Origin of the sequence: Marinobacterium maritimum, from assembly GCF_039523155.1 — a bacterium.
Classification (GTDB): domain Bacteria; phylum Pseudomonadota; class Gammaproteobacteria; order Pseudomonadales; family Balneatricaceae; genus Marinobacterium; species Marinobacterium maritimum.
This window is the reverse complement of record NZ_BAAAET010000002.1, coordinates 1-57,671: the sequence shown is the minus strand read 5'-3', so window position 1 is coordinate 57,671 and position 57,671 is coordinate 1. Positions and strand designations below refer to the sequence as shown.

41 protein-coding genes, 2 rRNA genes, 2 pseudogenes and 1 riboswitch (1 of these 46 running past the window's edge) are annotated in these 57,671 nt (G+C 58.7%); of the genes and pseudogenes, 11 read left to right on the top strand and 34 right to left on the bottom strand.

Annotated features, from left to right (window positions below; translation table 11 throughout):
• From ABD013_RS06665 to ABD013_RS06625, 9 genes and pseudogenes are all read right to left on the bottom strand, one after another.
• On the bottom strand, positions 1-440 hold the 5' portion of the coding sequence (locus ABD013_RS06665; protein WP_343804130.1) for an SDR family NAD(P)-dependent oxidoreductase. 388 nt of this gene lie to the left of the window's left edge; 440 of the gene's 828 nt are visible here — the first part of the coding sequence; the start codon lies at positions 438-440; its stop codon lies off the left edge, out of view.
• A gap of 19 nt (positions 441-459) precedes the next feature.
• Positions 460-867 (bottom strand): MaoC family dehydratase, encoded by a 408-nt coding sequence (locus ABD013_RS06660; RefSeq protein WP_425543393.1) that lies wholly within the window; start codon positions 865-867, stop codon positions 460-462.
• Between the two features lie 10 nt (positions 868-877).
• Positions 878-1,318: a MaoC family dehydratase N-terminal domain-containing protein gene (locus ABD013_RS06655; protein ID WP_343804126.1), complete on the bottom strand. Its 441-nt coding sequence runs from the start codon at positions 1,316-1,318 to the stop codon at positions 878-880.
• A gap of 19 nt (positions 1,319-1,337) precedes the next feature.
• Entirely contained in the window at positions 1,338-2,522 is a 1,185-nt protein-coding gene (locus tag ABD013_RS06650; RefSeq protein WP_343804124.1) for a lipid-transfer protein, read from the bottom strand.
• An 855-nt stretch (positions 2,523-3,377) separates the two neighbouring features.
• Positions 3,378-6,134 (bottom strand): winged helix-turn-helix domain-containing protein, encoded by a 2,757-nt coding sequence (locus ABD013_RS06645; RefSeq protein WP_343804122.1) that lies wholly within the window; start codon positions 6,132-6,134, stop codon positions 3,378-3,380.
• 265 nt (positions 6,135-6,399) lie between these two features.
• Positions 6,400-7,506 carry a DcaP family trimeric outer membrane transporter gene (locus tag ABD013_RS06640; RefSeq protein WP_343804120.1) on the bottom strand — a complete coding sequence of 369 codons (1,107 nt, stop codon included), beginning with the start codon at positions 7,504-7,506 and terminating at the stop codon, positions 6,400-6,402.
• 206 nt (positions 7,507-7,712) lie between these two features.
• Positions 7,713-8,028, bottom strand: a pseudogene (locus ABD013_RS06635) (IS3 family transposase); the annotation flags it as partial.
• 338 nt (positions 8,029-8,366) lie between these two features.
• A pseudogene (locus tag ABD013_RS06630) lies at positions 8,367-8,498 on the bottom strand (IS5/IS1182 family transposase); the annotation flags it as partial.
• Between the two features lie 254 nt (positions 8,499-8,752).
• Entirely contained in the window at positions 8,753-9,961 is a 1,209-nt protein-coding gene (locus tag ABD013_RS06625) for an OprD family outer membrane porin (protein ID WP_343804118.1), read from the bottom strand.
• Between the two features lie 170 nt (positions 9,962-10,131).
• Between ABD013_RS06625 and ABD013_RS06620 the strand changes: the two genes are divergently transcribed.
• The 4 genes from ABD013_RS06620 (at position 10,132) to ABD013_RS06605 (ending at position 14,753) form a co-directional block, all read left to right on the top strand.
• Positions 10,132-10,422 carry a hypothetical protein gene (locus tag ABD013_RS06620; protein WP_343804115.1) on the top strand — a complete coding sequence of 97 codons (291 nt, stop codon included), beginning with the start codon at positions 10,132-10,134 and terminating at the stop codon, positions 10,420-10,422.
• A gap of 359 nt (positions 10,423-10,781) precedes the next feature.
• Positions 10,782-10,861: riboswitch (cyclic di-GMP riboswitch) on the top strand.
• Positions 10,862-11,431: 570 nt separating this feature from the next.
• Positions 11,432-12,232, top strand: a complete 801-nt coding sequence (locus tag ABD013_RS06615) for an ATP-dependent zinc protease family protein (protein WP_343804112.1) — start codon at positions 11,432-11,434, stop codon at positions 12,230-12,232.
• A complete protein-coding gene (locus ABD013_RS06610) occupies positions 12,229-13,749 on the top strand; it encodes an inactive transglutaminase family protein (protein WP_343804109.1) in 1,521 nt (506 codons plus the stop codon). Before ABD013_RS06615 ends, ABD013_RS06610 begins: the two co-directional genes overlap by 4 nt.
• Positions 13,749-14,753, top strand: coding sequence for an alpha-L-glutamate ligase-like protein (locus ABD013_RS06605; protein ID WP_343804106.1), 1,005 nt, complete (start codon positions 13,749-13,751; stop codon positions 14,751-14,753). The genes ABD013_RS06610 and ABD013_RS06605 overlap by 1 nt, the downstream gene beginning before the upstream one ends.
• 30 nt (positions 14,754-14,783) lie before the next feature.
• Here ABD013_RS06605 and ABD013_RS06600 read toward each other — a convergent pair whose 3' ends face one another.
• The 3 genes from ABD013_RS06600 to ABD013_RS06590 all read right to left on the bottom strand — a co-directional run bounded on the left by ABD013_RS06600 (position 14,784) and on the right by ABD013_RS06590 (position 18,531).
• Complete coding sequence (locus tag ABD013_RS06600; protein WP_343804103.1) at positions 14,784-15,995, bottom strand: MFS transporter; 1,212 nt, start codon at positions 15,993-15,995, stop codon at positions 14,784-14,786.
• A 91-nt stretch (positions 15,996-16,086) separates the two neighbouring features.
• Entirely contained in the window at positions 16,087-17,421 is a 1,335-nt protein-coding gene (guaD, locus tag ABD013_RS06595) for a guanine deaminase (RefSeq protein ID WP_343804100.1), read from the bottom strand.
• 138 nt (positions 17,422-17,559) lie between these two features.
• The gene (locus ABD013_RS06590; RefSeq protein ID WP_343804097.1) at positions 17,560-18,531 is read right to left on the bottom strand and encodes a ribonuclease Z; all 972 of its coding nucleotides are present in this window, start codon (positions 18,529-18,531) and stop codon (positions 17,560-17,562) included.
• A gap of 185 nt (positions 18,532-18,716) precedes the next feature.
• Here ABD013_RS06590 and ABD013_RS06585 point away from each other — a divergent pair, with 185 nt between their 5' ends.
• Positions 18,717-19,859 (top strand): DUF5610 domain-containing protein, encoded by a 1,143-nt coding sequence (locus tag ABD013_RS06585; RefSeq protein WP_343804095.1) that lies wholly within the window; start codon positions 18,717-18,719, stop codon positions 19,857-19,859.
• Between the two features lie 12 nt (positions 19,860-19,871).
• Here ABD013_RS06585 and ABD013_RS06580 read toward each other — a convergent pair whose 3' ends face one another.
• Genes ABD013_RS06580 through mtnK form a run of 4 tightly spaced genes read right to left on the bottom strand, consistent with a single transcriptional unit; the run spans position 19,872 to position 23,472 of the window.
• Positions 19,872-20,795 (bottom strand): 5-oxoprolinase subunit C family protein, encoded by a 924-nt coding sequence (locus ABD013_RS06580; protein WP_343804092.1) that lies wholly within the window; start codon positions 20,793-20,795, stop codon positions 19,872-19,874.
• Entirely contained in the window at positions 20,792-21,481 is a 690-nt protein-coding gene (pxpB, locus tag ABD013_RS06575; protein WP_343804089.1) for a 5-oxoprolinase subunit PxpB, read from the bottom strand. Before pxpB ends, ABD013_RS06580 begins: the two co-directional genes overlap by 4 nt.
• Positions 21,478-22,242, bottom strand: coding sequence for a 5-oxoprolinase subunit PxpA (locus ABD013_RS06570; RefSeq protein WP_343804086.1), 765 nt, complete (start codon positions 22,240-22,242; stop codon positions 21,478-21,480). Before ABD013_RS06570 ends, pxpB begins: the two co-directional genes overlap by 4 nt.
• A gap of 27 nt (positions 22,243-22,269) precedes the next feature.
• The gene (gene mtnK, locus ABD013_RS06565) at positions 22,270-23,472 is read right to left on the bottom strand and encodes an S-methyl-5-thioribose kinase (protein WP_343804083.1); all 1,203 of its coding nucleotides are present in this window, start codon (positions 23,470-23,472) and stop codon (positions 22,270-22,272) included.
• A 127-nt stretch (positions 23,473-23,599) separates the two neighbouring features.
• Between mtnK and mtnA the strand changes: the two genes are divergently transcribed.
• The gene (mtnA, locus tag ABD013_RS06560; protein WP_343804080.1) at positions 23,600-24,616 is read left to right on the top strand and encodes an S-methyl-5-thioribose-1-phosphate isomerase; all 1,017 of its coding nucleotides are present in this window, start codon (positions 23,600-23,602) and stop codon (positions 24,614-24,616) included.
• 209 nt (positions 24,617-24,825) lie between these two features.
• Here the strand turns inward: mtnA and ABD013_RS06555 are convergent, their stop codons facing one another.
• The 9 genes from ABD013_RS06555 to ABD013_RS06515 all read right to left on the bottom strand — a co-directional run bounded on the left by ABD013_RS06555 (position 24,826) and on the right by ABD013_RS06515 (position 35,897).
• Positions 24,826-25,779: a hypothetical protein gene (locus tag ABD013_RS06555; RefSeq protein ID WP_343804077.1), complete on the bottom strand. Its 954-nt coding sequence runs from the start codon at positions 25,777-25,779 to the stop codon at positions 24,826-24,828.
• A complete protein-coding gene (locus ABD013_RS06550; RefSeq protein WP_343804074.1) occupies positions 25,776-28,997 on the bottom strand; it encodes a LysM peptidoglycan-binding domain-containing protein in 3,222 nt (1,073 codons plus the stop codon). Before ABD013_RS06550 ends, ABD013_RS06555 begins: the two co-directional genes overlap by 4 nt.
• A gap of 15 nt (positions 28,998-29,012) precedes the next feature.
• On the bottom strand, positions 29,013-29,894 hold the full coding sequence (locus ABD013_RS06545) for a DUF4123 domain-containing protein (RefSeq protein WP_343804071.1): 882 nt from the start codon (positions 29,892-29,894) through the stop codon (positions 29,013-29,015).
• Positions 29,891-31,957, bottom strand: coding sequence for a type VI secretion system Vgr family protein (locus tag ABD013_RS06540; protein WP_343804068.1), 2,067 nt, complete (start codon positions 31,955-31,957; stop codon positions 29,891-29,893). Before ABD013_RS06540 ends, ABD013_RS06545 begins: the two co-directional genes overlap by 4 nt.
• A gap of 144 nt (positions 31,958-32,101) precedes the next feature.
• Positions 32,102-32,650 (bottom strand): 1,2-dihydroxy-3-keto-5-methylthiopentene dioxygenase, encoded by a 549-nt coding sequence (locus ABD013_RS06535; RefSeq protein WP_343804065.1) that lies wholly within the window; start codon positions 32,648-32,650, stop codon positions 32,102-32,104.
• A gap of 13 nt (positions 32,651-32,663) precedes the next feature.
• Positions 32,664-33,359 (bottom strand): acireductone synthase, encoded by a 696-nt coding sequence (mtnC, locus tag ABD013_RS06530; RefSeq protein ID WP_343804062.1) that lies wholly within the window; start codon positions 33,357-33,359, stop codon positions 32,664-32,666.
• Positions 33,356-33,970, bottom strand: a complete 615-nt coding sequence (locus ABD013_RS06525) for a methylthioribulose 1-phosphate dehydratase (RefSeq protein WP_343804059.1) — start codon at positions 33,968-33,970, stop codon at positions 33,356-33,358. Before ABD013_RS06525 ends, mtnC begins: the two co-directional genes overlap by 4 nt.
• Positions 33,967-34,761, bottom strand: a complete 795-nt coding sequence (locus ABD013_RS06520; RefSeq protein ID WP_343804056.1) for an amidohydrolase — start codon at positions 34,759-34,761, stop codon at positions 33,967-33,969. The genes ABD013_RS06525 and ABD013_RS06520 overlap by 4 nt, the downstream gene beginning before the upstream one ends.
• Complete coding sequence (locus ABD013_RS06515; RefSeq protein ID WP_343804053.1) at positions 34,749-35,897, bottom strand: pyridoxal phosphate-dependent aminotransferase; 1,149 nt, start codon at positions 35,895-35,897, stop codon at positions 34,749-34,751. Before ABD013_RS06515 ends, ABD013_RS06520 begins: the two co-directional genes overlap by 13 nt.
• A gap of 213 nt (positions 35,898-36,110) precedes the next feature.
• Between ABD013_RS06515 and ABD013_RS06510 the strand changes: the two genes are divergently transcribed.
• From ABD013_RS06510 to ABD013_RS06500, 3 genes are read left to right on the top strand one after another with little or no spacing between them, the layout of a single operon-like run.
• Positions 36,111-38,195 (top strand): TonB-dependent receptor plug domain-containing protein, encoded by a 2,085-nt coding sequence (locus ABD013_RS06510; RefSeq protein WP_343804050.1) that lies wholly within the window; start codon positions 36,111-36,113, stop codon positions 38,193-38,195.
• A 12-nt stretch (positions 38,196-38,207) separates the two neighbouring features.
• Complete coding sequence (locus ABD013_RS06505; RefSeq protein ID WP_343804046.1) at positions 38,208-39,155, top strand: ABC transporter substrate-binding protein; 948 nt, start codon at positions 38,208-38,210, stop codon at positions 39,153-39,155.
• Complete coding sequence (locus ABD013_RS06500; RefSeq protein WP_343804043.1) at positions 39,155-41,428, top strand: ATP-binding protein; 2,274 nt, start codon at positions 39,155-39,157, stop codon at positions 41,426-41,428. The genes ABD013_RS06505 and ABD013_RS06500 overlap by 1 nt, the downstream gene beginning before the upstream one ends.
• On the opposite strand, the gene ABD013_RS06495 is transcribed toward ABD013_RS06500, so the two are convergent.
• The 7 genes from ABD013_RS06495 to recC form a co-directional block, all read right to left on the bottom strand.
• Complete coding sequence (locus ABD013_RS06495) at positions 41,429-41,806, bottom strand: hypothetical protein (RefSeq protein WP_343804040.1); 378 nt, start codon at positions 41,804-41,806, stop codon at positions 41,429-41,431.
• Positions 41,807-41,820: 14 nt separating this feature from the next.
• The gene (locus tag ABD013_RS06490) at positions 41,821-42,297 is read right to left on the bottom strand and encodes a DUF2489 domain-containing protein (RefSeq protein WP_343804038.1); all 477 of its coding nucleotides are present in this window, start codon (positions 42,295-42,297) and stop codon (positions 41,821-41,823) included.
• Between the two features lie 156 nt (positions 42,298-42,453).
• Positions 42,454-43,434: a c-type cytochrome gene (locus ABD013_RS06485; RefSeq protein WP_343804035.1), complete on the bottom strand. Its 981-nt coding sequence runs from the start codon at positions 43,432-43,434 to the stop codon at positions 42,454-42,456.
• Between the two features lies 1 nt (position 43,435).
• Complete coding sequence (locus tag ABD013_RS06480) at positions 43,436-44,098, bottom strand: c-type cytochrome (RefSeq protein WP_343804032.1); 663 nt, start codon at positions 44,096-44,098, stop codon at positions 43,436-43,438.
• 110 nt (positions 44,099-44,208) lie between these two features.
• The gene (gene recD / locus ABD013_RS06475; RefSeq protein WP_343804029.1) at positions 44,209-46,278 is read right to left on the bottom strand and encodes an exodeoxyribonuclease V subunit alpha; all 2,070 of its coding nucleotides are present in this window, start codon (positions 46,276-46,278) and stop codon (positions 44,209-44,211) included.
• The gene (gene recB, locus ABD013_RS06470; RefSeq protein WP_343804026.1) at positions 46,271-50,071 is read right to left on the bottom strand and encodes an exodeoxyribonuclease V subunit beta; all 3,801 of its coding nucleotides are present in this window, start codon (positions 50,069-50,071) and stop codon (positions 46,271-46,273) included. Before recB ends, recD begins: the two co-directional genes overlap by 8 nt.
• Positions 50,068-53,508, bottom strand: coding sequence for an exodeoxyribonuclease V subunit gamma (gene recC, locus ABD013_RS06465; RefSeq protein WP_343804023.1), 3,441 nt, complete (start codon positions 53,506-53,508; stop codon positions 50,068-50,070). Before recC ends, recB begins: the two co-directional genes overlap by 4 nt.
• Before the next feature lie 206 nt (positions 53,509-53,714).
• On the opposite strand from recC, the gene ABD013_RS06460 reads away from it, so the two are divergent.
• Positions 53,715-56,276 carry a putative bifunctional diguanylate cyclase/phosphodiesterase gene (locus ABD013_RS06460; protein ID WP_343804020.1) on the top strand — a complete coding sequence of 854 codons (2,562 nt, stop codon included), beginning with the start codon at positions 53,715-53,717 and terminating at the stop codon, positions 56,274-56,276.
• Between the two features lie 160 nt (positions 56,277-56,436).
• Positions 56,437-57,201 (top strand): enoyl-ACP reductase FabI, encoded by a 765-nt coding sequence (gene fabI, locus ABD013_RS06455; protein ID WP_343804017.1) that lies wholly within the window; start codon positions 56,437-56,439, stop codon positions 57,199-57,201.
• 93 nt (positions 57,202-57,294) lie between these two features.
• On the opposite strand, the gene rrf is transcribed toward fabI, so the two are convergent.
• Positions 57,295-57,410, bottom strand: a 5S ribosomal RNA gene (rrf, locus tag ABD013_RS06450).
• A 154-nt stretch (positions 57,411-57,564) separates the two neighbouring features.
• Positions 57,565-57,671: ribosomal RNA gene (locus ABD013_RS06445) — 23S ribosomal RNA — on the bottom strand; the annotation flags it as partial.

The following is a 57,671-nucleotide window of genomic DNA, read 5'->3' as shown; positions in this document are numbered from 1 at the left end:
TTGCGGAACACTTCATGCCCCGATTCCGCCTCTTGTTTTGCCACTTCACGGAAGTAATTGGCGGCTGCACGGAGAATACGGAAAGGCGCCGTCACATGCACATCAAAGATGTCTTCCCACTGTTTGTCAGTCATCTTCTGGATTACGTTATCCCAGGTATAGCCTGCATTGTTCACAATAATATCCAACCGCCCGTACGTTTCCAGGGCTGCCTTAACAAAGCGGTCGCCGAAGTCCTCGTCCGTCACGCTGCCGACACATGCGACAGCACGGCCCCCTTCAGCAACAATCTCCGCAACCACCTCTTCTGCCGGCGCGGCATCAAGGTCGTTGATCACAACCGCAGCGCCGTCCCGGTGCAACTTCAAGGCGATCTCACGGCCTATACCGCGCCCCGAACCAGAGACGATCGCAACCTGACCTTCGAGTTTTTTGCTCATGCTCATTCCCTTCTATATTTCAGGCGCCCAGGGCTACGACAGCTTCACCGGACAATTTCGTTTCACCCGCCTGGTTTCGTGTGGCGACTTCCAAACGTATGGTGCCATTGATGTCGTCCTTTTCGACCACTTTGGCGGAGCAGGTAATTTCATCCCCGATATGCGTAATCGCGACGAAACGCACCGAAAACCTGCGCAAGCTCTCCTGTGGCACCCAGTTGGTCAGCAGACGGCCGAGATACGCCATGGAGAGCATGCCGTGTGCGAATACATCCGGCATCCCAGCGGCTTGGGCAAAATCGCTGTCCACATGAATGGGGTTGTGATCACCGGAGGCACCGCAGTACAAGGCCAGGTCCAAGCGTCTGATCGGTGCAGTGGTAAAAGCGGGCAGTTCGTAGCCGACTTCAATATTTGAAAGATTCACTGTCATCTCCTCAGTTACGTACGACAAGGCTGTTACGCAGCTCGGCAACAAGTTCGCCATCCGCATTGGTCACACATGTCTCACGCACTACAAACTCCAAGGCCCCACCCTTTTTGTCATAGATATCAACAATTTTTGTTTCAAAGTTCAGGCGTTCACCGGCATAGGCCATACGGTGATAGGTAAAACTTTGTTCGCCATGCAGGATACGGCCGATGTCGATGTTCAAACGTTTCAGCACTATCGCTGAGCTGCCCGCCTCCATGTCCAGACAGAACAGGAAGGTCGGTGGTATTGGCAAATCGGGATAACCTGCATCACGCGCCGCACTCACATCGCTGTAACATGCCTCCTTCTGACCCGTAGCTTTGGCGAAGAAACGCAGGCGCCCGGCTTCAACCAGCTCTGTGTGGCTGGAAACAACTGCGCCGATATGACTTTTGTCGATCATAAGTGAAGTTCCTCTGCTATTACTGGCGCTGGTACAGGGTGACTACACAGGCACCGCCCAGCCCCAGGTTATGCTGTAAGGCAAAGCGAGCGTCTTCCACTTGAGTGGCATCCGCTGTACCCCTTAACTGACGAGTCAGCTCGAAACACTGAGCAAGACCTGTTGCCCCCAGCGGATGGCCCTTGGACAAAAGGCCACCCGACGGGTTGGTCACGATGCGGCCGCCATAGGTGTTGTCTCCATCCAGGATGAACTTTTCCGCCGTTCCTTCAGGCGTCAGCTTCAACCCCTCGTAGGTAATCAACTCGTTGGCAGTGAAGCAGTCATGTAGCTCGACAACCTGAATATCCTCGGGACCTATAGCCGCCTGCTCATACACCAGATCGGCCGCGTTGCGGGTCATGTCGTATCCCACTACCTTGCGCATATCACATTCATCGAAGGTGCTATTACGGTCGGTCGTCATGGCCTGACCGGCAATCAGAACGTCCGTATTCAAGCCGTGCCTCTTGGCAAAAGATTCGGAACAAATGATCGCAGCGGCCGCACCACAGGTCGGTGGACAGCACTGCAGCCGAGTAAGAGGATCGAAAATCACCGGCGCAGCCATAACCTCTTCCAGCGTCACCGTCTGGCGAAAGACAGCCAAGGGGTTACGTGCAGCATGCTGACGAGCCTTGACCGATATACGTGCGAAGGTCTCCCGGCTGATACCATGCTCCTGCATGTAGGCGCGTCCGGCTCCACCGAAAAATTGTGCTGCGCGAGGGACCTGTTCATCGTAGCCTTGCAGCTCGCTCATGGTTTTGGCGAAGCGAGCCATAGGGCTAGCCCTGTCGGTGTAGGTCCCCTTCAATGCCCCCGGTGTCATTTGTTCAAAGCCCAGAGCAATGGCACAGTCGATGGCGCCACTTTCCACGGCCTGACGTGCAAGAAACAACGCAGTAGATCCGGTAGCACAGTTATTGTTAACGTTGATTACGGGGATACCGGTCAAGCCGACGCCATAAACCGCCGCCTGACCACTCGTGGAATCACCATAGACATAGCCGACATACGCCTGCTGCACAAAGGCATAGTCAATGCCCGCATCAGCCAGGGCCGCCTTGGCAGCATTCGCCCCCATGATGTGATATTCATCGCTAGTGCCAGGCTTGGTGAATGGGATCATGCCAACCCCGGCTACTACCACTTTATTGCTCATCGTTCTTCTCCTGAGAAATCGGACGGCCACCCACGCTGTCAGCTGCCCGCCCGGGACTGCTCTTTCAAGTAGGGATCACGCAACTTGCACTTGAGGATTTTCCCAGCCGCCGAAAACGGCCGCTCGGTAACAAATTCCATTGATTGCGGGTATTTGTATTTCGCGATGTGAGGGGGCTGTGGGCACGAATGCCATAGACAGAGGTGGTCGCGGAGCTTGTGGAAACGATCGCTATGCTCACGCAATATCCGAGGACGTCCTCGAAAACATTCGCGTTATGCTCCTGCTGCTTCGGCACTACCTTATGCAGCCCTTGAGTTAAATACATACCCCACCCGGTGAATTGTTATTTTTATAAGGGCAGCATATCCACGGGGATTCGGAAGCACATGAGTCGAAGGGATGAAGCTGCAAACAAGGGGCGACTAGTTCCTATGAACTGCGCCCCCTTGGTTCTTTCCTGTCCAATCCCGACATCATGCCTAGCTCCCCTCGCGGAAATTCTGGTTAGCTAGCGCACCGGATGACGTCACGTTCAGGAGCTAACCACTTGGCAGACGCAGTTACGAGAATCGAGAATTGGATAGGCAGACCAAGGCGTGCAGAGCGCGACCAAACAGCTGCGAGGAGTACACACATTGAGCTTGAGAGAAGAAACACGGCAAAAGGCCTTAACCCTATTGGAAACCGTCTTTTTAACAATACAGGAAAAGGGAATTGTGAGGAGAAGAGGTGCTTCGTGGCAGATTAGGCCGGACGCGGTCAGCCGGGCCACTGTAGGCCCGGTTCGATATGCCTGAAACGTTCAGCGCTTGCAGGCAAGTCCGTATCGCCACTGGCACCTGCGGGCAGATATCATTTCAGCAAGCCCTGAGCCCTGGCAATCGCGATCGCTTCGGTACGCCCGCGCGCGCCCAGTTTGGAATTGATGTTTCGCAGGTGACTTTTTACCGTAAAAACGGAAAGAAACATTTTTTCTGCGATGGCCTTGTTGCTGAGCCCCTCAGCCAAAAACCGGATGACTTGACGCTCCCGACCCGTCAGCACTTCCTGCTGGTCAGTCTGGTCTTTCTCAGTGACGGCTGTCTGGTCAGATCTATCGGCAAAACGCTGTAGCAGGCGATCAAGAAAGTGGGCTTCTATCCCCAAGCCCGCGCAGGCTTGCCGGCCAACCCTGGCCCAACGCTGCAGCAATGCACCTAAAGCATCTCCCTCGTCGAGGAAACTGCGAACAAAGCCCTCGTGGCTCGCCAAACGCAGTGCTTCGGTAATCTCTTCGAAAGCCTGTGACTCATCGCCCAAGCCATCCAAGGCCAAGGCCAGCAACAAACGCAACTTCAGCAGCCGTCGAAAGAGATTCTTCTGCCGGTTAGCTTTGATCGCCAGATTCAGGGCATCAATCGTTGTTGTATACTCCCCCTTCGCGATGCTCAGTCGCGCTCGGGCAATACTAGGCACATCCACATCGTTAGCGTAAAACAGGATATCAGGCTCTTCCCAATCTCCTGTCGCTTCCACAGAGCCCAACATTACTTGAGCACTGTCCAGTCGATTCTCCAAAATAGCGGTACGGGTACGCTCCAGCCATGCCGAGCATACTATTCGAGATGAGCCCGCCTGGAGCCCAATCTGCTCCAGGTCGGCGAGATGACGCTCGTACCCATTACGGTCACCGTCCAGGTAAGCAATGCGTGCCAACAGAATATGGCAGGAAATCAGCGAGTCCGGCGGGCTGCTTTCCTTGGCATAGGGAATAGCGTCGGAAAGCCGTCGTTTCACCTCCTTTAGCTCGTCAAGTTCATAGAGCATAAGGGACGAAATGATATCCAAGGACGGCTTACCGCCAAAAAAACCGCCGGCACTTTGCTCACAATTACGCTCCATGGTGACCTCAAGTCGAGCGATCGCCGTGCCGAGCCGCCCCTGCAGCAAATCAATAACAGCCTCAATCCCGAAAGCAATCGTGCGCATTACATTTGAATTACGCTGAGTGTTGCGCAGCAGTATTCGGGACAGCAAACGCTTAGCCTTGTCATAACGGCCGGTGGCGACCATGCTGATAGCCAAGGCATTTGCAACACTGCCATACTGAAACATTTCCTCTTCAGGCATCCGCTCGATATGCTGGCTGCAGAGCTGGTACCCTTCCTCGATACGATCGGTCAGCACCAGGACCAGGCAGCGAATGGTCTGGGCTTCACGCACAAACAGCTCTCCATCCTCCCTCCGCCATTTTTCAATACGGCCTACCCATCCCAGGGCTTGCTGATAGCGTCGATGAAGCGCCAAACTCCAAGCATATGCCAAACACAGGCGGGGGTAGCACTCAAGCACATCTGTGGGTAGACGATCCACCCAGCGCAACAGAAGGTGTGAGCGCCCCGCATCGGTGAGTTCGGTGATAATAAGGTCAATCTGCTCTGCCGCCTCACCCGGCGCTCCCCCTTCAAGCAGATGGTTAATGGCCGGCACTGAACGGTTCTGCCTCAGGTACCAAACGGCGGCTCGATGATGTAATTCTTGCGTTCGTCCGGGAAAGCGCCGCTCGAGGGAGCCCTTAAGATAGCTGGCGAATAGATTGTGATAACGAAACCACTCATGGCCGCTATCCAGCGGGACCAGGAACAAGTTATTGCGCTCCAGCCCCTGAAGCATATCAGCGCTGTCGCTTTCACTAAAACCAGTCACCGCTGCGCATAGCGACACATTCAGCTGCGACAACACACTACTGTCGAGCAGGAATTGGCGACAGGCCTCGGGCTGCCGCAGCAGAATATCCTCGGTCAGATACTCAGCCAACTCCAGGTTTGAGCCGGAGAACGAAGCCACAAAGGCCGCTTTGTCCTGCCGGTCCTGTAACGACAGACTGGCCAGGTAAATGGCGGTAATCCAGCCTTCAGTGCAGCGATATAAGGTGGCTATTTCTTTATCGTGCAGGGCCAACTGACAGTTGTCCTGAAGGAAGCGAGCGGTCTCGTCAAAGGAGAACCGAAGAGCTCTCGGATTAATATCCAGCAATTGACCACGGGCCCGGAGCCGCCCCAGACCAATATCCGGCGTGGAGCGCGAGGCAATCACCAAAACACTGCCTGCCGGCATGTTCTCTATCATCTGGCGGGTAAAATTAACCAGGGCCGGGGTTTGAATAACCTCGAACTCGTCAAGCATGATGACAAAGGGACTACTGATCCGGGCCAAACGCTCGAGCAGGTGTTGCGCCTGCTGCAATTCATCACCCTTATCTGCCTCTACCCGGCGGGCATCACGGCCCTCAAAAACACATAAGCCTGCATCAAGATTCATGAGGAAGCGCCCGAAGTCGTTATCCGCTCGATCCAAGTGAATCCACAGTGTCTGTAGACCCGCGTCCATACAGCATTGGTGATACTGCTGCATCAAGGTGGTTTTACCGAACCCTGCTGCCGCCCGAATGAGGATCAGACGAACAGCTTCGTACCGAAACATCCGTTCTAGTAGCGACTCACGTACCAGTTTCCCAGTTTTACTGGCAGATACGGCCAATTTTCCAGACTTAATACGGCTCTCTTCGACCTTCCGAGGCTCAATCCGAGGCGCTTCACCAGCCGAAAATACCCGTTTGATTGATACCATGTCTGCAGCCAACTCCTTTTTACGGAATTTCGAAACCTCGTATGCAACATCTGTTACCCCATGAGGGGTTCCAACAAGGTGGGCTTAGAGATATTTAAGCCCGATTCAGTATGATAGTACGCCAACGACACCATAGACTCCATAATAATATCGTTATAACCTTTATCGTATATAAAAAATCTGGCAACCCGGGGAAGAGGCTGCCAGAACTAACCCGATAAAAATCAGGTTTTTACGAATTCACACTAGATATATAGACAATAAATTAGAAGTTATATTGCGCGGCAAACATCAAGCGATTGGCACTAGTATCTGTTCCGTCTACCTTTTCTTTATACCAGTTGCTAACTTCAACACCAAACATAACATCCTTTACTGGTGTCCACTGGTAGTTAATAATGATGTTACGGTTCAATTCAGATTTGCTGTTGACAGCAATCCCGTCAGCAACAGCATCATCCCAGTCAACCTTAGCCATACCAACACCTAAATTAATTCTGTCACCACCATCCAGCTTAAAGGTAGCACCCAGCTGACCTGCATAACCGGTGATATTTTGCAGGCTGCCAGAGGCATCCAGATAGGCATCATCTGCATAAGACTGGTACAAGTATTTGTTGGCACCATCAGAGTAGTTGATACTACCTTGAATACTAACATTTTCAGCTATAGCGACCTTTCCCGCACCAAATACAGCATATGCGAAAGTCGAGTCATCACTCACACCATTATCATGGGTGTTCTGCTTGGCAAGCGCACCAAAGGAAACACCCCCACCATTGGCGCGAGACTCATAGCGAGCCGTAAATGCCGGAGAGCTCTGCTTCAAGGCAGCACCATTCGCACTATTGAAACCACTACGAGGATCCTCAATAGATACTGAGAATTTTCCATTTGTATAACGTAGCTGGGGCTCACGGTGCTGCAGCCCTGGAACACCAACCAAACCATTGAAGTCAAGTGTTGGTGTAGATGCAACAAAGCTATTGTAGTTAGACCAGTACTGCCCTGCCAGGAGACCTTTATATTCGCCATAAGCATGACGAAGCCGCATAGTTCCTGTGTAGAAGTCACCTTCAACGACGACTTTAGGACCATTTTCTTTCTTAATACTGACACCAATACGCGACTGGTTTGCCGTAGCATTAAACTCGCCCGTGGAGCCTGAATCGTTTAGTTTAGGGAACAAGCCATTTTGTGCACCGCCGCCAATACTTTCATCAAAATCATAAGCCATGTTCAAGCGCACATAACCATATACACTTGCTTCATAGTCTCCTACGTTAAAACTTACAGCAGAAGCATGACTTGCCACGCCAATTGCAAGGATAGAGGTTAGTGCCTGGATTTTTTTTATTTTATACATTGACATCTATTATGGCTCCATAATTATTTTAATTTTATAAACCTTGTCGTTCGATAACCACTACACAGAATTATATCTTTCAAAAAACCACAACAAGAAATTATCAACACACCTTTTAAAAAACAATTATATATATTATATAGATGACATACATATATTTTATAATTCATTGCACTGCTACAAAAACGTGATAAATCAAAATTCATCTATCGTTACCACAAGGTGAACCGCCCCGAGTTTATTAGACAATCTGTCTTTTTAGCTGAGTACTGCTTTTCAAACTCTCCCGGCGAAAGCCCACGATTGGAACCATGATGCCGACTCGACGTTGTAAAACATCTCGATATAGCCGAACACATCGCTCCAGACTTCTGACCTGTTCGGATAGATCCTGCGCTTGATCCGTTCGCGTTTAAGTAGCTTGAAAAAGCTCTCTGCAACCGCGTTGTCGTGGTAATTCCCACGTCTACTCATATTGCAAGCCAGATGATGGGCTTTCAGGAAGCGCTGCCAGTCATCACCGGTAAACCCCTGGACTCAGGCGGATTGTTGCTGCTGGTAGCGACAGGCCTTGTTGCAAGTGGATATTTGGTTTGAACTTTCAGGCAAGTCGTAAAGAAACGTCCTTTGAGGTCTGATTAATCGACTATCTCTTCCCCAACAGCGGGAGCATTAAGCCACTTAAGATCCTCATCTGTCAGTTCGAGGGGGTCTGCTGGGAGCAATGACTCAAGCCCCACCAGGAAACCTGTGATTAAGTCCGCGATTCCGGGTTGCCCCCCGATTCTTATCTGAAAAGAGCCCTCAGGCGAGCGTATTTTCCCGCCTTAAATGGGTCAAAACGAGCTTTTCAGGCACCAGACAGGTTAACCCTGCGCTCTCAACATCTGATCCACACGTACAACGTTGGCCAGTGCAAACAGCATCGCTAACTTGCCGTCGTTTTTCTTCAGGCCGGGATAACCTGCTTTAACGAAGCAGAACTGGCACTTGATGATGATGACCACTCATTTCTCAAGCGGCACATGCCTGTCGCAGACCTGATTCCCCAGAACCAGCCGGTCCGGTTCAGCAATACAGCTATCGCCATGATAGCGAATCAGCCTGTCGTGACATCAGCGAGAAGAACGCAAAAAAACGGAGGCCGAAGCCTCCAAAGCCGCTTACAAGTAACGGGGTTCACATACCAGCAGGATGGCCGGCGCCGACCGATAGCTTGTTGATGAATGGTCAGCGCCAGGGTGGGGCAGGGTTACAGCAGGTTGGTGCGATAGTCGGCGATCAGACGGATGTCGTTGATGCGGGGCACCACGGCGTCGTCACCATCGACATGCGCCACACGCAGACGCAGGCTCAGCCCCTTGGCGGCGCCATCCTGCAGCGTGTACTTGGCATCGAAGTTGGTTTCACGGCGCTGACCGTCATCACCACCGGCGTAGTCGATATCCCAGGACTCGGTGTGACGCGCCATCAGGTGCAGGCCCGGTACGGACGGCACATCGTAATCAACACGGAACTGCAGGGACTGTTCGTCTTCTGCATTGAAATCGAGCAGCTGTACGGCACCCCAGGTGAAGAACTGGGTATTGTCGTCACCGCCCCACTGCTGATCGTAGCCATCGTTGCCGCCGATGGTCTGATAGGCCAGGGTATAGGCCCAATTGCCCTTGGACAGGCGGCCGGTCAGCCCGGTCAGATTACTGTCATAGTCGGCGCCATAGAGGTCGCCGTCATCCTCACCCCGCATATGGGTCAGGTCCAGCAGCAGGTCATGATCCGCCAGTTTGGTGGTGTAGCTTGCGTTCAGGTAAAGCTGCTTTTGGTAGTCGTCCGCCACTGCGTACTGCAGGTGTGTACTCAGGCCGTTATCAAACGTGTAGGTCGCACCCAGTGACTTGATGTCATAGGTTTCACCATTGGCCGCGCGGTATTTCTCGAAGTCCTCGCTGTTGTTCATCGACGCCCTATCGGAGTAGATCGCGTACAGCTTGCCACTGCCCAATTTGGCTTCGCCGTAGAAGCCCTGGGTGCTCGGTGCAGAGATGCGCGACGTCAGGTCGTTCAGCAGCGGCGTCATCAGAATCATGCGACCCAGTTTCAGGTCGACATTCTCGACCGGGCGCAGCTTCAGGTAGGCCTGCTCCAGCGTGGTGTAACCATCACCTTCCGGCGTCAGCACATCAGAGGAGTTTTCAGTCTTGTCGCCTTCCAGCTTGGCCACATGAACGGCAGAGACATCCACACCGACCATGTCATTCCAGTACGGAGACAGAAGTTCAAAGCGGAACGCCTGACCCGCCGCGATCGTATCCGGGATACCCTGATCAAAGTCGCGATTCATGTAGAAGGTACGGAAGTCCAGGTTGACCTGCATACCATCATCACTATCGGCCGCCACGGCCGGAACAGCAGACATCACGCCCAGTACAGCGATAGCCAGTGGAAGTTTTTTTATTTTCATGAGTTTACCTATTTTCCCCTTTGGGTATTGAGTGTTCGATGCATGGATATTGCTACCGGTGGGGGCACCTTTTCCGAACGAAGTCGTGCACGCTTGCAGACCACGGCCGGTTGGCAACGGGCATTGATGCCTGCAAGGGCTCAGCGACCTGCCTGAGATAAGGCTGTGGAATGCAAGGCCTCAAACGGACGGCTTTTTGCAGTGTGAATATCGGACCACCGGATCTCCGGGGACCGAAAAAAGAACTGAACTGTCAACTGCCCGTGACTTGTATGCATCAAGGAATGCAGACGGGCTGGAAGGGATATATTGCGGTTCATTCCGCACCTCAGTACTTCGTTATTCTTGTTATGCCGACCGCAGAGGTGTACTCAGCAGAAGAGTCTGTATTGGAGGAGAAGTCTACCGTCGATATCGAGAAAGGTGCTTTGAATATGCGCGCAAAAACAGCCGAAAAATGAAAGAATCAATCTTTTAGCTGCTCCATTCTGAAACAGGTATTCACAACAATCCGCAAGTCGTTGAATAAATTAGGCATGTAAAATCCATCGATCGGTACCTGACGGGAGCTCGGCAGAGACACGGATGCAGACCTTGCCGCCAAGGGGCAGTCTGTAACAAGGGCCAAGATATCGATCATCGCCAGGCAGGCTATGGGGACACTTGACGAACAAAAACCGTCTTACATAAGAGACAAACAAGTATTATTTATTGATCTGACGCAACTTATTTTTTGGCAAACCCTGCCATTTGCTGCTAATGTGCATTTCAGGTTTGGTGCTGATGCGATCAGCCAGAACCGCTTTCCAGCGAAGAGTCTCTCTCGAAAAGGCAACGGTCCTTTATATAAGGATCGGCGCAAAGCTCAGGGCCTAAGGAAACGGCTGCCGGGTTACCGAAGGAGAGATTCACCCTAACTGGGTCGCCGGACAGACACCCCTTCAGAGTGCTGTTAACAAACAGTATTCTGAAGGGGTGTTTTTGTATACGCCTTTCATCCCCCATGTACTCCGTCACGTCAGCCCGGGACACGCTCTCCGGGTTGGTGCTTGCTCACGCCCTCAATCTGAGCAGCTGCTATTCCAAATCGAAAATTAATGTATTAAATTAGAGACACAATAATGGTTGCCGGTTGGTAGTCTCAAAGCCTGAGGGGAGCTTCCCTGACGGCCAGTATCACCGGCACACCTCTCCAGCACGAGATGGCCAAGGATGGCACCCTCTCTACCCTCGCCTTCCTGCCCCCCGTAATACTCCGTTCCGGCATGCACGCTGGACGAATATGACCGCGAAGAAATGGCTGTCGCCGTCCTCCCCACTCTGTCAGAACCACAGCCGCTATAATACCCATCAGGTTTCATCATCTGTTCAGCCGACACACGGCACTATCCGCGCAGATCAAGCCGCGCACGATCACGTCCCTTCCGTGGACACATCCATGCCGGGATTCTGCGCTATGGAGATTTTTCAATGCAACAACGCGCCCTCAAGCTGTTTCGCCCACTCGCTCTGCTGCTGCTGGCGAGTCTGACGGCAGCCTGCAGTCATGACCGCTACCTGTTCCTGGAACGCGCGGAACTGGACCAGCTGAGCCAGCAGCTGTACCAACAGCAGAGCCGCCTGGAAACACTGACGGTCATCAGCCAGCAACAGTTTGATTCACTGAGCCGGGCCCAGCATTTTCAACGCAAGGAACTGCACGACGCACTCAAGGAGCAGAACGAGAAGCTGGACAAGCTGCGCCCGGTACGTGATCGGATACTGCAGGCAAGCGCCGCCCCGAACAGCCCAGAGGCTCCCGGACACTATCAGGGCAAACTGGTAGTCGGTGAAGTGGAAAAGTTCTACCTCGCAGTCCCCGGGCTGATTCTGGATGCCCGTATCGACAGCGGAGCCACCACGTCATCGCTGCATGCCACCAATATCCAGCGTTTCGAGCGCGACGGTGAAAACTGGGTGCGCTTCGATATTCAGAACCCGCAAACCAAGGAAAACATCACCCTGGAACGGGAGCTTTCCCGAAATGCCAGAATCCTCCAGTCCAGCACCGATGGCGCCGAGCGCCGCCCGGTGGTCGAGCTGCCCTTCGTCGTCGGCAACCATCGCCAGACGGCCGAATTCACGCTGAGTGACCGCAGCCACCTGACCTACCCGGTACTGCTCGGCCGCAACGTGTTACGTGATGTCATGCTGATCGATGTGGGCCGTGAATATGTCACCACCTTGCCGGACACCCTCGCCCAGCCCGATGAAGCAGGAGATACACCTTGATCCGCCATTCCAAGACCCCGTTCTATCTGGCGACCCTGCTGCTGATCGCGGCCGGTCTGCTGCTGGCCGTACTGCGCCATATGCAGATGGGTGTGCCCTGGCTGCCAGGCGCGCAACAGCCGGTCTGGCTGGTGGAAGCCCGCATCGACTTTCAGGCCTGGGACGAGCCGGTCAGCGTCAATCTGAACATTCCCGATCAGCCGCCGGGGTTCTACACCCTGACCGAGCAGGCCGCTTCTCCCGGCTACGGCTTTGCGATTACCGAACACCAGGGCGACCGCCGCGCCGAGTGGACCATCCGTGATGCGGCCGGTCCACAGACGCTCTACTTCAAAACCCGCCTGATCCCGGACGACTATGCCAGCGAGCCGGTACTTGAGCCCGGCCCTGTGGAACCGGCCGAAGTCTTCCTGGAAGAACCGGACGCCACGGCTGCACGCGCTCTGCTGCAACAGGCCGAGGCCCGCTCCAGTGATGCCACCAGCCTGACCCGAGAACTGATCGCGCTGCTCAACAGTGCCACGCCGGACCAGAATACCCGCCTGTTGCTCAGCGACGGCGCACTGGCCCCAACCCTGTACCAGCTGCTCAACTTTGCCGGCATTCCCGCCCGAATCGCCGACGGCCTGCAACTTGAAGACGCCCGCCGCCAGCAGAGCCTGCAGCCCTGGCTGCAGATTCATGATGGCGACCACTGGCTGACCTTCAACCCGCGCACCGGCGCTCAGGGCGTGCCGTCCGACGTGCTGCTCTGGCGACAGGCCGACGGCTCCCTGCTGGACGTAACCGGCGGCACCGACTCCGTGGTACGTTTCTCCATGCTGCGTCAGACCGTACCGGCCCTGCAGATTGTCCGCGCCGAGGCCAACGAACGCGCTTTCGGCTCACTCAGCCTCTACCAGTTACCGGTGGAACAGCAGGGCATGTTCCGCATGCTTCTGCTGCTGCCGTTCGGCGCGCTGGTGGTCTGCCTGATGCGGATTCTGGTCGGTATCAAGACCTCCGGTACCTTCATGCCGGTGCTGATCGCCGTCGCTTTCGTACAGACCTCGCTGCTGCCGGGCCTCGCAGCCTTCATTAGCGTTGTCACCTTGGGTCTGCTGATGCGCGGCTACCTGTCCAGCCTCAACCTGCTGCTGGTGTCGCGCATCTCGGCCCTGATCATCCTGGTGCTGGGCATTACCGCCGGGATCAGCATCATCGGTTACCAGATGGGCTTCAGCACCGGCATGACTGTCACCTTTTTCCCGATGGTGATCCTGGCCTGGACCATTGAGCGCATGTCCATTCTCTGGGAGGAGGAAGGCGCCCACGAAGTCATGATCCAGGGCGCCGGCAGCCTGCTGGTAGCGACGCTTGCCTACCTGGTGATGCGTGCGCCGCTGGCCGAGCACATCAGTTTCAACTTCCCGGAACTGCATCTGGTGGTGTTGGGCATCATCCTGCTGCTGGGCCAGTACACCGGCTACAAGCTCACCGAGCTGCGCCGCTTTGCGCCGATGAAGAGGTACCACTGATGTTTGACTGGATCCGCCCGCGCGAGCTGAAACAGCTGGGCATGCTCAGCATGAACAAGCGCAACATCGATTACATCGCCCGCTACAACGACCGCAGCGCCTACCCGCTGGTGGACAACAAGCTGAAAACCAAGCTGATCGTGGATGAGTACGAAGTGGCCAGCCCCAAGCTGCTGCAGGTGGTGCGCGAACAGCACGAGATTGGTCACTTCAGTGAGCAGGTCGCTGATCTGGACGGCTTTGCGATCAAGCCGGCCAAGGGCTCCGGCGGCAAGGGTATCCTGGTGATCACCGGCCGCGAGGGCGACGACTTCGTCAAGCCCTCGGGCAGCAAGGTCAGCCTGGACGAGATCGAACGCCACCTGTCCAACATCCTGGCCGGCCTGTACTCACTGGGCGGCTCACCCGATGTAGCGGTGATCGAGGCGCTGGTGCGCTGCGACCCGCGCCTGGCCCGCTTCTCCCATGAAGGCGTGCCCGACATCCGCATCGTCGTATTCAAGGGCTATCCGGTGATGGCAATGCTGCGCCTGGCGACACACGCTTCCGATGGCAAGGCCAACCTGCACCAGGGCGCTGTGGGCGTGGGCCTGAACCTGGCCAACGGCCATGCACTGAACGCCGTCCAGTTCGACCGCCCGTTGGGCCGGCACCCGGACAACGACCTCAATCTGGCCGATATCCAGATCGACAACTGGCACTACCTGCTCAACATGGCCAGCCGCTGCTACGAGGCCACCGGGCTGGGGTACATGGGGGTGGACCTGGTGGTGGATGAAAGCCGCGGCCCCCTGCTGCTGGAGCTGAACGCCCGGCCGGGTCTGGCGATCCAGATCGCCAACGGCCAGGGGCTGCTGCCGCGACTGAAAGCGGTGGAGGGGCTCAGACGCCCTCATCTGACACCGGAAGAGCGTGTCCACTGGGTGATGACGCAGGCCGGGGCCGAGAATATTCCCGTACCCCAGCGCTCCATGCCGATACTGGAACCCGCCTTCCAGATCTGAGACAACGCGGGCGGGGCGCGCGGACGAACCTTAGAGCAGGCGCGCCACCCGTGTCACCAGCAACACGCCCACCAGCGACAGGCAACCGGTAGCCAGCCAGGTCAGCTGCCAGCCACCGGCCCAGGCCGCCAACGCCCCGATCACCGGCGGGGCCACGAATTGTCCCAACGCTGACAATTGCAGCATCCAGCCCACCGAGGTGGACACTACCGAGCTGTCCGGCGCCAGACGCACCGCCAGCGAGAACAGCACTCCGGGGATCACACCGCTGACCGACGAGAACACCAGTACGGCCGCGTAGCGCAGCCAGGGCAAATCAGCCGTGATGGAAGAAAACGCTGTCCAGGTGGTCAGTGTCATCACGGCGAAGCCGATATACAGCAACTGACGCGCCCCGACGCCAGCATGCAGCAGGCGACCGGAGGCCACGTTGCCGACGACATTGGCCGCCGCCGCAATTGAGGTCAGCACGCCGACCAGAGTGCCTTCCAGGCCGGCCTGAGTATAGATGGAAGGCAGAAAGCCGATGACCGACAACCACTGCCCGGAGTAGGTGGCAAAAATCAGCGCCACCAGCCAGGGCCCGGGGCTGCTCAGCGTCAGTTTGAGGCGCCCCAGCAGTGCCCGCAAGCCCGAAAGGGGGGATCCGCTACGCGGGTTCTCATCAGCCCGGTCCCCCGGCACTGAGACCACTACCCAACCCAGCATCAGCAGAGTGACCGCAGCGATCAGCCACCACCAGCCCTGCCAGCCCAGCTGCTGCATCAGCCAGGGACCGATCAGCAGACCGGTGCCGGTACCAAAGCCCATGTAGCAGCCCCACCAGCCCAGTCGCAGGCTCAATTTTTCAGGTACCACCAACTGGCGAATCAGCCCTGGTCCGGACAGTGTCACCAGCAGGAAACCAAAGCCTTCCAGACCACGCAACAGCAGCAACTCCGTCGCCGAGCCGGCAAACCCGCCCAGCACACTGCTGAGTGTCAGGATAGCCAGCCCCGTCAGGATACTGCGCCTCAGCCCGGCACTGTCAGCCAGCACACCGATCAGCGCGCCACCGATCATGCCCGCCAGCTGAACCAGCGACAGCAGGAACCCCGCCTGCACCAGGCTGACACCCAGTTCCGCCTGCAACACCGGGATGGCCGGCGGCAGTTTGCCGATATGCAGCGCGGCCACGATGCCGGCCAGCATCACCACGATTTCGGGGGCCAGTCCTTTGGGACTGGAGGTTGTTGCGTTCACCGGGGCTCTCCCTGTCTGAAAAAGGCGCCCATTGTACGCCTGCTTTTCGCACGCGCACACAGGGTTGCGCAGGATGAACCGGCGGCCCGGGTCAGGCCTCCTGGCCGTATACAACCGGCCCGACCGGTGTGACCCTGCGTCCCTGAATATTGGTTTCTGCGATCAAGCGATCATCACCCAGCAGAATCAACAGGCTGATCATCTCTTCCAGACTGTCGGCTCGAGCGGTGCGCTCGGCCAGTTCCGGCGTTGCCTCCAGATCCAGCACCAGAAAATCCGCCTCTATGCCCTGACGAAAGCTGCCGATCTCCTGCTCCAGTCGCAATGCCCGCGCACCGCCCAGCGTCGCCAGATAGAACGCCTGCAACACCCCAAGGGGTTCGCCACGCAACTGTTGCACCCGCAGGGCATCGGCCAGCGTCTTCAGCACCGAGCAGCTTGGCCCGGCCCCCACATCGGTGCCCACCGACAGCGGCACGCCCGCCTGCTGCAACGCCTTTAGCGGCATCAGACCCGAGCCCAACAGCAGGTTGGACGACGGGCAGTGCGCCACTGCAGCCCCGCTCTCGCCCAGCCGCTGCTGCTCATCACTGTTCAGGTGAATCGCATGCGCAAACACCGATCCCGGGCGCAGGAAGCCGAACTGGTCGTAGAGATCCAGATAACCCTTATAGCGCGGAAACTCCTGCGCCACCCGTTCGCACTCCTCCCGGGTTTCCGCCAGATGCGTCTGCAGATAGAGGCTGGGGGACTGCCGCAGCCAGTCACGACACAACGCCAGCAGCGCTTCAGAGCAGGCTGGCGCAAAGCGAGGCGTCAATGCATAAGCCAAACGGTCACGCCCGTGCCAGCGCTGAATCAGCCGATCGGTCTCCTCCTGTGCCTGTTCCGGCGACTCGCGCAACGCGTCGGGCACCAAACGGTCCTGCAGCACCTTCCCCGCGATCATACGCAGCCCCAGGTGCTGGGCGTGCTGGAACAGGGCATCGGCGCTCTCTGGCTGCACCCCGGCAAACACCATCGCCGTGGTTGTGCCGTTGCGCAGCATCTCGGCAATGAAGCGGTGGGCCAGCACCTCAGCCATTCCCGGCTGTTCCAGCGCCGCTTCCGCCGGAAAGGCGCGCTGCTCCAGCCAGTCGAACAGCGTCCCGGCCGGACTGGCCGCAACGCTGAGCTGGGGGTAATGGGTGTGAGTATCGATCAGCCCGGGGATCAACAGGCAGCCGCGCCGATCCTCAATCACTTGACCGGCCGGCAGCTGCTGCTTGAGGTCGCAAGCCTCACCCACGTGTTTGATTCTGCCATCCTGGATCCAGAGCAGGCCGTCGGCAACATAATGTATGGCCGCTTCTCCGGCTGTGGTCGGGTCATCCAGACAGTGCAGTATCGATCCCCGCAACACGCGGCTGGTATTGGCAGACTCCATCAGCACCTCCGATCGCAGATCTGGCCTTCATGATGGTTTAACCATAACAGAGCCGAGACCGGTATGCCTTGTTGCACTTAAGCAATTCAGAAAGGTGCGTGAGTCGTCACAGGTCGCCGGCAAAACTCATCCGGGACGTCAGTCCGTTACCCGTTCCACCTGACCATCACGGCGGATGGTATAGGTCTCGAAATCCCGGGCCAGGAAGAGCGTCCCCGTGTAATGCCGCTGCGCCTCGATGCGCAGCTCTTCCACCGACAGGTCACGCTCCCTGCGTGGGTGCAGCAGATAGCGCGGACTGAAATGGGTCAACAACAAGGCAGGCACGCCCGCCTGCTGAGCAAAGCGTGCCACCCGCTCGGCACTGCTGTGTTGCGGCTCCGGCCCGACCTGCTGCAACACCTCCTCGGTGTAGGTTGCCTCATGCACCAGCAGTTGAGCACCACGACAGGCCTCGGCCAACAGCTCAGGCCGGTCATTGTCGCCCCCGACCACGACCGAGCGTGCCGGGTAGGAAGGGATACAGTAATCCGCCCCCTCCAGTTGACGCCCGTCCTCCAGCACCAGGGTTTCACCGCGCTGCAACAGTCCGTACAGCGGTGACGGCATGACTCCCTCGGTCTGCAGGCGCGCCGTATCCAGCTTCGCCGTCACCCGGGCTTCCTGCAGCCGATAGGCCCAGCACTCAGTGCGATGGCTCAATCGCGCCGCCGTAATGCGAAACCCGCCCTGCTCCAACGCCAGCGCCTCGGATACCTCGACAAACCGCAACGGATAATCGATCCGCATCTCGGTATGCTCGATCACCGCCTGCAGATAGGCCCACACCGCTGCCGGCCCGACCAGCGTCAGCGGGTCCGTCCGGCCGTTCAACTGGCAGGACGCCAACAACCCCGGCAAGCCATAGCAGTGGTCACCATGCACATGAGTGATCAGGATGGTATCAAGCTTCAGCGGCGACAGCCGGGTGCGCAGCAACTGGTGCTGGGTCGCTTCCCCGCAGTCGACCAGCACCCATGCCCTCCCCCGCTCCGGTTGAACGGCGGTGGCACTGACATTGCGCTGACGGGTCGGGGCACCGGAGGAGGTGCCGAGGAAAGTGATTTGCATGTGAATGGAGTTTACGTACTATCCGGGCAAAGATCGAACGGCGTCATGCCTCCTCTCGAATCGCGGCCCACCAGTTTTTTTCTGTACGGCACCCCATAACTGTCCGGTCTACATGTGCTCAAGTTATAATCAGCCTTGCCGATAACCCGTCACAAGTCGATCAACCCCAAAGTACCGAGCCCAGCATGAAAATCCACAGCCCCACTACCCAGATTTTTTCACCCCGCCCGCAGTCGGAGATGGTGCAGAGCAACAGCAATGCCTCACCTCAGAAAGCGTCACAGGTACTGCTGGGCAAGCTGGCCGATCAGATCCCGGGCATGACGGCCGAGAAGCTGTCAGGGCTGGATGCCGAGAACTTCACCCCTGACAAGGTGGCCGGTCGCATCAGCGACTTCGTCGCCAAGGGGCTGGATGCGGCGCGGGCACGCGGGGCGTCTGATGAGCGCTTGAACCAGATGTACGAAGCGGCGGTAAAAGGGGTCGAGAAGGGCTTCAAGGAAGCCCGTGACATTCTCGATAACCTCAATGTGCTCAATGGCAGCATCGCCGAGCAGGTGGATGAGACCGAAAAGCTGACCTTCGAGGCACTGGCCGAGATCGCACCCGGCAGCCGTGAGGCGACCGCGCAGGCGGTGATGGGAGCGGCCGAGCGTTACCGCAACGCCGAAGACATGTCACTGACGGTCAAAACCCAGGATGGCGACGAGGTCACCATCAACTTCAGCCGCAACCAGAGCTACGACGCCACTTATGGCGCTGGGGCCGACAGTGAGGGTAATGCGGTCGCCTGGATGGATGTGAGCCGCAGCGAAAGTAGTCAGTACCAGTTCAGCGTCAAAGGGGAGCTGGACGAGGGCGAGATCGATGCGCTGCAGCAGATGATCCGCGATATTTCCGGCGTAGCGGACGAATTCTTTAACGGTGATGTGCAGAAGGCGTTTGATCAGAGCGCCGATATCAGCTTTGATGCCAGCGAACTGCAGTCGATGGAGCTCAACATGAGCTACAGCCGCAGCTGGGCGCAGGCCAGCACCTATGAGCAGGTCGGCAGCCTGGAACAGCCTCAGGACAAACCAGGGCTGCGCCTGGGTCAGCTGATGAAGGACCTGGCCGAAAGTGCGGGCGCACCCTCACTGGGCTTCCTGCAGTCACCGGCTCAGGCGGGTCGTGATCTGATGAACGGTCTGGTGGAGCAGGACAGCCGCTTCACGGATGCGCTGAAGGAGCTGCAGGACAGCTACCGCGACAACCTGAAACAGCTGCTGGATACCGTTCTGCCGATCCACGCGCCTGAAGCAGTAGCTGAACCTGAAAGCGACAGCTGATCAGGCGCCTGATCAGATACCAAAGAAGCGATAAAATCGCTGCAGCTCCAGTTGCGCCTCATGCAGCGGCATGGGTGCAAAGCGCACTTCGGTATTCGGCTGGCGTTGTGACAGCATGAACGCATCCAGCGCGAACACCGTACCCAGCTTGGGATACCCCCCGATGGTCTGTCGGTCCTTGAGCAGGATGATCGGCTGGCCATCTCTGGGCACCTGCACGGCGCCAAAACTGATCCCTTCCGAGATGATGCCATCGGCCAGTGGATGCAGCTCGGGGCCTGACAGTCGCACGCCCATGCGATCGCTCTGCGGACTGATCTGATAGGCCTCGCGGTAGAAACGCGCCAATTCCTCGGCCGGGAAGAGCTCCCGCTGATGCCCCTCGATCACCCGCAAAGTCAACGGCTGTGCATAGTCCGGCAACTGGCCGGGACTGATGGCAACCGTGCTCTGCTGCGGACTGGTGCTACAGGGCAGCAAGTCGCCGGCGGCCAGTTTGCCGCCCTTGCCATCCAGCCCGCCGACCCGTTCGCGCATCACCGTAGCCACCGAACCGAAGGCCGGCTCGATATCGAATCCATCCTGCACCGCCAGATAGGCGCGCACACCGCTTTTGGGATAACCGAACGTCAACCGGTCACCGGGCTGCAGGTTCAGTGTCTGCCAGCTCGGTACAGGAGTACCGTTGAGTGTCGGCTGCAGGTCGGCGCCGGTGATGGCGATGCGAGTAGCGACTTCCGCCTCCAGCTGCAGACCACCGAAGCTGATCTCCACCGCCGCCGCACCAGGTTTGTTGCCGAGCAGACGGTTGGCCCAGAGATAGGCGTGTTCATCCGCCGCACCGCCTGTGGATAACCCCAGATGTTGATAACCGAAGCGCCCCAGGTCCTGCATCAGCGAAAGAATACCGGGGTTGAGTACACGCAATCCGCTCATTCAAGTTCGCCTCCGGCCGCCAGAAACTCGGCCTTCGAAATGGAGACAAAACGTACCCGGTCACCGGCCTCAACCGGGCAAAGCCCGGCCAGCGCCGGGTCGAACATTTTAACCGGGGTGCGCCCCAGAATATTCCAGCCACCGGGGGTCGCGACCGGATAGACCGCGGTCTGCTGATCGGCCAGTGCCACGGAGCCGACCGGTACCCGGGTTCTGGGGGTCTCCAGCCGCGGCGTGCGCAGCGCCGGATCAACCTGCCCCATATAGGCGAAACCGGGGGCAAAGCCGATGGCAAAGACGTGATAGTCACGGGCCGTATGCAACCGGATCACTTCATCGGTGCTGATGCCGTGCAGCCGCGCGACCCGTTCCAGATCAGGCCCCACTTCGGGATCGTAGTAGACCGGAATCTCGACCCGGCGACCGGTTTCGGCCCGAGTCACCTCCAGCGTCGACAGCCGTGCATTGATCTTCTGAACCATGCCCGCGAAATCAGTCCGCAGCGGGTCGTAGACGACCATCAGCGTGGTATAGGACGGCACCAGGTCGCGCAACTGGTCACTCAACTCAGCAGCGATCAGATCCGAAGCTGCACGGATCAACGGCACCAGCGTCTCGTCGATCTGCTGGCCGAAACGGATGATCAACGCATCAGGACCGGCGTTTTCGATACTCCAGTGGATCATGCATCCTTGCCTGTATAGAGCCTGTCCAGTGCGGCACGGATATGCTGCACCGCCTGCACCGACTCGGCGTTGTCGCCATGGACGCAGAGGGTATCGGCCGCCAGCGCGACCTCGGCGCCATCGAGCGTCGTCACCACACCCGCTTCAGCCAGCCGCAGCGACTGCTGCAGAATGCGCGCTTCGTCATGATAGACCGCACCGGCCACCGTGCGCGGCACCAGAAAGCCGTGCTCATCATAGGCGCGGTCGGCAAAGGCCTCGAACATCAGCAATGCACCGAATTCCTCGGCGATCGCCTTGACCGCACGGTTGTCGGCGGTGGCCATCAGCATCAGCGGCAGGGTGCGATCATATTGAGTCACGCCCTCCAGCACGGCGCGCAGGATATCGTGATCCCGCATCATGTCGTTGTACATCGCCCCGTGCGGTTTGACGTAGCTGACCTTCATGTCGTGGGCCCGGGCGATGCCATCCAGCGCGCCGATCTGGTACTGGACCATCGCCACGACTTCCTGCGGGTGGCACTGCAGGCTGCGCCGCCCGAAGCCGACCAGGTCCGGATAGCTCGGATGGGCGCCGATCAGCGTTCCGGCATGCTTGGCCAACAGCACCGTACGGGTCATGGTCACCGGATCTGAGGCATGGAAACCGCAGGCGATGTTGGCCATGTCCACCAGCGGCATCACCTGTTCGTCCAGCCCCATATTCCAGGGGCCAAAGCTTTCGCCCATATCGCAGTTGAGCAGCAGTCGTTTAGCCATCAATCGTACGCACGTCTCTTTCGGTTATCAGTCGTTGAGCTGGCAGATCAGGTCCACCAGTGCTTCCATCGAGTTGATCCGGGTACGCTCCATGATCAGCTCGCGGCCCAGGTGCAGTGCCATCGCTTCCGCCTGCGCGCGCTGGTGTTCATCGTCGATCATGTCCAGATCGGCTACGTGCGCCAGACCGATGGTACGGCGGATCAGCTCGGTACCCGCATAGCCGAGGCTATCATGCCAGATCTGCAGCAGACGGCGCTGCTGCCAGTGCTCGTTCTGCAGCGTCGGGTCAGTGGTGGCTTCGCGCATCAGGCGACTGAATTCGCGGCTGAAGTGGTGCCAGAGCTTCTCCAGCTGCACCAGCAGCCAGTCGCGCCAGGCTTCGCGCTCCGCCTCGTCACCGGCCAGACGCTGCTGACCACACCAGTTGAGCAGCAGGTTGCCGATCAGGCTGCCGACATCGAAGCCGATCGGGCCGAAGTAGGCAAACTCAGGGTCGATCACCTGGGTGCTGGTTTCGGTGACAAAGATGGAGCCGGAGTGCAGGTCGCCGTGCAGCAGAGCCTCGGCACGGTTGAGGAAGGCGTACTTCAGCTCGGCCACTTCCACCTTGAGCAGATCGTCCTGCCACAGTGCTTCAGCCACCGGACGCAGCGGCGGATTGATCGCGTTGCGCTCGTGGTCACAGAAGGGGTCGAGGAAAAACAAGTCTTCGGTGATCTTGCACAGATCCGGGTTGATGAACCGCTTCACCAGATCCTTCTTCTGGTGCGCATCCAGATGCATATCGCTGGTGTGGAACAGGGTTCGTGCCATGAACAGGCCCAGATGTTCCGCCAACTGCGGCAGCTTGCGGCGGGCGATCAGCGCATGGCGCAGGTTCTGGTGATCACCCACGTCTTCCATGATGATCGCGGCCAGCGGCTGTTCGTAGTGGTACACCTCAGGCACCCAGTCGCCGGCATGTTCGGCCTCCAGCACCAGCGCCTCGGCCTCAATGCGATTGCGGTCCAGCGACAATGGCCAGCCCTCGCCGATGATACGCACGTAGGGCAGCGCCTGCTTGACGATCACGCTGGCACCACCCGGCTCGGCCACTCGGTAGACGAAGTTGATGTTGCCGTCACCGATCTCGCTCACCTTGAGCACGGCATCCTCGGCAAACAGGCGGGTATGGCGGCGTACAAAGGCGATGATCGCCGCATCATCATGGAATTTGTGTTCGATCATTGTTGTTCTGTTCATGAATGGATGATGACCGCATTCTGACAAAAAACCGGCCCAGTGTTCAGACTCTTTTCAGATATTCCTATAACCCTTAAGCTCTGCGGTTTTGAATACTGCCGAGAACCGGGCCATGAAAGAGCTGATCTCCACCGCACTGCGCTACCAGAACGACCGTCTTGAACTGCTGGACCAGCACCAGTTGCCGGACCGCGAACTCTGGCTGCACTGCGACTCGGTAGAGGCGATGGTGACGATGATCCGCAAGCTGCAGATCCGTGGCGCACCGCTGATCGGTATCGGTGCTGCCCTGCTGCTGGCCCATCTGGCCGAGCAGGGCTGGAGCGAGGCACAGCTGCGTGAAGCCGCTGCGACCCTGCGCGAAGCCCGCCCCACGGCGGTCAATCTGATGAACTGCCTCGACCGCATGCTGGCAGTGATCGACCAGGGCCCGGCCGCGCTGGTCGCCTGTGCCGAAGGGCTGTTCGAGGAAGACGTCGCCCTGTGCCAGCGCATGTCCGAGTTCGGTGCCGAACTGCTGCCGGAAGGTGCCCGGGTACTGACCCACTGCAACACCGGCAGCCTGGCCACCGCCGGCGCCGGCACCGCCATCGGCGTGATCGCCGAAGCCTTCCGCCAAGGCAAGCTGAGGCATGTCTGGGTCGATGAAACCCGCCCGCTGCTGCAGGGCGGACGCCTGACCGCCTGGGAGATGAACCGCCTCGGCATCCCGCACCAGATCCAGTGCGACAGCATGGCCGCCATCCTGATGCGCGATGGCCATGTCGATGCCATCCTGGTCGGCTCCGACCGCATCGCCGCCAACGGCGACTTCGCCAACAAGGTGGGCACCTATAACCTGGCGGTCAACGCCCACTTCCACAAGATACCTTTCTACGTCGTGGCGCCCTGGACCACCGTGGACCCGCACTGCCCCAACGGCCAGGCGATCCCGATCGAGCAGCGCAGCGCCGAGGAAGTAAAAGGCGTCAGCGGCAGCTTTGGCGAGGTGCGCTGGAGCCCGGTGGAGTCGGAGGTGTTCAACCCGGCGTTTGACGTGACGCCCGCTGAACTGGTCACCGGCTGGGTGCTGGATACGGGGGTGTATGACCGCGAAGGGATTGTGAAAGCGATTGCGGAGCGTAAGTGAAGCAGCTTGAGAGCTGGAGATCAGAGTCTTATTAATTGGACCTGATTCACTCAGGATTACCATACGTAATGACGGTTCTCAAAGTACGTGAACCGTCATAAACAAAGGCAGCTCCTTATTCCGTTTTGGAACGGATAGACCGCTCAGCAGTTACTCGCCACTACATCATAACCGCCTGAAGGTATCAGGTGTGCTGACTTCAACTTTTTTCAATGCCAATTACACCTTTCACCAGTCCATTCATGAACCTGATCAGGCCACTTGCGCTTGAATGGGTTGACCATCAAAGTCCATAGTTCCGGCCTGAACAAGAATAACAATGGGAAAGCGATCAGAAAGCCAATGATAGCGCGAGGAAGCCCTTTTTCACGAGCAATGTCATAATTAAATCCACATATTCTTGGTTTCTCACTGACTTCCATCCAAAAGGGAGTATCACTGGTCATATAGCGACGCACATACTCCCAGTAGCCATACACTGGCACATGGCTCCCCACATTATTCAACAAAGGAAGGCGAACATGCTTTCGCCCTGATAGATCGGCATTCACTGCATGTTTCGGGTTAAGCCACAGATCCAGTTCGTACCCATCTTTCAGGTGTCCATACCCCATATGCGTTTTCGCCACGATGACAGCCATCTCACATTCATTCCAAGGGATGCGGTATAGAATGCCTTTATGATAAACGTAGACTTCCTGATTTTCTTTATGGAAACGAACCGGGGTTTCGATGGGCTTAAAAACATCAATGAATGCAACCATAAAAAGTAAGGAAATAACACCTACATCCAGATAATTTGGAGCCCAAGTATCTCCTGCATCTAAAACCATCCATACTTTTACAATAAGCCAGATCAATCCAAAGCATACAGAAAAACATAACCCCGTGCCTCGTCCATGGACAGAGTGTATCCGCATATCCAGATAGTCCTTATGCCCCCCAGCAGAATAGGCATCAAAGTATTCTCCCATACTCTCAGCATCTTTTCGGGTATAGGCAAGATCCACCCTTTTATTGCCCGGCTGTAGCGGTTCTATCTGCAAGAAGCTACCCAAGGGATAATTCTTGGCCGCATGTGCCGTTGTATAAAAATGAGGAATATAACCAAAGTCCTCCGGTCCTACCCAATGCCCCGGTGCAATCTGTCTGATCTCGCTCATGCATGCTCCTTATGCAACTCGAATGCTTCCAGTTCTGTCTGACTGCGCCAGAATTCAAAAAAGGACTTGTTATCGTCAATTGTGATTTTCGGATACTTCAGAACCACCGGATATCCCACTGGCTTATGGTACTCCAGTGCTAGCTCATAACCGACATAATCATACTTCAAAACTGCTTCATCAATGGTTAGGCTAAGCCGGGCCAGGTTATCACTCAGCATCTCCATTCGCCCGTCCAAACGGTTAACTTGCCATTGATTCTCCCGCGAATGGCTTAACAACAAGGTCTTCTTATCGTTCTCTATCACGCCTTGAAAGAGTACCCTGATATCGCTGGTCAACGGAATGAAGCCTGGCAGTAAAATTTGCAACCGGTAGCGACTTAGGTCTCCTTCTTTTTCCAGCTCAATCAATTGTGGTATCGGCCGAAACAGGGCATCACTAAAGGCGCTCATTTCAGACTTAATCGACTTAATGACCTCCATATCACTCCCGGATGCATTGCTGAAGTATTTCAGCCGCTCACTCAAAGAGCTGTCGCGTAAACGACCACTATAACGATACTGAGCACGCCCCCATAAAGAGCCTTTCAACAGCAGCTCGGTGAGATCATCCGCCACCATCAGTCTCAGTAACTCTACCGCCAAGGCGGTCAAAGCCAGTATCACCGCCAGTACTGCCATGACTGGCGCTGCAGCTGGCACCAAAGCTGCCAGCCCTACTACCAGAGCTGCGCCATTTGCAACCATCGACATTATCGACAGGGCCTTGGCACCCGCGTTCTGGCCATCTTCCCAATCCTTGTACCCCTGTAACCCACTACCAGTAAACGCCAGCAAATTTCCGACTACAGGGAGCCATCGAAAAAAACCACGTGTTATAGTCGTTACTCTCCGGCCTATTCTTTCTCTGGTTTCTATAGTTTGGGCGGCTTTATAACCCAGTTCTTCTGTGGCTTGACCTAAAGAATCTCTTACTTTATTACCAAGTAACTCTGCACCTTCCCCCTTCATAAACTCCTGAAAAACCTTCTCAGCTCCTTTCGATCCAAACCTGGCTCCTGCAAATTGATCAATTGCTGCAAAGGACGCTGTTGCAACCGCTACGAAAGAATTTATTCGATCATATCCGGCTTTAGCCATACCGTCTTTGTCCACTGTGCTTGTTATCTGCGAAAAGTTATAAACCTGAACCAAAACAAATAACCCTACCGTACCTTTTTGCACCGATGGGCTGAAAGCCTTCTCAGTGCTACGATACAGCTTCATGACCGCGCCCTTTTCCTCCAACATACCGCTGCCCAATACCATCTTGGCCAGATAACGGGCTTGCCTGTTCGCAGTGCCAGTTGTGCTTTTATCCGGTTTAGCATGTTGATCAAGGTCGTACAGCGACAGGGTGTGGCTGGTGGTTTCTCGAATGGGAGTCTTGACTATATTACCGGTCGCAGTGGCCACCATTACCGCATAAGAGACCTCCAGATCGAAGATGACATCGCCCAGATTGGCATTTACCAAACGGTATTGGTATCCGTAACGCAGCGTCAGAAGGGTATAGGTTTCCGTCCACACCAAGGCATTTACCGCACCTTCCAGACTGGTCTCGACCAAAGGAACCGCCAAAGTCTGTACCAGCATGTCGGTCGCCAGCGTAGCGGGCATGCCGCCATTATTCAGAAGGGCTTGTCGTGCCTGCACCATGGAATGGACAGAGGAGTCATGGTTACTGGTCCCGTTCAATTCTTTCAACCACTTGGAGCCTTCCAGAGTTGCTTTCCAGGCGAAACCAAGTGCCGATATCAGATGGGCACCTGCCCCGTTCTCCTGCGTCTTTTTCCCCTGAGCCTGCGCCACCAGAGTCTCGACCCAGCGATTGCGTAGCTGTACCCCCCGGTCGGTGGCTTCGATATTGTTGGTCATCGCCACCACCAGCGCTTCTTTCAGAGACACTTGCTCGGCATCCGTGTCGTCAAGCCAGGCTAGGGCACGATCCAGCTGATCATGCTCCAGCCAGGTGAGCCAATCTTCAGCCAAGGCTTCCAGGGTTGCCTTGAGCTTTTGTAACCCTGCTTCCTGGTTGGTCAGATATTGTTCCATTTCCTCAAGGTAAAGCAGCTTGCCCAGCTCTTCCCGGCGATCAGCTTCAGCCTCATTCCTGCGCTCATCCACCGTTTCTTGATCGAAATAGGTGGTATACCCTTCTTTTTGATGGTAATAGGAAGTCCTGACTTTATCCCTTGTCTTCTGCGCCTCGTTATCTATCAGGTGCTTTGTCAGCCTTGCCATCTGCACAGGGTGCTGGCTACTTCCTATAGACGACATCACCGTTTCATAAGCGATGGAGAACTCACGGCACAAATCACTGGCGATGCCCACAGCATCGACCAGGCATACAACAAAGTGATTGTCAGGCGTCTGCACTTGATAGGGGGCGACCAAGCCCGCCAAATCACTAATTGGCTCCAGCGCCTTGGCACTCCACTGCAAGAGAGTGCTGCGAGCTTTCACTTCAGCCAGCAGGGCTTCAAGGTCAAACAGGGGGCTCGTATCAGGTGCGTTGCCACAGGCAGCAAGTGAAAAGTCAATTCGCTGACCCAGAAGGGAAATAAGGTCAGGATAAGCTTCCAACCCTCTCAACCTGAGATCGGTTAACGGCTCGGTCGTCAGCCACATTACGACACGACTGTCTTTGCCCTGCTTCAGCAAAGGTAATGTCGCGCTTACTTCATCAGGCGGGGTTCCAAAAACACAACGTCCACTCTCGGCTATTCCATTCTGGTATTGCACCTCCAGCAAGTAGCTGTCGTCCCGGTTGTAGAGGTACACCGTATGATCATCGAGTTCACGCCCGATATAATCATGCTCACTCAGTGCCGGCATCTGTGCGCCTGTTTCCAGGCTATCCGGAAGCGCTATACCAGTGCCTTTATCAGACACTGCATAACATATTGGCTTAATGGTGAACCATTCCTGTTGCAGAGGGCAGGACTGGACAACTTCATTAACCTCAGTTGGGCTGGTCGCATCAGCATCATTGGTTGCTGGGTCATCGATGCCAGAGACCTTGACGATATCGTCCGGTATTTCGAGAGAGTCACCTGATCTTATGAAATTGCGATCCGCTATGGTTGGGTTGGCCTTGAGCAGTGCCTGAACAGTCGTTCCAAATTGACTGGCAATCTGAGTCAATGTATCGCCAGACTGAATGGTGTAGTTCATGCCATCACATCCTTGTTAATGAGCATATTGACGGGACAAGAAGTCTGCCTCAGCAAGACGAACCGATAATGGCCCAGCCCCTCGTTTTAGCAGTTTGGCTATTTCGGAATATTTTGAGTTCTCATCCCTTAGATCGCCGAGCCTGCCAATTATATTGAGATACCGTTTGGCCGAGCGCTCATCGCTCGCTCCCAGCTCAATCAGTTCCTGCAGGTGAACACTTACCCACTGATGTTTTGCCACACGCCCTGTCGGCAACCTGTGAGGATAAAATTTCTCCATGTGTGCCAGCAGGCGGAGCTCCGTATAAAAACGGGCGGCATCAGAGAGCCCCTGCCACTCCTGGTCCGTAAAAATTGAGCCTGTATTCGAACATTCCAGATCAGCCTTCAGCTGCTGCGGGATACCATGCCAGTAATGTTCATGTACAACATCCGGTAACCAGAGCTCTTCTATCGGTCCCAGCCATGCCTGTTGCCTCTCTAGAGTCGTGGAGTCCAACAAATGCTTAAATACAACTGGGTCAAATAACCGAGCAAGTGCCCCCTCCAGCCCCTGAGGCTCGCAGGCCATCAGGTTTTGCCAAAAGTTGATCAACATCTCCATGTCCACGTTCGACTTGAAGATCAGCCCGAAACGCCATGCACTTTGTTGCTGTGCCCATCGCTCGATATCCGGGTGATAGCTGATCAGAACCGGGGCGATCTCATGAAGCTCATGCCAGCGTGAACAACTGAACAGGTTGAAATGCTGCAGCTTCGCATCCTGCAGGCAAAACAGCCGAATGAGTTCGGGCTCCAGTCGTTCAATAAGAGCACCATCCAGGATCATCCAGTGCTGTTCCAGACACGCTCCCTGATAGAAAACTTCATTTTTCCAGGCTGTAAAGAGACTCACTGGCTGATCTCCTGCGTACAGATCTGACAAATTGGGATGCCTTTGACAGCGGCACTTACCAAAGCCCTTTTCTGCTGTTCTATGTTGATCCGTACAGATTCATCCGGCACCTCCGGCGCTTCCACCCCATGCGGCAACAGGGCCCTGCGTCCTCCATATCCGGAGCCCTTGCCAGCGCTGCCGCCGGAGTTCAGGTCGATGCCGGGGCCAACGATATGTACCCCGGCGGGGTCGATCTTGATGAAGCTGCCCCCGGCCTTGAGGGTGATTTCGCTGCCGGCTTCCAGCACCACTTTATGGCCTGCCTTCAGATGGATCTCTCGGCCGCTGGCAAGCGTGGTGTTGTTACCGACCTTCTGATGCAGGGAGGCCTCCACGTCGAGGCTTTTGTCCTGCTGGACATGCTCCCGGCGCTCGCCGTCGACGCGCAGGTGGTCATTGCCGAGGATGCGGCTGAAGCGGTCATGCTGGACTTCCAGGTGCCGGTCGTGGCCGATCTGGGTGCTCTGGTCGTGCAGGATTTTTTCGTTCAGGTCCTTCTGCGCATGCAGGTAGATCTGCTCTTCGCCGGCCCTGTCTTCGAAGCTCAGTTCGTTGAAGCCTCGGCCCTTGTGGGTCTCGCTGCGCAGCACGGTTTTGGTCTTGTGATCGGGCAGGCGATAGGGGGTCTGGTTGGTGGCGTGGAAGACACGCCCGGTGACGATCGGCTGGTCGGGGTCGCCGTTGAGGAAGGAGACGATCACCTCATGGCCGATACGCGGGATGGCGAGGCTGCCGTACTGGGCACCGGCCCAGCCCTGGCTGACGCGAACCCAGCAGGAGCTGTGTTCATTGCCGTTGCTGTAGCGATCCCAGGGGAAGTGCAGTTTGACCCGGCCGTGTTCGTCGCAGTAGATCTCTTCACCGTCCGGTCCTACCACGATGGCAATACAGGGGCCGTCAACTTGCGGTTGTGGCTGGGGGCGGGCCTGCCAGTTCGCTTCGCGGGGAATCAGGCGGAACTGGTTGGCGTAGGTGGTGGCGCCTTCGGTACCCTCCTCTTCCAGTGCCTGCGGCTGGGTACCCTGGTGACTGACCTGCACCACCACCCAGTTGCGGTTCATCTCGGCATCCAGGTTGTCGCTCAGATTGAAGCGTACGCCGGCCTGCAGGGCCGGTACGTCGCTGCTGCCGGTAGCCAACCGGGCATCGCGGCGCAGGTATTCCTGGCGAATACGGGTGTAGGCACGGCCGGTGACATCCCGCTTGTGTCGCCCCGGGTAGTCGTAATGCTCGTAGCGATCGTCCAGCTGGTAGTCCATCTCCCGGCCAAATGCCTGCTGAGCAAAGGTATAACCGGGCTGTTTGAAGCTGTAGTCGCGCAGTTCGGTATGGCTGACCTCGGACTGCAGGTGCCAGCTCAGACGGTTGATGAATGGCTGTTCGCTGTGCCCGCCGGAGAGAGCGTTGTGGGTAACGGAACCCGGCAGTTCCGGCAGGCTGCGGCTGTCATCGGTGAACAGCAGCAGATGCTGGTCCATCTTGTGCTGGAAGCTGTACACCAGCCCTTCCTCGGCGGCCAGGCGGTGCAGAAACGCCAGATCCGTTTCGCGGTACTGGACGCAGAACTCGCGCTGCCGGCATTCGCGCCTGACGGCGAAGGCATAGTCTTCGATCCCCATTTCCTGCAACAGGATGGAGATGATCTCAGGTACCGTCTTGAGCTGGAAGATGCGGCTGTTCTGCCGCAGAGACAGGCGTTCCAGCGCCGGTACCAGCACCAGTTGATAGCGTGTGTGATGATGCCCCACATCCCCGCGACTGAAGCGGCGCACGATGCCATGCACATGCTGCACGACCTCGTTATCGCGCAACACCTCCAGCAGTGCGCAGCGGTCCACGAAGTCACGGGCATCCAGGTCCCATTGGCGGCTGGCCAGGTCGATCAGGTAACGAAAACCGTAACAGGGATCGCCGTCATCGGTCTGTGAATCGGACAGGGATTCATATCCCCGGTAGTGGTGAACGCTCAGCGTGCCCGGCTCCAGGCCCTCCACACTGATGCGAAAATGAAGTTGTGCCATCAGGTGTCCCTACCTAAGGTCTTGGTTGTCTGCAGCGTCCGTCCATGGCCGCTGGATGCGCAGGCCCGGTTTCCATATCCGGGCCGGTGGCCGCTATTCTTCTTGAACTGCGACCACTTCGTTTGCTGGCTTTAGCCTAACTGATCAGGCCGCCGGTTCAAAGCGGGGATGGCGGTCGGCGATATCGCTGCCGGTATAGTTCGCCACCCAGCCTTCGGGGTTGTTGAACAGGCGGATCGCGGTGAAGCGCGGCGCCGGGCCCATGTCGAACCAGTGGGTAACGTTGGCCGGTACCGAGATCAGGTCATCCTTGCACACATGCACCTGGTAAACCTTATCTTCCACATGCAGGTAGAACATGCCCTCGCCATCAACCATGAAGCGGACTTCGTCCTCGGAGTGGGTGTGCTCGCTGAGGAATTTCTCGCGCAGTGCCACACGGTCGGGGTGATCCGGCTGCAGGCCCATGACGTCCACGGTGACATAGCCTTCCTCGGTTTTCAGCCGTTCGATCTCCCTGGAATAGGCTTCAAGGATCTCCTCATTGGCCATCCCCGGGGTGATCTCGCGGTCGGCTTCCCAGCGCTCGAAACGCACACCGATACCGTTCAGGATCTGCTGGATCTCGGTAAAGTCGGTGCTGCTGCCGATCAGTTCGGCGCTCTGGTCAGCCAGGATATGGATCGCACTCATGTTGTGCCCGTCCTCAATCAAGTTCTATCTGGTCAAAGTTTTCCACAGCGCTGTGGCGCTCGGCGCCTTCCGGTCGCTCACCACGCACCAGCAGGCAGGTCTGCATGCCGGCGTCTGCCGCGGCATCCAGCTCCTGAACCACGTCGGACAGGAAAAGGATATCGCTGGCCGGCAGGTCGATGGCGGCAATGATGCGCTCATAGGCAACCGCTTCACGCTTGGCACCGGTGGTGGTATCGAAATAGCCGCTGAACAGCGGCGTCAGATCACCGAAATCACTATACCCGTACAACAGCTTCTGTGCCTTGACCGAACCCGACGAAAAGATATGCAGCTGCTTGCCGCTGTCGTGCCAGCGCTTGAGGCCTGCGTACGCATCCGGGTAAAGGTGGCCGGTGAAGTCGCCCTGCTCGTAGCCTTGTACCCAGATCAGTCCCTGCAGCGCCTTGAGCGCGGTTTCCTTCTTGTCCTGATCGATCCAGCCGATCAGGCCACTGGCGATGGCATCCAGGTCGTCGCTCGCGACGCCCAGCGCCTGAGCCGCTTCGGCCACGGCCGGCTCATTCGGGTGGCTGTGGATAAAGTCCGCCATGCGCTCGCGGGCATAGGGGAACAGCGTCTTGTGGACAAAATCGATATCGGTGGTGGTACCTTCGATATCGGTCAGAATGGCGTTGATGCCGTTGAATGTGGTCATGGTTGTACTCACACTTTTGCTCCCAGACGTCGCATCTCCAGCTCACAGGCAAAGAGGAACTCCAGCCCTTCCAGATGACGGCGCGCTTCACTCATGTCGTGGCCCCAGGTATAGAGGCCATGGCCACGAACCAGGAAGCCCCACTCAAGCGGTTCGCCCTGCCAGCGCTGGCTCAGCTCGGCGGCCAGGGCCTGCATGTCCTGGGCGTTATCGAGAATGGCGATACGGATGCTGGCGTCGTGGGTGTGGTTGCCGCTGAGCGACTTCTGCATCTCGTAGCCGCTGATGGTCAGCCAGTCGCCCGCTTCCAGCCGCGACAGCACCGTCGAAGCCACCGAATGGGTGTGCAGTACGGCGCCGATATTGGCATCCAGCTCATACAGACGTGTGTGCAGCAGGGTTTCGGCGGAGGGCTTGAGCAGGCTGGCCTGAGGTTGACCATCAAGGTCTACCTGCAGCAGCTGCTCGGCACCCAGGTGCCCCTTATGGCAGCCGGAGGCGGTAATCAGGGCTTTTTCAGGGCCAAGACGCACGGAGAAGTTGCCGCCGGTGGCCGGACACCAGCCCTGGGCGTCAATCCAGCGACCGGCATCAATGATCTGCTGGGCAGCGGTATCGATCATGCCTGTCCCTCGGTGCCGTCAATCAGGGTAAAGTCGTCCGCGTCCTGCCAGGCCGGGAAGTTGTGGCGGAACTGTTTCAGGTCTTCGCTGTTGAGCAGGCCGGTCTTGATGAACGGTTCGCCGGCCGGGCCGTCCAGCAGCGCCTGCCCCTTGAAGTCCACCAGCAGGCTGTCGCCGCTGTATTCCAGCCCCTTACCATCCTCACCCACACGGTTAACACCGACCACATAGCACTGGTTTTCGATCGCTCGCGCCAGCAACAGGGTGCGCCATGGATGACGGCGCGGCGCCGGCCAGTTGGCGACACAGAGCAGCAGGTCGTAGTCGACACGGTTGCGGCACCAGACCGGGAAGCGCAGGTCGTAGCAGACCTGCGGCAGGATGCGCCAGCCCTTGTACTCGATGATGCTGCGGGGCTCGCCCGCCGCATAGTACTCGTGTTCGTTGGCCATGCGGAACAGGTGGTGCTTGTCATAATGGTGCACCTCGCCCTCAGGCGTGACGAACAGCAGCCGGTTACGGTAACCCTCGTCTTCGATTACCACGCTGCCGCAGATCGCCGCGCCCAGGCTGCGCGCCTGCTGCTGCATCCACGCCAGCGTCGGACCGGACATCGGCTCGGCCACCTCGCTTGGTGACATGGTAAAGCCGGTGGTGAACATTTCGGGCAGCACGATCAGGTCGGTCTGTCCTTCCAGCGGTGCCAGCAGTGACGTCAAACGTTCACGGTTGGCGCTCGGCTGTTGCCAGTCCAGAGGGGTCTGGACCAGGCTGATTCTCAGATTTTGCATAGTCGCTCCGCGGCCTGATCAAGGGTGATTTCGTTTTTGGCAAAGCAGAAGCGCACCAGCTTCATCTCCGGCGGCTGCTGGCAGAACACCGACAGCGGAATCGCCGCCACGCCGGCATGCTCGATCAGCCAGAGCACGAATTCGGTATCGGGCAGGTCACTGATGGCACTGTAGTCCATCACCTGGAAATAGGTACCCGCCGCCGGGGTGAAGCTGAAGCGGCTGTCCGCCATGTGCGCGTTGAAGCGATCCCGCTTGGCCTGATAGAACGCCGGCAACACCTGGTCATGTTCAGGGTCTGCGTTCAGGTAATCGGCCAGCGCCAGCTGCATCGGCGTGCTGGTGCTGAAGGTCAGGTACTGGTGAATCTTGCGCAGTTCAGCCGTCAGCGGTGCCGGGGCCACGCAGTAGCCGATCTTCCAGCCGGTAGTGTGATAGGTCTTGCCGAAGGAGGATACGACAAAGCTGCGCTCGGCCAGGGCCGGATAGCGGTTGATGCTCTGGTGCTCGGCACCGTCAAAGACGATGTGCTCGTACACCTCATCCGCCAGCAGCAGGATATCGCTGCCAGCCACCAGCTCGCTCAGCGCCTGCATGTCGGCGGCTGTCAGCGTCTCCCCAGTGGGGTTGTGTGGCGTGTTGAGGATAATCATCCGCGTTTGCGGCGTGATCGCCCGAGCAACGGCGTCCCAGTCGATGGCGAAGCTTGGCGGCGCCAGCTGCAGATGCACCGCATGACCACCGTTGAGCGTGATCGCCGGATCGTAGCTGTCATAGGCCGGATCGAACACGATGACTTCATCGCCTGGCCTCACTACCGCCGAGATCGCTGCAAACAGGGCTTCCGTGGCTCCAGAGGTGACTGTCACTTCAGCAGCTGCATCAACGGTACGGCCGTAGCAGCGCTCGACCTTGGCGGCAATCGCTGCGCACAGCGAAGGCACACCGCTCATCGGGGCATACTGGTTGGCGCCTTGGCGGATATAGTGATCAACACGGGCCAGCAGAGCTTCGGGGCCATCAAAATCGGGAAAGCCCTGGGAAAGATTGATCGCCTGATGGGCTTGCGCCAGCGCAGACATCTGCGTGAAGATCGTAGTACCGACCCTCGGCAACTTGGTTTCGGGGTAATGCATGGCGGACTCGGCAAATGATAGAGGTCAAATAGTACCGGACAGAGCCAGATCCGCTCAACAAATGCTCTGGTCTAACCAGGCACGAAAGGTAGAATGTCGAATGCTGGATTGGATTCTGGAGCACAACGGTTTCATCATCGAGGCCGCCATCCTGGCCTTGGTCGTGCTGTATGTAGGACTGAAAATCAAATAATCATCTTTCCCGGAGCTGGAATGATTTCTCGTGGATCGCGATGCCCGCTGTATCTGGCCACCCTGCTGGGCCTTGGACTGAGTGCCCTGCCCTCTCTGGCATCTTCAGAAGAGCTGTACCTGAGCGAAGAGGCGTTTCTGGCCGATATCCCCGAAATCACCTCAGCCACTCGGCTGTCCCAGCGCCTGACCGAATCACCGGCCTCCATCAGCATCATCACTCGCGACATGATCAGCGCCTCCGGCGCCCTTAATGTGCCTGACCTGCTGCGTCTGGTGCCGGGTTTCCAGAGTTTCCATGTCAGCGCCAACAAGTTTGCCACCACCTACCACGGCGCCAGCGACAACTTCCCGCGCCGGCTGGAGGTGATGGTGGATGGCCGCTCGGTCTACCTGCCCCTGCTGGCGACGGTCGACTGGACCTCTCTGGGACTCAACCTGCAGGATATCGAACGGATCGAAGTGGTACGCGGTTCCAACGTGCCGACTCAGGGCTCCAACGCGTTCATGGGCTCTATCAATATCATCACCCGGGAACCCGCTGCCGAACAGGGTGGCTATGTCAGCGCCACTGCCGGCAGCATGGACACTCGCAACCTGCAGTTCGGCCACTCGGATTCGCTTGGTCTGTGGAGTTACCGGCTTTCCGGTGGCCATGAGCAGAATGACGGTACCGACCTCTTTAGCGACAGCCTGACACGCAACTATCTGAGCGTCAGCGGCAGCTATACCCCCACCCTGCAGGAGACCCTGTGGCTGCAGGCCGGCATCGATCGCGGCCATACCCATGTCGGGCAAGCCGATAAGCTGGTAGAGCAATACCACCGCCGAGACCACAGCGCCAATTACCAGTCGATCAAGTACCAGAACCTCTATTCCAATACCGGAACACTGCAGCTAACGGCCTACCATAATTATCTGGACCTTGAGACACCGGTCACCGACTTTGCAACGGTCAGTGACTTTCTGAGTGACGGCCTGGGGTTTGAGCCCCCCGCATCACTGGTGCATGAATTTATCGCTCTGAACAGGCCCCGGGAGGACGCTGAACACGGCACCACCCACACCTATGATGCCGAATTGCAGCTCACCGAGCAGCTAGATCAGCTGGATCTGGTCAGTGGCCTTGGCTACCGCCGTGAATCGGCCGAAAGCGATGTTCTGTTGCAGAGCGGCAAGGTTTCCGAAGAGCGCTGGCGACTGTTCAGCAATCTGAACTGGCAGCTTGCGCCGTCCTGGAACCTGAGCACCGGCTTCATGTATGAAGACAGTTCGGAAGGCTCCGACACTTTGTCTTACCGGCATGCGCTGGTACACAAACTGAACGCACAAAGCAGCCTCCGGCTTGGTTACTCCATCAGTGAACGCCTGCCCTCCCTGCTTGAGCGCTACAACAACAACAATATCTACGCGCCCGCATCCCTGTCACCGGACAATAAGGTCTTCGTCTACGACTATGACAAGGCCGCCAATCCGAATATCGGCACAGAAAAAATCACAACCTACGAATTGGGCTATTACCAGGCCTTCCGAAAATCTCAGGGACACCTGGATCTGCGCCTTTTCCGGGAACAACAGGAACGGATGATCGGCAGCTACTACGTCTATGCGGACGAAGTAGACAGCCGAACCCGCGTCGGGCTGAACAGCAACAACTTCAGCTGGGAGAATCGCGGCGTAGAACTGCAACTGAAACGCTACTTCGGCGATCAGTTCTTTACCGTGGTCAACTACGCCTATACCAACACCCTCATCGACCCCTGGGTCACCAACAAGGACCTGAATGGCGCAACCATCGCTTTCGAGGATGCCGTTACTCCAGAACACACCGCCTCATTAATGCTGAACTGGCAACCAACCGTTGACCTGAACCTGAGCTTAATGCACTACTATATGGATAGTGTTGACTGGTTCGAGGGCGGCGTGCGCGACAGCTATCAGCGTACCGACCTGCGCGCGGCCCAGCGTTGGGCCATCGGTCCAGGGAGCGAATTGGAAGCGGCTCTGACAGTGCAAAATGCGTTTGGCCCGACCTATGCGGAGTTTTACGAGTACAACCTGTTCGACCGCCGGGTCTGGCTGCAATTGATGCTCAGGTATCATTAATCCGGAGTTTGGATGATCACAGGGATGCAAGGACTGGACAGGATCACCCAACTTTTTATCCGCCGGCTGCTGCCCGGGCTGCTCTGCTGCCTGCTCGGGTCCGGTGTACGTGCCGAGCCGGTGCTCATGGTGCTCAGCGATTTCGGGCCCAGCTATAACCAGGTTCACGATGCCGTACTGAAGACCGCACAGCAGCCACCAACCGTTACCACACTGGACCAGCTGACCCCTGCCGACAGCCATCGCGATATCATTCTGGCAGTGGGCAGCCGAGCCTGTGAACAGATGCTCAACCGTTACAACCCTGACACGCGCCTGATTTGCAGCTTTCTGCCCTCCACCACCTTCGAGCAGCTCAAGCAACAGCTGTTGCCTGAGCAGGCCCAACCCCAGGTCAGTGCCATCTATATCGACCAGCCCCTGTTGCGCCAGATACGCCTGGCACGGCTGGTCAAACCCGATGCCAAGACACTGGGCTCAGCCCTGGGCAGCAACAGCCGCTCACTGCGTAGCGACCTCGAGAGCGGCAGCCGTGACGCAGGGTTGAAACTGCAGCTTGCCTACCTTTCCCCCCAGGACAACCCGGTGGAGAAACTGACCCCGGTGATTCAGAGCAGCGATCTATTCCTGGTGATCCCGGACAGTTCGGTCTTCAACCGCGCCATCTCCAAATGGCTGCTCTACCTGTCACTGCGCCACCAGGTACCGGTGATCGGTTTCTCGGAAAATTACACCAACGCCGGTGCCGCCGCATCAGTGCACTCCTCCCCCAGCCAGATCGGCCAACAGGCCGGTGAATGGCTGAACCGCTTGCAGGCCGGCGAGACACTGCCGCCGCCCAGCCACCCGGCCTATTTCGATGTCAGCATCAACCCGGTTGCGGCACGCACACTCAAGTTGCAGCTGAGCTCGGGGGAGGCACTGGAGCAGGCCCTGCTGCACATAGAGGCAGGACATTGATGAACGGGCTGGGCAACCGTCTGAGTATCCGCGGCCGGGTGTTGCTGCTGGCCCTGATCCCGATGCTGACCCTGGCCGGTATCCTAGGCACCTACTTCACCTACAGCCGCCTGTCCGACAACACCGATAAGCTGCTTGAACGCGGCCACCTGATCACCGATCTGCTGGCGTCCGCCGCCGAGTTCGGCGTCATCAGTGGCAACCGCTACCAGTTGCGCATCCTTAGCCAGAAAACCCGGCAGACCCACCCGGAAGTACGCGACATTCTGTTCTACGATGCCAATTTCAATCTGCTGCAGCGGACCGAGAATTTCCCCGTGGAATTGAGCCCCTTCAGTCCCTCTCACCAGGCATCAAACGAAGGCTGGTTATTCTTCACGCCAATCACCACCAGCGTCCTGCTGCTGGAAAACAACCCTGAGCTTTCACTGGGGACAGCCCAGCCCAGCCAGAGCGGCTGGGTTGCCATGGTACTGTCCGCGGACGGCCATGCCGGCGCGCGACGCGAGATGCTCATCAACAGCCTGTTACTGATTGCCGCCGGCCTGCTGGTGACCGCTGTCGTCGCCGGACGTTTCGGGTTACGCATTACCCGCCCCATCCAGGCGCTGAGTCAGGTGGTGGAGCGCCTCGAGGAGGGACAGCTGGATACCCGCGCGGCGACCACCCAGGCGTCCGGAGAGCTGGGCCGACTGGCGCGCGGCATTAACCGCATGGCAACCCGTATTCAGGCGTCCAGCCGCGAGCAGGCCGAACAGATCGGCAAGGCCACCCGTCAGTTGACCACCACGCTGCGCCACCTTGAACAACAGAACGAAGCGCTTTCCCTGGCCCGTCGGCAGGCGGACGAGGCCAATCATGCCAAGGACGAGTTCCTGGCCCGCATGAGCCATGAACTCAGGACACCGCTCACGTCGGTACTGGGCTTTTCCAAATTGATGCAGCGGACTCAGTTGACCCGTGAACAACAGCAGTACTGCCAGATCATCGACCAGACCTCCACCCTGCTGCTGACTATCATCGACGATATCCTCGACTTCTCGCGTCTGCAGTCGGATGCGATCGAGCTGGAGCAGCTGCCGTTCAGCCCACGCCAGTGCCTGCTCAACCTGCTGGAAATGCAGGCGCCCATGGCACAGCACAAGGGGCTGACGCTGATCGAGGAGCTGTCTTCGGAGCTGCCCGACGTTCTGCTCGGCGACCCGACCCGGCTGGCACAGGTCCTGACCAACCTGTTGAGCAATGCGATCAAGTTCACCCAGGATGGTGAAGTACGCCTCAGTGCCCAGGCGATCCGCGCCGGACGCCACTGCAAACTGACCCTGAGTGTCAGTGACACCGGTATCGGCATCTCGCCGGAGCACCAGCGTCACCTGTTCCAGGCCTTCAGCCAGGCCGACAACACCATCAGCCGTCGCTACGGCGGCTCGGGGCTGGGGCTGGTGATTGCGCACCGCCTGACACAGATGATGGGGGGCACGCTGGAGCTGGAAAGCCAGGAAGGCATCGGCACCCGCATCGCACTGACCCTGACCCTGCCACTGGCGTCCGGCTCGCCCGTGGAAACACCTGAAAGCCATGCACCGGAATACGCCTCCGGCTTCACCCTGAGCTGCCCGCTGAAAGTCCTGCTGGCGGAGGATAACGACTTTAACCGGCTGCTGATCTACAAGGTGCTGACCCAGGCGGGCGCCCGGGTGATTACGGCGGTTTCCGGCACCCTGGCCCTGGAGCGTTTCCGCCAGGAGCAGCCGGACCTGGTGCTGATGGATGTGCACATGCCACAGATGGATGGTATTGAAGCGACCCGGGAGATCCGCCGTCTCGATCGCCAGGTCCCGATCATCGCCCTGACCGCCAACGTGATGCCCCATGAGCACCAGGCACTGAAACAGGCCGGCGTCGATGCGGTGATGCTGAAGCCGGTCAAACTGCCTGAGCTGTTCGCCCAGCTGGACCGACTGTGCCGGGTTCCACCCGCCAACGCCCCCCAACAACAGCCCGAGTTACTCGATCACGTGGACGCCGATGAGCTGCACCAGGAGCTGGAACAGCAACTGGACACGCTCTGTCCCGCCGTGGAAGCGGGCCAACTCGAGGTGATACGGTCACACGCCCACCAGTTGCTGGGACTGGCCGGACTGTACCAGTTACCCGAGCTGGAAGCGGCGGTGGCCGAGCTGCACCAGGCCGCGGTGGCTGGCGATATTCCGCTGTGCTGGAAACGCTGCTTCCGTCTGCGCCGGCTGGTCGAGCACCACCAGTACCATTGATCAGAAGCGGCGAAAGAAAGGTTCGTTCTTGATCAGCTGTTCGAGGTCAGCCTGCACCTCGGCCAGTCGCTTGCGCGCGGCGCGATCGTACAGGTAGGGTTCCAGTCCGTCGGCAGCCGGAGGGTGAGTGTCATCTCCCTCATGGATATCGACACAACGCCGCCGGATCGCTTCCAGTTCAGGGTCGTGCAGCACGGGCAGACCAACGAACATCTCCCATTCGTCGCGACGCGCCTCCCCCGCCTGTACCTGCTGCATCAGCAACAGTATTTTGCGGCGTTCCGGCCGCCAGGTCGGCGCCCGCCCCCAAGCCAAAGCCAGTACCAAACCGCCAATCAGCAGCAGGGAAACCAGCAAGGCGATCAGGAACTCAGCCATACCTTAGCGGCTGCCTACTGCAGCGGCTCACCCGTGCTCAGTTCGCGGGCGACGGCCTGTACGGCTTCCAGATGCTGAGTTTCCAGTTCGCGCATCTCCTGCTCGTAACTGCGCTTGAGCTTTTTCGGCAACGCCTGCCACTCCTCCTTGATCGGGATATGGCTGGTCTTGTCATGAACTTCGGTAATGACCGCGTAGGCGTCCTGCTGCAGCAGCTGGGGACGGAAATTTTCCAGCAGAACCTTAAGGCGGATACAGCCCTCGGTCAGGGTCATTTTTTCATCGTGCAGAATGGCACTGGCGACCAGACGGATGCTCTCCTGTAGATACTGGTGACGCTCCTCCAGAGCCGCCACCGCAGCGGCTTCACGTTTGGCCTGCTCTTCCCGCAGGCGACGGGCCCGGCCGAGCTGGCGGACGATAACGGCTGACAGGATCAGGATCGCGACCAGTCCGGCGGCTATCAGGCTGTATATCAGGGTGCTGCTCATGTTGTCCTCTTGCGCTGTTGGCTGCACCGGCATTATGCCAGATCAGCCCCCTGTCTCTCACTACGCATTGAGTACAGCAGAGGATTGCTGGACGGGAAAGCAACGGCGGGCCAAAACACCTGCCGTCGCTGAGGGCATATTGTTCCGAAGTACTGTTTATTCAAACGTACGGGGCTTGAGACTGTCCGGCTTGAGGAAGGGCTTCTCCCCTGTGTTGTCATGCTGGCCCAGTACCTGACCGTTCACCTCGGTGCCATAGCGGGTATGCTTGTGAAAGCCGATGAACTGCTCACGGGTGGCCTTGGCATCACCGGTATAACGCGGGTCCTGCGGACGTTCCTGGCTGTTGATGAACCAGGCGACATTCCAGGCCTCGTCATCACTCAATGAACCGGGCTTACTCAGTGGCATGTTGTTCTTGATGAACGAAGCCGCCGTGAAGATGCGCGTCATGCCCGCTCCCCAGTTGTAGGCACCATCGCCCCACAACGGCGGGAACACCACCTTGCCGTCCTTCTTCTGACCGGTACCGTCGCTGCCGTGACAGATGGCACAGTTGGCCTCATAGACCGCCTGACCTTTCTCGTAGCTCACCCCTTCCGGAATCTGCTTGCCCAAGTGACTGAAGCCACGTCCGGCGATATTGCGTTCGTACACCGGTGCGCTCTTGGCCAGCCACTGATGATAGGCGGCCAGTGCCAGCATATCGTCACTGCCATAGGCGGGCGGCTTGCCGTTCATGGAATAGGCAAAACAGCCGGCAATACGCTCTTCCAGCGAGTTGACATGCTTGTTCTTGCCACGGTAGTCCGGCAGCGTGGTCGCCGCAGGCCAGACCGGGCCGGACCAGTTCATGCGGCCTTCGCCCATGTGGCAGGTCTTGCAGTTCATGTCGTTGAACACGTACTCGCCCCGGAACTGCTGGGTGTTCATGAACATGTCATAGCCCTTGAGGATCACCTTGCGCAATTCAGGGTTGATCGACTCGTCGGCCATCAGGTCATCGATGGTCGGGGCCTGGTGTACATACTGGCCCTCTTTCGGCTGCGGCAGGTTAACCGGCACCTTGGCGTCGTTTGCCAAAACCGGGGCACTCAGGGTCACGGCAAGCGCCAGCGTCAGGTAGTTGGATTTCATCTTACTGCCCTCCCTCTGCGGCCACGGCGGGTTGCGCACCCAGATACATCGACACGGCTTCAACCTGCTGCTCAGTCAAACGTTCGGCAACACCGGTCATCAGCTGATTGGGGTCATTATGGCGCTGGCCTGAACGCCAGGCGTTCAATTGCTGCTTGATATAGTTGGGGTGCTGACCGGCAAGGCCGGGGAAGGTTGCGCTTACACCCTGGCTATCCGGCCCGTGACAGCTTTCGCAGGCCGGAATGTAGTGGTTCCAGTCACCGCGCGTCGCGAGTTTCTCGCCCAGTGCCAGCAACTCGGCATCATCTGACACTGTGGCCGCAGCCGGCACCGGCTGCTGGGCATAGTAGGCGGCCACATCCAGAATCTGCTGTTCGCTCAGGTTATCCACATTGGGCTGCATGATCGGGCTGACCCGCAAGCCTGCGTTATAGTCACGTATCTGCTTGGCAAGGTAATCCACATTGAGTCCCGCCAGACGCGGAAACCCGGCGGCATTGTTACCGGCACCGTCCAGACCGTGGCAGGCCAGGCAAGGCGCACCACTGCCATCCCCTTGCATGACGACTTTCTGCCCGTCAGCTGCGACTCCCTGAGCCTGAACGACCCCGCTGGCCAGCAGGGCACCGGCCAGCGTCAGACGCCAGTTTGATTTCCACATGGCATTCTCCAGTACATTGACTATATCTAATTAAGATTATTCTTAAGCGAAATAATAATATTCCATAAAGAATAATCTCAACAGTCCAACCGGAGAATATCCTTACACCATCAGCATGCTTCCTTCGATTCGATCAGGCGGTTACGCAAACCACTGGCGCGCCGTACCCGCGCCCGCACGGCATCGTCCAACCGCCCCCGATGCGCCAGCAACAAACTGAACCAGCGGCTGGCCCGGGTAATACCGGTATAGACCAGCTCCCGCGTCAGCACCGGGTTGATCGCTGGTGGCAACAGCAACGCGGTATGGGCGAACTCAGAGCCCTGGGACTTGTGCACGGTCATGGCAAAGACCGTTTCAATCGCCTGCAGACGGCTGGGTAACACCCACTTCAGCGTACCGTCCGCCAGCGGGAAGACGACGCGCAGTGCCTGGCCACCCAGATCATCCGGCAAGGCCAGCGTAATGCCGATATCGCCGTTCATCAGCCCCAGGCCATAGTCATTGCGGGTCACCAGCACTGGTCGCCCTTCATACCAGCCCTGATCCCGCTCGATCAGTCCGGCCTTCAGCAGGGCAGCCGCGATACGCTCATTGAGCCCTTCCACACCCCAGGGGCCACGTCTCAGCGCGCAGAGCAGCTGAAACTGACCGAAGGCGTGCAGGATCTCACGTGCCCAGGCATCCAGCGCGTCCTGCGTCGGCTCTGCCGGTCGCAGGACCACCAGCTGCTGCAGATAGTGTCGATACCCCTGGGGCGCTGTGCCATCGGCGCTCGGTGCCTGGTGACCGCCCTCCAGCACCAGCCGTTCCAGCGCCCGGTCTTCGTGGCCCTTGAGTACCGTAAGCCCCAGATCGGCATAGCCGGTGCTCAGTACCTGATTCACCGCCTCCGGTCGGCCAGAGTTCACGGCACGCGCCAGCGCGCCTATGCCGCTGTCGGCCCCGAAACGGTGACTGAATCTGAGCATGGCGATCGCCTGTGCCAGTGGCTGAGTCGAGGCTTCCCCCTCGACCACCTGCCAGGCGGCGACATCCTGTCCCGTCAGATTTTGCAGCTGTTCAAGAGTATTGGGCGTATAGCCGCCAAGATCTGCCCCTTCGCAGAGATCCCCCAGCACCGAGCCGGCTTCCACCGAGGCCAGCTGATCCTTGTCACCGAGCAAGATCAGCCGTGCCCGTGCCGGCAAGGCTGCCAGCAACTGGTGCATCATCTCCAGATCGATCATCGAGGCCTCATCCACCACCACCAGGTCGGCATGCAGCGGATTATCGACGTTGTGGACAAAACGGCGGGTACCCGGACGTGCACCCAGCAAGCGGTGCAGGGTGGTCACCTCCTTTGGGATATCCTGCTGCAGCGGTTCAGGCAAGCGCCCGACAGCGCCGCTGATCGACTCGGTCAGACGCGCCGCCGCCTTGCCGGTAGGTGCCGCCAGACGGATGCGCAACGCACGCCCCTCATCACGTGCCAGACTTTGCAGCAGCGCCAGCAGACGCACCACGGTGGTGGTCTTCCCGGTACCGGGACCTCCGGTAATGATGCCGAAGCGGCGCCCGGCCACCAGGGCACAGGCCAGCTGCTGCCAGTCTAAATACTTATCCACAGAGGAAACGTCCACCGGTGCGAAGAGTTCATGCAGCCGTTGCTGCAGCCGTGTCATATCCACCGGGATAGCGCTCAGACGATCACCAACCCGTTCGGCCACGTCTACTTCATAACGCCACTGACGGTAGAGGTAGAGCCGGGTGGAACCCGGCTCCAGCACCAGCGGTGCCGGAGGATCACCGGCACTGACCAGCACCGAGGCCTGCAGGGCGGCCAGCCATTCGCTGCGCCCCAGCCCCTGCAACAACTCCACCGGACGGTCCGGCAGCGCCTCGCCGAATTCGCCATCCGGCGGCAGCGACAGCGCGGTATCGGGCGCCGACAGCAGGTTATCGATATCGGCACAGATATGCCCCCGGCCCAGCTGGTGGCTGGTCAGCACCCCCGCCAGCAGTACCAGCGGCGAGGTGCCCGGCTCCAGCTCCTGCAGGAAGCGGCCCAGCGCCAGGTCCAGCGCACGGATCCAGCCGCGCTCCTGCCAGCGCTGCAGCAGCTCTTCCAGCGCCGGCCAGTCCGCTAGGGCCGGATGTAGCTTGGTGTCGGTGGCAAAAAGATCATTCTGTTCAGCCATGGGCCACCTCCTCGCCCGCCAGCAGACGGTCCAGGCTTTCGATCAGTTCGGCCTCGGGCCGGTCGATGCAGCAGCCGTGGTGACCGGGCTCGTTGATGCCACGCAGGAACAGGTAAAGCGCACCGCCCACATGCTGTTCATAGCCGCTGATCGGGTCATCGGCATAGCCGGGCAGACGCGCCTTGAGCAAGCGGTGCAGCGCCAGCAGGTAGAGCACGTACTGCACGTCGTAGCGCTTCTCCAGTACCGCCTTTTGCATCGCCGCTGCGCTGTAGTGACTGTCGTCCGGCCCCAGCCAGTTGGATTTGTAATCGGCCACCCAGTAGCGTCCTTCGTGTTCAAACACCAGGTCAATAAAGCCCTTGAGCATGCCGCCCAGCTGCTGCGGTGCCAGCCTTGGGCGCGGCTGTCCCGGCAGGACCTGACGGCTGATCAGCCGGTCAAGTTTGGCCACCGGCACCTCGGCCACCTCGAACCAGAACTCCAGTTCGGCCTGATACTCGCTCAGCCCCGCCAGGGGCACAGCGCCCTCCGGCAGCGGCCCACTCAACGGCAGGGGCGTGCTCAGCAGCTGCTCCAGCCAGATATCCAGCACCGGCAGCCAGGGCTGCCATTCGCGGCGCTGGCAGCGCGGGGCCAGATAGTCCTGGCGCAGGCGCTCATCCATCGCCACCTGATCAAAACCCTCGTCGGCGGCCCACTCCAGCACGCCGTGCAGGAAGGTACCGGCCTGGGGGCCTTTCCAGAAGTGGTGCGGATCGTAGTCGAACTCGACCACGGTCGAGCCGGCAGCAGTTTCGTCCCGGCTTTCGCGTGCGGTTTCCTCGCTGGGCGTCTCGGACGGCTCGGGTTCGGCCGGAGCTTCCAGTTCAATCTGTCCCTGCAGCTGAGCGATGGCACTGTAACTGGCGATCCACCAGCGTTCGCCGGCCACCGGGCGCTCACAGCTGCGTGCCGGTGCCAGTGCCTGGGCCGCTGTCGCCGCCGGCAGCAGGGCCACCTCGACCAACGGCGGAGCACCGACCTCGATCACGCCGTCGCTGACCAGCGGCTGCAGCAGGCTCTTCAAGGTCACCGTGTCGGTCTTGTCGGCACAACCAAGCAGCTGGCCAAAGGCGCTCTTGTGCACACTGAGGGAGCGGTTACGCTTGATCGCCGCCACACCCAGCCAGCAGGCGTGTACCGGCCGGGTCAGCGCCACGTAAAGCAGACGCAGGTCTTCCTGCAGCCGTTCGGCATCGGCCGCTTTCTTGGCCGTCTGGTCGCTGCTGTCCAGCTCCAGCACGGAGCCCTCATCGGTCTGGTAACGGTAACTGCCGTTGTCGGCCGTCACCTCGCGGTAGTTGCAGATGAACGGCAGAAACACCAGCGGATACTCCAGTCCCTTGGACTTGTGAATCGTCACCACCTGCACCAGATCGGCATCGCTTTCCAGTCGCATGATGTGTTCGTCACTACCGTTGTTGCTGTCGAGGATCTGCTCCTGAAAATAACGAATCAACGCCAGCTCCCCTTCCAGCTGGCTGCTCGCGCTCTGCAGCAGCTCGGCCAAGTGCAGCAGGTTGGTCAGTACCCGCTCACCCCCGGTCTGTTGCAGCAGGCGAGCCGGCAGTTCGAAACCGTCGAGCAGGTGACGCACCATCGGCAGCACGCCCTGGCGCTGCCAGATCTCGCGCAGCTGGCGGAAGCGCTCCACTTCCTGCTCCCAGCGCTGTTCGTCCCGGGTCAGCTGCTCCAGAGTGGCATAGCCCAGATCCAGCGTTGCTGTTGCAAGGGCGCCATGCAGGCGGTCGGCCTGCTCGGGTTCGGCACAGGCGCGCAGCCAGCGCCACAGATCTTCCGCTTCGGCACTGGCATAGACCGAGGCCTGATCCGACAGGTAAACGCTGCGCACGGCACGCCGCTCCAGTGCCTCACGGATCACCTTCGCCTCGCTGCCACTGCGCACCAGGATGGCGATATCACTGGGCTTGAGCGGTTGCAGCTGCCCCTCAGCATTGCGGAAACCGGCGCGTTGCTGCTGCGCCAACGTCAGCAGGCGGCAGATTTCGCTGGCACTGTGTTCAGCCATCAACTGGCGGTAGTCGCCCACCGCAACACCATCCGCCTCGTCATCGCTCAGTAGCCAGTGATTCAGTGCCGCCGGGCGGGTACCGTCCACCTCGAACACCTCCTTGCGCCCGTTGGCCTCCACCGGAATAAACGGCAGCGGATTGTCGCCGTCACGGGCGAAGCGGAAGGCACCGGCCGGCTGGCTGGACTCGGCCTGCTCGAACAGACGGTTGACCGCTTCAACCAGAGCAGAAGAGGAGCGGAAGTTGCGCCCCAGGGTATAGTGCCGCCCCGCCGTATCCTCACGTGCCTGCAGGTAGGTGTGGATATCGGCGCCACGGAAGGCGTAGATCGCCTGCTTGGGGTCACCGATCATCAGCAGCGCCGAGGCTTGGGTCTCGGCAAGGCAATCGTCGGGCTGGACGCTCTGGTAGACCCGGCTGAAAATGCGGTACTGCAGCGGATCGGTGTCCTGGAATTCGTCAATCAGCGCCACCGGGTACTGGCGGCGGATGGTGGTGGCCAGGTGCTCGCCGCCCTCGCCCTGCAGTGCCTCGTCCAGGCGCAGCAGCATGTCGTTGAAGCCCAGCGTCGCCGCCCGTTCACGGCAGCGGGCAAAGCGCTGCTGGATCCAGCGTGCCGCATGCAGCTGCACCGGCTGTACCGGGGGTTTGCCTTCAAGGTAGTCCACCAGTTGCTGCAGCTGGTCAAACACCGGGTGACCCGGTGTCTGGTCCTGCTTGGCCTTGGCCGTTTTGGCGCTCAGTTTGGCCAGGCCAAAGTGTTCCAGCTTGTCGGCCGCCAGCGAAGCACCCTCGGCCCAGGCGGCCATTTCGGCCAACTTGTCGGGCAGGGATGCCGGCCTGTAGCTCTGGTTATTGAGCACTTTCGTCTGCGCCGCCTCGATCAACAGCGTTTCGATCGTTTCGCGCTCGGCGGACCAGAGCGCACGCGCCTGCTGTTCCAGCTGCTCTTTCTGCGGCAGCCAGCGGTCCAGCTGCGCGGCATAGTCGGCCGGTGACAGCATCTGTGCCACTACTTCCCCCTGATAGCGCACCTCCTGTTCGCCGGGGTGCAGCAAGGGCCTGACCGTGTGCAGCAGACTGTCGGGATCGGACGCCAGGTCACTCAGCGCCTCGGCGGCAGCCGGCGACAGCGCGTAACACCAGCTGCGCCAATAGTCCCGTGCCATCTCGGCCAGCAGCTCGCTGTCATCCTGCTCCAGCTGCTGCTGAAACAGGCTGCCGGTATCAAAGGCGTGCTGGGTCAACATGCGCTGGCTCCAGCTGTGGATGGTATAGACCGCCGCCTCATCCATCCACTCGGCGGCCTGTTCAAGTTTGCGCGCGGCCAGCGCCCGCGCCTCTGCATCGACGTAATCCGGCTCGTCCAGCAGCTGCTGCAGGAAGGGGTCGGGCTTTACCTTGCCACGAAAGACCAGTGACGCTTCAGCCAGACGACTGCGGATACGGTCGCGCAGCTCACGGGTGGCGGCGTTGGTAAAGGTCACCACCAGAATATCGGGTGGCAGCAGAGGCCGGCCAAAGCCGGACTCGCTATCGCCGTGGCCCAGCACCAGGCGCACGTAGAGCGCGGCGATGGTGAAGGTCTTGCCGGTACCGGCACTGGCCTCGATCAGCCGCTGGCCGTGCAGCGGAAACGTCAGCGGGTTCAGCGCTTCGGGGTAAGTATTGGGGCTCAGGGTATTAGAGGTCTGGGTATTAGAGATCAGAGCGCTCATGCGTCCTCCCGTGACAGCAGTTCACCCTGTTCAATCAGGGGACGGTAGAGGGCCTGGGCCCAGTCTTCCAGACCGGCCGCCAGCAGCGGCTCGAATACAGGCCAGGCCCGCTGCAGGTAGCGGTCAGTGGCGCCTTCACCGGGGAAGCGGCTGTTGCCTTCATAGGCGTTGGCTGCCACTTCAATCGGGTCCTTGTCCTCAGGAGCGCTGAGCAGTGCCAGGCCGGTACGGCAGGCCAACGGAGCCGGCTGCGCCAGCGCTTTCAGGTAGCGCGACAGTACCTCATCGAGCAGTTGCTGCGCCCGGTCGGCGACCAGAGGACGAATGCGAGCGCTGGTATCCGGCCCCACCAGGAAGGTTGTCAGTGAGTACCCGCTCGCGCTGACGGCCAGATGATCCAGCCAGGCACGCACCAGCCGATGCCAGCGCGGCGCGCCCTTGTCGCTGATCGCCTGGGGCGAGGACAGGATCAGCGCAAGCTCCTGCCCGCCGTTGTGACGGTAAAGGCCGCTGACCCAGTCTTCCAGCAGCACTTCATGAGTCTCGGCCTTGAGCCTCAGCTGCAACTCCAGCGGTTCCGGCAGCGGCTGCCAGTCCGCCTGCAGCTGCTGCAGGTGCCTCAGGGTCGATGCCGCCGGACTGACGATCTCGCGCAGCGCACGCTCGCCGTAGGGCCCCAGCGGCAGTTCACCGGCCCGTTGCCAGCGTGCCAGTTGCGACTGGATGCCGGCTTCGTGGCTCTCGGCCTTAAGTCCGGCGCTGATCAGTTCGGAACCGAGGCGGAACTGGTCCAGGCGATCGAAGCGGAAAGGTTCGTGCTCCTCCTGCACCTCTTCCAGCGTCTCGAACCAGACGCCCAGGCGCTGATTGAAGAAGGTCTGTACCGGGTAACGCAGGAAACGCTGCAGGGTTTTCAAGTTGAGGGTTTCCGGCAGTTCCAGCGGCGGCAGGCTAGCCTGCTCCTGCTGTTCGATGCCGTCATGGACCTCGCGCCATTCACCGGCATAGGTGAACAGGCGCGGATTCTGTTCGAAGTAGCGCGGGCTGAACGGCTGCAGCGGATGCTCGGTGGTCAGTTGCACCAGCAGCTCAGCACCATCCTCGACCTGCCAGCCCTGTTCCAGATGATCGCGCAGCTGGGCCACCAGTACCGACGGCGGCTGCTCGGCGTTGTCGCGCACGCTGCGCCCAAGCCAGCTGATGTAGAGCGCATCGCGCGCCGACAGCATGGCTTCGAGGAACAGATAGCGATCGTCCTCGCGACGGGAGCGGTCACCGGGACGATAGCGCCCTACCATCAGGTCGAAGTCCATCGGCGGCTGGACCCTCGGGTAGTCGCCATCGTTCATGCCCAGCAGGCAAACGCGGCGGAAGGGAATGGCACGCATCGGCATCAGGGTGGCGATGTTGACCGCCCCGGCAAGGAAGCGTTGCGACAGGCTCATCTCGTCGATGCCGTCGAGCCAGCTGTCACGCACGACTTCCAGTGGCAACGGACGCTCCAGTGCCGCTTCGGTGCAGGCTTCCTGCCATTGCTGCAGGCGCTGGGTCAGCCGCTCCATCAGCATCAGATCCTGATCGCTGACCGGCTGCAGGAAACGCTCCAGCAGTTCGGTCAGCACCAGGCTCCACTCTGGACAGGGCTTGGGGGTCAGCAAGTGCTCACGCAGCTGCAGCAGCGCGGCAACCAGTTCCGCCAGTGGACCGACCTGGGCCGCTTCCAGCCCGCCCACTTCACCGTAGGCCTCGATCTCGGCGAAGGTCTGCTCATCGCCCATGATGTAGCCCAGCAGCATCCGTTTGAGGCCGAACAGCCAGGTGTTCTGCTCCAGTCCTTCCGGCAGTTCCAGGCCGGCACGCTGGGCACTGTCCAGCCCCCAGCGAATGCCCGAATCACGGATCCAGTGCTGCAGCTGGGGCAGATCGCTCTCGGCCATGCCGAAGCGCTCGCGCAGGGCCGGCACTTCCAGCAGATCGAACAGCTGGCTGATGCCGAAGCGCTCCTGTGGCAGCTGCAGCAGCAGCTCCAGTGCGATCAGCAGCGGCGCCTGGCCTCGGTTCTGCTGGTCGTTCAGGGTAAAGGGGATGAAGCGCGGGTCCTGCCGCGACATACGGCCGAATACCGAACGGATATGCGGCGCGTACTGGTTGACGTCCGGCACCATGACGATGATATCGCGCGGTTTCAGGCTGGGGTCGTCCTGGAACCACTGCAGCATCTGGTCGTGCAGGATCTCGACCTCACGCTGGCGGCTGTGTGCGACCTGAAAGGTCAGTGAGTCATCACTTTCAAGCCAGCATCGCGGCTCCTCAGGCAGAGCTTCAAGCTCCAGGATATCCTGCTGAATCTGGTTCAGCAGTGACAGCTGTTCAATGTCGGGCTCGGCATCATCAAAGAGGTCGATACGCTGGAACCAATCGCGGTACTGGCTGGTATCGTCAAACTGATCCAGCAGGCGGATATAGTCACGGCCCTGTTTGCCCCAAGCCGCCAGCAACGGCTGGGCATGCAGATGCAGATCGGCATCACTGAGCTCTTGCGGCATACCGGCCTTGAGTGCCTGACGCCGGCGGGTACTGCGCAGCAATTCCTTGCCGTCGATGATATCGGCCCAGTAGTGACGGCAGGGGTTGTGCACACAAAGCAGCACCTGGGTATGCTCGGCCAGCGCCGACAGCGCCTCGATAAACTGCTGCGGCAGCGCCGAAATGCCAAAGATGATCACCCGGCGCGGCACGGTTCGGGGGCGTTGCTTCAGTTGGCCACAGGCCGCAAGAAACTGCTGGTGCAGATCGGCACGGCTCAGATTGCGCTGAGCCTCATCCATGTCGGCGCGGATGGCCCGCCACAACAGCGGCTGCCAGCGCTGTTCCTCCGGCAACAGCTGCTCCTGCCCCTGAGCATCGATCAACAGATCACGCCCTTCGGCCCAGGCACTGAGCCAGTCGGCGCGATAGACCTGATACTGGTCGTAGAGGTCGGCCAGACGTTCCGCCAGCTGATATTCCTTACGCGCCGTAAGGTCGTCGGCCAGAAAACGGCGCAGCTGGGCACATTCAGGTTGTTCGATCAGATCGGGGAGCAGGCGCAGCAATCGCCAGGCTAGGCGAGACTTGTCGTAGGGCGAGGTCTTGGGCACCCGGTCAGCGCCGAGCACAGCCCGGTAGGCCTGCCAGAGGAAGGCCGAAGGCAGCTGGATATCCAGTGCCGCGGCGATGCCACAGCCCGGCTGGTTAGCATCCTCCGGCGAGCGCGCCAACGCCAGTTGCAGCCATTGAGCGATACCGTTGCTCTGCACCAGGATGGTTTCATTCTCCAGCACTCCAAGGGGGTTACTGCGCATCCAGTACACCAGCAGTTCGCGCAGGGCCTCCAGCCGGTTGCCGTGAATAATGGCCAGTCCGGTGGACAGGCCCTCCCTGTTTTGCTCGCTCACATTCCTGCTCCCGCTGCCGCTTCAACGCGCAAGGATACTACTCGCGCTTCGGGATTGCATACGGCGACAAGGTCTACAGCGCCACTGGTGTAATATTCAACTGTCGTCATAAATTGACAGGTATCAACGACACCCAAATTGACTACAGCTAGATCCCCCCTCAGGCCGTAGAATGTGTGAACAAGAATTACAATGGTTTACACCTCATGACTCATCGTGATCGCGCGCCCTCTATTCGCGGCTACCTGCTCAACCGGACCCTGCTGTTCTCGGCCATTGGCTTTATGGTCCTGCTGCTGGTATGCCGTCAGGCCTACTATGCCAGTGTTCGGGATAACGCCGAAGAGGTTGCCCGCGCTGTTGCGGAAAGCACCTTCAACGCCATGTACCTGGTGATGAGTCAGGGCTGGACCCGCCAGCAGCTGGAGCAGTTCATCCAGCAACTGTCACGACCGGAACACGATGTCTCCGGACTGGGCGTTAACCTGTACCGCGGCAGCAAAGTCTCCGAGCGTTTCGGTGTCATCGAGCAGCCCCCTCTGGATGCCCAGATGCGCCAGACGATGAAAAGCGGTGAAACCCGAGAAATTACCGAGGGCGATCAGCAACGTTTTCTTTATCCCTTGCAGGCACGAGAAGTGTGTCTCGGGTGCCATACCAATGCACAGGTCGGCGACAATCTGGGGTTGATCGAAGTCCGTCAGGACCTGGGCCGCCAGTTCGATACGGCAACCCGCAACCTGTTCGCCTATCTGCTGTTGCTGTCCCCACTGCCCGCCCTGTTCGGCTTCTGGGCCGTGCGCAAGGTCAGCCTCAAGGTCAACAACTCAGTGGAGGAGCTCAGCAACGGGATCGCCCGCGTGGACTCCCTGCAGGACTTGAACCAGCTCTCTCACCACCGTCAGGAGCTGGGTTTCCGTGAAATCAATCATATATTTACCCAGGTCGAAACGCTGGCGGAGCGGCTCAGATCAATCGCGGTGGACAAGGATCTGCTCGAGTTCGAAATCCGTCTGCTGGAAAAATTCGTCATTACCTCTGAGGTGGTACGAGACTGGCGTGAGTACGTCAACCTGCTGATGCTCGATATCAACCAGGTGATCCAGATCTACACCATGTTCTCCATCTTCAAGGTGGATGACGAAATCTTCGACCTGGAAATTTTCTGGCTGCATCCGCCTACCCCGCAGACCAAAGCGATGATGGAACAGGCCGTGCTGAAGCGGCTTAAAGACAATGACAGCTTTACCCTGCCCGGCGAGGTCGTTATCCACCATAACTCCGTGCAGAGCGAGGGTGAAATGGCACTGGCGCCCGAGGAAATCGAGCTGCAAACCAAGTCTCTGCTGGTGGAGACGCCCAAGATTGGCGGCATTGTCGGCATCGGCGTGCATGCCGATATCGTCAAGGACAGCACCAAGGTACTGGTACTGGAAAGCATCCTGTCCACGCTGCTTAACGTGGTCGGCTCGGTGAAAGCGATCTACAAGTACACCCGCGACCTGGAGTACTACGCCACCCGCGACCCGCTGACCAACCTGTACAACCAGCGCATGTTTTGGGAGCTACTCGACTATGAGCTCGACCGCTGCCAGCGTCATGGCTATCAGGTGGCCCTGATGCTGATCGACCTCGATAACTTCAAGGCGATCAACGACGGCTATGGACATGCCACCGGCGACACCCTGCTGCGTCAGCTCTCCCTGTCAATGCAGAGCGCACTCAACACCGGGGATATTCTGGCCCGCTATGGCGGTGACGAGTTCGTCGTAGTCCTGCCTGAAACGACCCAGGAAGAGACCGAGCAGGCATCCGAACGGCTGCTGCACTGCCTGCAGTCGTTCGTGCTGGAAACCGACAACAACGAATCCATCCGGGTCACCGGCTCGATCGGCGTAGGCACCTTCCCCGATCATGCGGATAACCGCAAGGACCTATTCATGTTCGTGGACAACCTGATGTACCGTGCCAAGAGCCAGGGCAAAAACCGGATCAGCCTGCCACACCAGGACGATGTTGCCGAGATCTTCAACGACCTCAACCAGAAAATGCTGCTGGTCAACAACGCCATTGAAGAGCGCAGCATCATCCCGGTGTTTCAGCCGATACAGCCGCTTGAGGAAGGTATTCCGGCCGTGGAGGTACTCAGTCGCCTGCGCCTGCCCAACCAGGAGCTGATGTCCGCCGGCGAGTTCATCGAGATTGCCGAATCAATGGGCAAAGTCCACCTGCTCGACTATATCGTCATGGAGAAGGCCTTCGCGATGGTACAGGAGTGCGGTTACACTGGGCTGCTGTTCATCAACCTGTCACCGCGGGCCGTACTGGTACGCGACTTCCTGCAGACGCTGCACGGGCTGACAGTAAAGTACAACATGGTTCCCGAGCGTATCGTGTTCGAAATCACCGAACGGGATACGGTGAAGAATATCGCCCTGCTGGAAAACTTCGTGCGCAGCCTCAAGGAGTCGGGCTACCTGCTGGCCATTGATGACTTCGGCTCAGGCTTCTCCTCATTCCACTACCTCAAGTACCTGCCGATCGACTTCGTCAAAATTGAGGGCGAGTTCATCGCCAATATGGCCAATGACCCCAGGGACCTGGCTTTCGTGACCAGCATTACCGAACTGGCCAAGAAGCTGAAACTGAAAACGGTGGCCGAATTTGTCGAGACCGAGGAAGTGCTGGAACTGGTAAAACAGAGCGGCATCGATTACGCGCAGGGCTACCACATCGGCCGGCCACAGCCGCATCTGCCGGGATCCTGATCCCGGCTGGCATCCCCCTCGACAAAGGGCTCAGTTCTACCTGTGTACCGGCATGTAGAACTGGGTCCTCCTGCCTTTCTCCGACAGCCATCTGGGGCTTCATTCCAATGTCATTCAAGTGGCTCAGTATAAAGACTCATGATTAAGGTGAGGGTACACAATGATTGATTTAACCGGCAAACGTGGCGTGATCTTTGGCATTGCCAACCGCCACAGCATCGCCTTCGGCTGTGCTGAAGTACTGGCTTCGCTGGGAGCAGAGCTGTGCATCACCTATCTGAACGAAAAAGCGCGACCTTATGTCGAACCCTTGGCACAACAGCTAGGTGCCAGCCTTTTGCTGCCCTGCAATGTGGCCGAACCAGGCCAACTTGAAGACGTCTTTCTCAAACTGGAAGCCGAATGGGGCGAAGTGGATTTCGTGATCCACTCGATCGCCTGGTCACCATTGGAAGAGCTCCATGGTCAGCTGGTTAACTCTTCTGCGGAAGGCTTTGGCCAGGCCATGGATATCTCCTGCCACTCCTTCATCCGCATGGCTCGTCTTAGCCGTGATTTGATGCCCTCAGGCGGCACCCTGCTGACGATGAGTTACCACGGCGCTGAACGGGTTGTTGAGCATTACAACCTGATGGGGCCCGTCAAGGCAGCCCTGGAAAGTTCGGTACGCTACCTGGCCTCCGAGCTGGGTCCACTTGGCATTCGCATCCACTCACTGTCTCCTGGCCCTATGCCGACACGCGCCGCCAGTGGCATCAATGCCTTCGATGCCTTGATGGAAGATGCCGTCAGCCGCTCGCCGCTGCACCGCCTGGGTACCCCCGATGACGTAGGCCGTATGGCCGCCTTCCTGATCAGTGAGCATGCCTCAGCGCTAACCGGCAACCGCATCCATATCGATGCCGGCCACCACTTGATGGCGTAGTGACGCAATGAGGGAAGATCAAGCAGAATGGCAGGGACGCCATAACGCAAAAACCCCGGCCTCATCGAGACCGGGGTTTTCACTTAATTAAATGCTTGGCGATGACCTACTCTCACATGGGGAAGCCCCACACTACCATCGGCGATGACGCGTTTCACTGCTGAGTTCGGGATGGGATCAGGTGGTTCCACGGCTCTATGGTCGCCAAGCAAAACTGGTACAAACTGGATCTTGTTAAACCCTCGTGCGGTGCACGCTGGTCTGATTGTCTTTGTCGTATCGTCGTTACAAGCTTCAACCGGTGCGCTTTTCAGCGCGCGATAATCTTTTTCAACCATTCATCTCAAACGCCTTGGGCGTTATATGGTCAAGCCTCACGAGCAATTAGTACTGGTTAGCTCAATGCCTTACAACACTTACACACCCAGCCTATCAACGTCCTGGTCTCGGACGGCTCTACAGGGATCTCA

Excerpts from the sequence above, each read along its gene's own strand:
- ABD013_RS06655 (WP_343804126.1), bottom strand. The coding sequence starts at position 1,318 with ATGATCGACAAAAGTCATATCGGCGCAGTTGTTTCCAGCCACACAGAG.
- ABD013_RS06650 (WP_343804124.1), bottom strand. The coding sequence starts at position 2,522 with ATGAGCAATAAAGTGGTAGTAGCCGGGGTTGGCATGATCCCATTCACC.
- ABD013_RS06645 (WP_343804122.1), bottom strand. The coding sequence starts at position 6,134 with ATGGTATCAATCAAACGGGTATTTTCGGCTGGTGAAGCGCCTCGGATT.
- ABD013_RS06640 (WP_343804120.1), bottom strand. The coding sequence starts at position 7,506 with ATGTCAATGTATAAAATAAAAAAAATCCAGGCACTAACCTCTATCCTT.
- ABD013_RS06625 (WP_343804118.1), bottom strand. The coding sequence starts at position 9,961 with ATGAAAATAAAAAAACTTCCACTGGCTATCGCTGTACTGGGCGTGATG.
- ABD013_RS06620 (WP_343804115.1), top strand. The coding sequence starts at position 10,132 with ATGCAAGGCCTCAAACGGACGGCTTTTTGCAGTGTGAATATCGGACCA.
- ABD013_RS06615 (WP_343804112.1), top strand. The coding sequence starts at position 11,432 with ATGCAACAACGCGCCCTCAAGCTGTTTCGCCCACTCGCTCTGCTGCTG.
- ABD013_RS06605 (WP_343804106.1), top strand. The coding sequence starts at position 13,749 with ATGTTTGACTGGATCCGCCCGCGCGAGCTGAAACAGCTGGGCATGCTC.
- guaD (WP_343804100.1), bottom strand. The coding sequence starts at position 17,421 with ATGGAGTCTGCCAATACCAGCCGCGTGTTGCGGGGATCGATACTGCAC.
- ABD013_RS06590 (WP_343804097.1), bottom strand. The coding sequence starts at position 18,531 with ATGCAAATCACTTTCCTCGGCACCTCCTCCGGTGCCCCGACCCGTCAG.
- ABD013_RS06585 (WP_343804095.1), top strand. The coding sequence starts at position 18,717 with ATGAAAATCCACAGCCCCACTACCCAGATTTTTTCACCCCGCCCGCAG.
- ABD013_RS06580 (WP_343804092.1), bottom strand. The coding sequence starts at position 20,795 with ATGAGCGGATTGCGTGTACTCAACCCCGGTATTCTTTCGCTGATGCAG.
- pxpB (WP_343804089.1), bottom strand. The coding sequence starts at position 21,481 with ATGATCCACTGGAGTATCGAAAACGCCGGTCCTGATGCGTTGATCATC.
- ABD013_RS06570 (WP_343804086.1), bottom strand. The coding sequence starts at position 22,242 with ATGGCTAAACGACTGCTGCTCAACTGCGATATGGGCGAAAGCTTTGGC.
- mtnK (WP_343804083.1), bottom strand. The coding sequence starts at position 23,472 with ATGATCGAACACAAATTCCATGATGATGCGGCGATCATCGCCTTTGTA.
- mtnA (WP_343804080.1), top strand. The coding sequence starts at position 23,600 with ATGAAAGAGCTGATCTCCACCGCACTGCGCTACCAGAACGACCGTCTT.
- ABD013_RS06555 (WP_343804077.1), bottom strand. The coding sequence starts at position 25,779 with ATGAGCGAGATCAGACAGATTGCACCGGGGCATTGGGTAGGACCGGAG.
- ABD013_RS06550 (WP_343804074.1), bottom strand. The coding sequence starts at position 28,997 with ATGAACTACACCATTCAGTCTGGCGATACATTGACTCAGATTGCCAGT.
- ABD013_RS06540 (WP_343804068.1), bottom strand. The coding sequence starts at position 31,957 with ATGGCACAACTTCATTTTCGCATCAGTGTGGAGGGCCTGGAGCCGGGC.
- ABD013_RS06535 (WP_343804065.1), bottom strand. The coding sequence starts at position 32,650 with ATGAGTGCGATCCATATCCTGGCTGACCAGAGCGCCGAACTGATCGGC.
- ABD013_RS06525 (WP_343804059.1), bottom strand. The coding sequence starts at position 33,970 with ATGATCGATACCGCTGCCCAGCAGATCATTGATGCCGGTCGCTGGATT.
- ABD013_RS06520 (WP_343804056.1), bottom strand. The coding sequence starts at position 34,761 with ATGCAAAATCTGAGAATCAGCCTGGTCCAGACCCCTCTGGACTGGCAA.
- ABD013_RS06515 (WP_343804053.1), bottom strand. The coding sequence starts at position 35,897 with ATGCATTACCCCGAAACCAAGTTGCCGAGGGTCGGTACTACGATCTTC.
- ABD013_RS06510 (WP_343804050.1), top strand. The coding sequence starts at position 36,111 with ATGATTTCTCGTGGATCGCGATGCCCGCTGTATCTGGCCACCCTGCTG.
- ABD013_RS06505 (WP_343804046.1), top strand. The coding sequence starts at position 38,208 with ATGATCACAGGGATGCAAGGACTGGACAGGATCACCCAACTTTTTATC.
- ABD013_RS06500 (WP_343804043.1), top strand. The coding sequence starts at position 39,155 with ATGAACGGGCTGGGCAACCGTCTGAGTATCCGCGGCCGGGTGTTGCTG.
- ABD013_RS06495 (WP_343804040.1), bottom strand. The coding sequence starts at position 41,806 with ATGGCTGAGTTCCTGATCGCCTTGCTGGTTTCCCTGCTGCTGATTGGC.
- ABD013_RS06490 (WP_343804038.1), bottom strand. The coding sequence starts at position 42,297 with ATGAGCAGCACCCTGATATACAGCCTGATAGCCGCCGGACTGGTCGCG.
- ABD013_RS06485 (WP_343804035.1), bottom strand. The coding sequence starts at position 43,434 with ATGAAATCCAACTACCTGACGCTGGCGCTTGCCGTGACCCTGAGTGCC.
- ABD013_RS06480 (WP_343804032.1), bottom strand. The coding sequence starts at position 44,098 with ATGTGGAAATCAAACTGGCGTCTGACGCTGGCCGGTGCCCTGCTGGCC.
- recD (WP_343804029.1), bottom strand. The coding sequence starts at position 46,278 with ATGGCTGAACAGAATGATCTTTTTGCCACCGACACCAAGCTACATCCG.
- recB (WP_343804026.1), bottom strand. The coding sequence starts at position 50,071 with ATGAGCGCTCTGATCTCTAATACCCAGACCTCTAATACCCTGAGCCCC.
- ABD013_RS06460 (WP_343804020.1), top strand. The coding sequence starts at position 53,715 with ATGACTCATCGTGATCGCGCGCCCTCTATTCGCGGCTACCTGCTCAAC.
- fabI (WP_343804017.1), top strand. The coding sequence starts at position 56,437 with ATGATTGATTTAACCGGCAAACGTGGCGTGATCTTTGGCATTGCCAAC.